At 64.7% G+C, this 52,362-nt stretch carries 65 protein-coding genes, 2 tRNA genes and 7 pseudogenes; 40 read left to right on the plus strand and 34 right to left on the minus strand.

Features of this window, described 5'->3' with window-relative positions; all coding sequences use genetic code 11:
* Positions 1-190: 190 nt before the first annotated feature.
* The 3 genes from qatC (at position 191) to LRS04_RS25915 (ending at position 2,709) form a co-directional block, all read left to right on the plus strand.
* Positions 191-1,015, plus strand: coding sequence for a Qat anti-phage system QueC-like protein QatC (qatC, locus tag LRS04_RS25905; protein ID WP_257819326.1), 825 nt, complete (start codon positions 191-193; stop codon positions 1,013-1,015).
* Positions 1,016-1,115: 100 nt separating this feature from the next.
* Positions 1,116-1,937, plus strand: a complete 822-nt coding sequence (gene qatD, locus LRS04_RS25910; RefSeq protein WP_257819327.1) for a Qat anti-phage system TatD family nuclease QatD — start codon at positions 1,116-1,118, stop codon at positions 1,935-1,937.
* Positions 1,938-2,016: 79 nt separating this feature from the next.
* Positions 2,017-2,709 (plus strand): TIGR02391 family protein, encoded by a 693-nt coding sequence (locus LRS04_RS25915; protein WP_257819328.1) that lies wholly within the window; start codon positions 2,017-2,019, stop codon positions 2,707-2,709.
* A 165-nt stretch (positions 2,710-2,874) separates the two neighbouring features.
* On the opposite strand, the gene LRS04_RS25920 is transcribed toward LRS04_RS25915, so the two are convergent.
* The 7 genes and pseudogenes from LRS04_RS25920 to LRS04_RS25950 form a co-directional block, all read right to left on the minus strand.
* A tRNA-OTHER gene (locus LRS04_RS25920) sits at positions 2,875-2,982 on the minus strand.
* A gap of 51 nt (positions 2,983-3,033) precedes the next feature.
* Positions 3,034-3,139, minus strand: a tRNA-OTHER gene (locus LRS04_RS25925).
* Positions 3,140-3,147: 8 nt separating this feature from the next.
* On the minus strand, positions 3,148-3,639 hold the full coding sequence (locus LRS04_RS25930) for a helix-turn-helix domain-containing protein (RefSeq protein ID WP_257819329.1): 492 nt from the start codon (positions 3,637-3,639) through the stop codon (positions 3,148-3,150).
* 225 nt (positions 3,640-3,864) lie between these two features.
* A complete protein-coding gene (locus LRS04_RS25935; protein WP_257819330.1) occupies positions 3,865-5,226 on the minus strand; it encodes a hypothetical protein in 1,362 nt (453 codons plus the stop codon).
* A gap of 187 nt (positions 5,227-5,413) precedes the next feature.
* Positions 5,414-6,004 carry a GIY-YIG nuclease family protein gene (locus LRS04_RS25940; RefSeq protein ID WP_257819331.1) on the minus strand — a complete coding sequence of 197 codons (591 nt, stop codon included), beginning with the start codon at positions 6,002-6,004 and terminating at the stop codon, positions 5,414-5,416.
* Positions 6,001-7,184, minus strand: a pseudogene (locus LRS04_RS25945) (DNA cytosine methyltransferase). Before LRS04_RS25945 ends, LRS04_RS25940 begins: the two are co-directional and overlap by 4 nt.
* Positions 7,135-7,350 (minus strand): hypothetical protein, encoded by a 216-nt coding sequence (locus LRS04_RS25950; RefSeq protein WP_257819332.1) that lies wholly within the window; start codon positions 7,348-7,350, stop codon positions 7,135-7,137. The pseudogene LRS04_RS25945 and the gene LRS04_RS25950 overlap by 50 nt, the downstream one beginning before the upstream one ends.
* 200 nt (positions 7,351-7,550) lie before the next feature.
* On the opposite strand from LRS04_RS25950, the gene LRS04_RS25955 reads away from it, so the two are divergent.
* The 5 genes from LRS04_RS25955 (at position 7,551) to LRS04_RS25975 (ending at position 11,711) form a co-directional block, all read left to right on the plus strand.
* Positions 7,551-8,711 carry a Shedu immune nuclease family protein gene (locus LRS04_RS25955; protein WP_257819333.1) on the plus strand — a complete coding sequence of 387 codons (1,161 nt, stop codon included), beginning with the start codon at positions 7,551-7,553 and terminating at the stop codon, positions 8,709-8,711.
* A gap of 98 nt (positions 8,712-8,809) precedes the next feature.
* Entirely contained in the window at positions 8,810-9,283 is a 474-nt protein-coding gene (locus LRS04_RS25960; RefSeq protein WP_257819334.1) for a hypothetical protein, read from the plus strand.
* Between the two features lie 332 nt (positions 9,284-9,615).
* On the plus strand, positions 9,616-9,897 hold the full coding sequence (locus LRS04_RS25965; protein ID WP_374577663.1) for a zf-TFIIB domain-containing protein: 282 nt from the start codon (positions 9,616-9,618) through the stop codon (positions 9,895-9,897).
* Positions 9,898-10,018: 121 nt separating this feature from the next.
* Positions 10,019-10,678 carry a Fe2+-dependent dioxygenase gene (locus LRS04_RS25970; RefSeq protein ID WP_257819336.1) on the plus strand — a complete coding sequence of 220 codons (660 nt, stop codon included), beginning with the start codon at positions 10,019-10,021 and terminating at the stop codon, positions 10,676-10,678.
* A gap of 271 nt (positions 10,679-10,949) precedes the next feature.
* The gene (locus LRS04_RS25975; protein ID WP_257819337.1) at positions 10,950-11,711 is read left to right on the plus strand and encodes a hypothetical protein; all 762 of its coding nucleotides are present in this window, start codon (positions 10,950-10,952) and stop codon (positions 11,709-11,711) included.
* 108 nt (positions 11,712-11,819) lie between these two features.
* Here LRS04_RS25975 and LRS04_RS25980 read toward each other — a convergent pair whose 3' ends face one another.
* Positions 11,820-12,470, minus strand: coding sequence for a phospholipase D-like domain-containing protein (locus LRS04_RS25980; RefSeq protein ID WP_257819338.1), 651 nt, complete (start codon positions 12,468-12,470; stop codon positions 11,820-11,822).
* A 130-nt stretch (positions 12,471-12,600) separates the two neighbouring features.
* Here LRS04_RS25980 and LRS04_RS25985 point away from each other — a divergent pair, with 130 nt between their 5' ends.
* The 3 genes from LRS04_RS25985 to LRS04_RS25995 all read left to right on the plus strand — a co-directional run bounded on the left by LRS04_RS25985 (position 12,601) and on the right by LRS04_RS25995 (position 14,095).
* Positions 12,601-12,945 carry a hypothetical protein gene (locus LRS04_RS25985; protein WP_257819339.1) on the plus strand — a complete coding sequence of 115 codons (345 nt, stop codon included), beginning with the start codon at positions 12,601-12,603 and terminating at the stop codon, positions 12,943-12,945.
* 421 nt (positions 12,946-13,366) lie between these two features.
* Positions 13,367-13,612 carry a hypothetical protein gene (locus LRS04_RS25990; protein WP_257819340.1) on the plus strand — a complete coding sequence of 82 codons (246 nt, stop codon included), beginning with the start codon at positions 13,367-13,369 and terminating at the stop codon, positions 13,610-13,612.
* Between the two features lie 288 nt (positions 13,613-13,900).
* A complete protein-coding gene (locus LRS04_RS25995) occupies positions 13,901-14,095 on the plus strand; it encodes a GMC family oxidoreductase (RefSeq protein ID WP_257819422.1) in 195 nt (64 codons plus the stop codon).
* A 51-nt stretch (positions 14,096-14,146) separates the two neighbouring features.
* Here LRS04_RS25995 and LRS04_RS26000 read toward each other — a convergent pair whose 3' ends face one another.
* A complete protein-coding gene (locus tag LRS04_RS26000; RefSeq protein ID WP_257819341.1) occupies positions 14,147-14,326 on the minus strand; it encodes a hypothetical protein in 180 nt (59 codons plus the stop codon).
* Between the two features lie 252 nt (positions 14,327-14,578).
* Positions 14,579-15,028 carry a universal stress protein gene (locus LRS04_RS26005; protein WP_257819342.1) on the minus strand — a complete coding sequence of 150 codons (450 nt, stop codon included), beginning with the start codon at positions 15,026-15,028 and terminating at the stop codon, positions 14,579-14,581.
* A 430-nt stretch (positions 15,029-15,458) separates the two neighbouring features.
* Between LRS04_RS26005 and LRS04_RS26010 the strand changes: the two genes are divergently transcribed.
* Positions 15,459-15,680 carry a hypothetical protein gene (locus LRS04_RS26010; protein ID WP_257819343.1) on the plus strand — a complete coding sequence of 74 codons (222 nt, stop codon included), beginning with the start codon at positions 15,459-15,461 and terminating at the stop codon, positions 15,678-15,680.
* Between the two features lie 87 nt (positions 15,681-15,767).
* Here LRS04_RS26010 and LRS04_RS26015 read toward each other — a convergent pair whose 3' ends face one another.
* The 3 genes from LRS04_RS26015 to LRS04_RS26025 form a co-directional block, all read right to left on the minus strand.
* Entirely contained in the window at positions 15,768-17,033 is a 1,266-nt protein-coding gene (locus tag LRS04_RS26015) for a mechanosensitive ion channel (protein WP_257819344.1), read from the minus strand.
* A gap of 299 nt (positions 17,034-17,332) precedes the next feature.
* Complete coding sequence (locus tag LRS04_RS26020) at positions 17,333-17,842, minus strand: sensor histidine kinase (RefSeq protein ID WP_257819345.1); 510 nt, start codon at positions 17,840-17,842, stop codon at positions 17,333-17,335.
* Between the two features lie 5 nt (positions 17,843-17,847).
* Positions 17,848-18,015, minus strand: a complete 168-nt coding sequence (locus LRS04_RS26025; RefSeq protein WP_257819346.1) for a hypothetical protein — start codon at positions 18,013-18,015, stop codon at positions 17,848-17,850.
* A gap of 482 nt (positions 18,016-18,497) precedes the next feature.
* Between LRS04_RS26025 and LRS04_RS26030 the strand changes: the two genes are divergently transcribed.
* Positions 18,498-18,926, plus strand: coding sequence for a tellurite resistance TerB family protein (locus LRS04_RS26030; RefSeq protein WP_257819347.1), 429 nt, complete (start codon positions 18,498-18,500; stop codon positions 18,924-18,926).
* A 251-nt stretch (positions 18,927-19,177) separates the two neighbouring features.
* On the opposite strand, the gene LRS04_RS26035 is transcribed toward LRS04_RS26030, so the two are convergent.
* Together LRS04_RS26035 and LRS04_RS26040 are read right to left on the minus strand one after the other, a co-directional pair.
* Complete coding sequence (locus LRS04_RS26035) at positions 19,178-19,486, minus strand: LysR substrate-binding domain-containing protein (protein ID WP_257819348.1); 309 nt, start codon at positions 19,484-19,486, stop codon at positions 19,178-19,180.
* 127 nt (positions 19,487-19,613) lie between these two features.
* The gene (locus tag LRS04_RS26040; protein WP_257819349.1) at positions 19,614-20,075 is read right to left on the minus strand and encodes a LysR family transcriptional regulator; all 462 of its coding nucleotides are present in this window, start codon (positions 20,073-20,075) and stop codon (positions 19,614-19,616) included.
* Positions 20,076-20,158: 83 nt separating this feature from the next.
* Here LRS04_RS26040 and LRS04_RS26045 point away from each other — a divergent pair, with 83 nt between their 5' ends.
* The 3 genes from LRS04_RS26045 to LRS04_RS26055 all read left to right on the plus strand — a co-directional run bounded on the left by LRS04_RS26045 (position 20,159) and on the right by LRS04_RS26055 (position 22,422).
* A complete protein-coding gene (locus tag LRS04_RS26045) occupies positions 20,159-21,136 on the plus strand; it encodes a sodium-dependent bicarbonate transport family permease (protein WP_257819350.1) in 978 nt (325 codons plus the stop codon).
* A gap of 499 nt (positions 21,137-21,635) precedes the next feature.
* Positions 21,636-22,082 carry a TerB family tellurite resistance protein gene (locus tag LRS04_RS26050; RefSeq protein WP_257819351.1) on the plus strand — a complete coding sequence of 149 codons (447 nt, stop codon included), beginning with the start codon at positions 21,636-21,638 and terminating at the stop codon, positions 22,080-22,082.
* 76 nt (positions 22,083-22,158) lie between these two features.
* A complete protein-coding gene (locus LRS04_RS26055) occupies positions 22,159-22,422 on the plus strand; it encodes a universal stress protein (protein ID WP_257819352.1) in 264 nt (87 codons plus the stop codon).
* A gap of 25 nt (positions 22,423-22,447) precedes the next feature.
* Here LRS04_RS26055 and LRS04_RS26060 read toward each other — a convergent pair.
* From LRS04_RS26060 to LRS04_RS27395, 5 genes and pseudogenes are all read right to left on the minus strand, one after another.
* Positions 22,448-23,618 (minus strand): annotated as a pseudogene (locus tag LRS04_RS26060) (IS3 family transposase).
* 498 nt (positions 23,619-24,116) lie between these two features.
* On the minus strand, positions 24,117-24,581 hold the full coding sequence (locus LRS04_RS26065) for a universal stress protein (protein WP_257819353.1): 465 nt from the start codon (positions 24,579-24,581) through the stop codon (positions 24,117-24,119).
* A gap of 240 nt (positions 24,582-24,821) precedes the next feature.
* Positions 24,822-25,334 carry a sensor histidine kinase gene (locus tag LRS04_RS26070; protein ID WP_257819354.1) on the minus strand — a complete coding sequence of 171 codons (513 nt, stop codon included), beginning with the start codon at positions 25,332-25,334 and terminating at the stop codon, positions 24,822-24,824.
* Positions 25,335-25,736: 402 nt separating this feature from the next.
* Positions 25,737-26,093, minus strand: coding sequence for a hypothetical protein (locus LRS04_RS27390; RefSeq protein WP_308238522.1), 357 nt, complete (start codon positions 26,091-26,093; stop codon positions 25,737-25,739).
* A gap of 10 nt (positions 26,094-26,103) precedes the next feature.
* Complete coding sequence (locus LRS04_RS27395) at positions 26,104-27,063, minus strand: AMP-binding protein (RefSeq protein WP_308238524.1); 960 nt, start codon at positions 27,061-27,063, stop codon at positions 26,104-26,106.
* On the opposite strand from LRS04_RS27395, the gene LRS04_RS27400 reads away from it, so the two are divergent.
* Entirely contained in the window at positions 27,050-27,523 is a 474-nt protein-coding gene (locus LRS04_RS27400; protein ID WP_308238526.1) for a hypothetical protein, read from the plus strand. The two genes, LRS04_RS27395 and LRS04_RS27400, sit on opposite strands and share 14 nt — an antisense overlap.
* Positions 27,524-27,803: 280 nt before the next feature.
* Positions 27,804-28,274, plus strand: a complete 471-nt coding sequence (locus tag LRS04_RS26080; RefSeq protein WP_257819355.1) for a tellurite resistance TerB family protein — start codon at positions 27,804-27,806, stop codon at positions 28,272-28,274.
* Positions 28,275-28,539: 265 nt separating this feature from the next.
* Here the strand turns inward: LRS04_RS26080 and LRS04_RS26085 are convergent, their stop codons facing one another.
* The 4 genes and pseudogenes from LRS04_RS26085 to LRS04_RS26100 form a co-directional block, all read right to left on the minus strand.
* Positions 28,540-28,830, minus strand: coding sequence for a hypothetical protein (locus LRS04_RS26085; protein ID WP_308238546.1), 291 nt, complete (start codon positions 28,828-28,830; stop codon positions 28,540-28,542).
* Positions 28,831-28,951: 121 nt separating this feature from the next.
* Positions 28,952-29,101, minus strand: a pseudogene (locus LRS04_RS26090) (LysR substrate-binding domain-containing protein); the annotation flags it as partial.
* Positions 29,050-29,277 (minus strand): hypothetical protein, encoded by a 228-nt coding sequence (locus LRS04_RS26095; protein ID WP_257819430.1) that lies wholly within the window; start codon positions 29,275-29,277, stop codon positions 29,050-29,052. The pseudogene LRS04_RS26090 and the gene LRS04_RS26095, both read right to left, overlap by 52 nt.
* Positions 29,278-29,338: 61 nt before the next feature.
* Positions 29,339-29,440 (minus strand): annotated as a pseudogene (locus LRS04_RS26100) (hypothetical protein); the annotation flags it as partial.
* A gap of 93 nt (positions 29,441-29,533) precedes the next feature.
* Here LRS04_RS26100 and LRS04_RS26105 point away from each other — a divergent pair.
* The 20 genes and pseudogenes from LRS04_RS26105 to LRS04_RS26190 all read left to right on the plus strand — a co-directional run.
* A pseudogene (locus tag LRS04_RS26105) lies at positions 29,534-29,650 on the plus strand (hypothetical protein); the annotation flags it as partial.
* A gap of 58 nt (positions 29,651-29,708) precedes the next feature.
* Positions 29,709-30,503: a sodium-dependent bicarbonate transport family permease gene (locus tag LRS04_RS26110; protein ID WP_257819356.1), complete on the plus strand. Its 795-nt coding sequence runs from the start codon at positions 29,709-29,711 to the stop codon at positions 30,501-30,503.
* A 192-nt stretch (positions 30,504-30,695) separates the two neighbouring features.
* The gene (locus tag LRS04_RS26115) at positions 30,696-30,995 is read left to right on the plus strand and encodes a hypothetical protein (protein ID WP_257819357.1); all 300 of its coding nucleotides are present in this window, start codon (positions 30,696-30,698) and stop codon (positions 30,993-30,995) included.
* A gap of 8 nt (positions 30,996-31,003) precedes the next feature.
* Entirely contained in the window at positions 31,004-31,450 is a 447-nt protein-coding gene (locus tag LRS04_RS26120; protein ID WP_257819358.1) for a TerB family tellurite resistance protein, read from the plus strand.
* Positions 31,451-31,510: 60 nt separating this feature from the next.
* Positions 31,511-31,816 (plus strand): universal stress protein, encoded by a 306-nt coding sequence (locus tag LRS04_RS28620; protein ID WP_374577666.1) that lies wholly within the window; start codon positions 31,511-31,513, stop codon positions 31,814-31,816.
* Positions 31,728-31,928: pseudogene (locus LRS04_RS28625) on the plus strand (universal stress protein); the annotation flags it as partial. The gene LRS04_RS28620 and the pseudogene LRS04_RS28625, both read left to right, overlap by 89 nt.
* A 73-nt stretch (positions 31,929-32,001) precedes the next feature.
* Positions 32,002-32,388, plus strand: a complete 387-nt coding sequence (locus tag LRS04_RS26125; protein ID WP_257819359.1) for a universal stress protein — start codon at positions 32,002-32,004, stop codon at positions 32,386-32,388.
* Positions 32,389-32,870: 482 nt separating this feature from the next.
* Positions 32,871-33,044, plus strand: a complete 174-nt coding sequence (locus tag LRS04_RS26130) for a hypothetical protein (protein WP_257819360.1) — start codon at positions 32,871-32,873, stop codon at positions 33,042-33,044.
* Between the two features lie 67 nt (positions 33,045-33,111).
* Positions 33,112-34,095 (plus strand): TerC family protein, encoded by a 984-nt coding sequence (locus tag LRS04_RS26135; RefSeq protein WP_257819361.1) that lies wholly within the window; start codon positions 33,112-33,114, stop codon positions 34,093-34,095.
* Positions 34,096-34,211: 116 nt separating this feature from the next.
* Complete coding sequence (locus LRS04_RS26140; RefSeq protein ID WP_257819362.1) at positions 34,212-35,153, plus strand: calcium/sodium antiporter; 942 nt, start codon at positions 34,212-34,214, stop codon at positions 35,151-35,153.
* A 139-nt stretch (positions 35,154-35,292) separates the two neighbouring features.
* Positions 35,293-35,721 carry a Na+/H+ antiporter subunit E gene (locus tag LRS04_RS26145; RefSeq protein ID WP_257819424.1) on the plus strand — a complete coding sequence of 143 codons (429 nt, stop codon included), beginning with the start codon at positions 35,293-35,295 and terminating at the stop codon, positions 35,719-35,721.
* A gap of 94 nt (positions 35,722-35,815) precedes the next feature.
* Entirely contained in the window at positions 35,816-36,001 is a 186-nt protein-coding gene (locus tag LRS04_RS26150) for a monovalent cation/H+ antiporter complex subunit F (RefSeq protein ID WP_257819363.1), read from the plus strand.
* Positions 35,998-36,294, plus strand: a complete 297-nt coding sequence (gene mnhG, locus LRS04_RS26155; protein ID WP_257819364.1) for a monovalent cation/H(+) antiporter subunit G — start codon at positions 35,998-36,000, stop codon at positions 36,292-36,294. Before LRS04_RS26150 ends, mnhG begins: the two co-directional genes overlap by 4 nt.
* Positions 36,295-36,302: 8 nt before the next feature.
* Positions 36,303-37,223: a hydrogen gas-evolving membrane-bound hydrogenase subunit E gene (gene mbhE, locus LRS04_RS26160; protein ID WP_257819365.1), complete on the plus strand. Its 921-nt coding sequence runs from the start codon at positions 36,303-36,305 to the stop codon at positions 37,221-37,223.
* On the plus strand, positions 37,220-37,504 hold the full coding sequence (locus LRS04_RS26165; RefSeq protein WP_257819366.1) for a hypothetical protein: 285 nt from the start codon (positions 37,220-37,222) through the stop codon (positions 37,502-37,504). The genes mbhE and LRS04_RS26165 overlap by 4 nt, the downstream gene beginning before the upstream one ends.
* 2 nt (positions 37,505-37,506) lie before the next feature.
* Positions 37,507-39,003, plus strand: a complete 1,497-nt coding sequence (locus tag LRS04_RS26170) for a complex I subunit 5 family protein (protein ID WP_257819367.1) — start codon at positions 37,507-37,509, stop codon at positions 39,001-39,003.
* Positions 39,000-40,511: a complex I subunit 5 family protein gene (locus LRS04_RS26175; RefSeq protein WP_257819368.1), complete on the plus strand. Its 1,512-nt coding sequence runs from the start codon at positions 39,000-39,002 to the stop codon at positions 40,509-40,511. The genes LRS04_RS26170 and LRS04_RS26175 overlap by 4 nt, the downstream gene beginning before the upstream one ends.
* A complete protein-coding gene (locus tag LRS04_RS26180) occupies positions 40,508-41,188 on the plus strand; it encodes a hypothetical protein (protein ID WP_257819369.1) in 681 nt (226 codons plus the stop codon). Before LRS04_RS26175 ends, LRS04_RS26180 begins: the two co-directional genes overlap by 4 nt.
* A complete protein-coding gene (locus tag LRS04_RS26185) occupies positions 41,089-42,159 on the plus strand; it encodes a proton-conducting transporter membrane subunit (protein WP_257819370.1) in 1,071 nt (356 codons plus the stop codon). Before LRS04_RS26180 ends, LRS04_RS26185 begins: the two co-directional genes overlap by 100 nt.
* A 171-nt stretch (positions 42,160-42,330) precedes the next feature.
* Entirely contained in the window at positions 42,331-43,008 is a 678-nt protein-coding gene (locus LRS04_RS26190) for a sulfite exporter TauE/SafE family protein (RefSeq protein ID WP_257819425.1), read from the plus strand.
* A gap of 116 nt (positions 43,009-43,124) precedes the next feature.
* On the opposite strand, the gene LRS04_RS26195 is transcribed toward LRS04_RS26190, so the two are convergent.
* The 4 genes from LRS04_RS26195 to LRS04_RS26210 form a co-directional block, all read right to left on the minus strand.
* Complete coding sequence (locus LRS04_RS26195) at positions 43,125-43,355, minus strand: hypothetical protein (protein ID WP_257819371.1); 231 nt, start codon at positions 43,353-43,355, stop codon at positions 43,125-43,127.
* Between the two features lie 323 nt (positions 43,356-43,678).
* The gene (locus LRS04_RS26200; RefSeq protein WP_257819372.1) at positions 43,679-44,683 is read right to left on the minus strand and encodes a lipid kinase; all 1,005 of its coding nucleotides are present in this window, start codon (positions 44,681-44,683) and stop codon (positions 43,679-43,681) included.
* Complete coding sequence (locus LRS04_RS26205) at positions 44,683-45,432, minus strand: Bax inhibitor-1/YccA family protein (RefSeq protein ID WP_257819373.1); 750 nt, start codon at positions 45,430-45,432, stop codon at positions 44,683-44,685. Before LRS04_RS26205 ends, LRS04_RS26200 begins: the two co-directional genes overlap by 1 nt.
* A 59-nt stretch (positions 45,433-45,491) precedes the next feature.
* Entirely contained in the window at positions 45,492-45,674 is a 183-nt protein-coding gene (locus LRS04_RS26210; protein ID WP_257819374.1) for a hypothetical protein, read from the minus strand.
* A gap of 380 nt (positions 45,675-46,054) precedes the next feature.
* Here LRS04_RS26210 and LRS04_RS26215 point away from each other — a divergent pair, with 380 nt between their 5' ends.
* A complete protein-coding gene (locus tag LRS04_RS26215) occupies positions 46,055-46,903 on the plus strand; it encodes a universal stress protein (protein WP_257819375.1) in 849 nt (282 codons plus the stop codon).
* 25 nt (positions 46,904-46,928) lie between these two features.
* On the opposite strand, the gene LRS04_RS26220 is transcribed toward LRS04_RS26215, so the two are convergent.
* Complete coding sequence (locus LRS04_RS26220) at positions 46,929-47,441, minus strand: transglycosylase SLT domain-containing protein (RefSeq protein WP_257819376.1); 513 nt, start codon at positions 47,439-47,441, stop codon at positions 46,929-46,931.
* A 624-nt stretch (positions 47,442-48,065) separates the two neighbouring features.
* Here LRS04_RS26220 and LRS04_RS26225 point away from each other — a divergent pair.
* A pseudogene (locus LRS04_RS26225) lies at positions 48,066-48,255 on the plus strand (replication initiator protein A); the annotation flags it as partial.
* A 530-nt stretch (positions 48,256-48,785) separates the two neighbouring features.
* Here the strand turns inward: LRS04_RS26225 and LRS04_RS26230 are convergent.
* From LRS04_RS26230 to LRS04_RS28630, 5 genes are all read right to left on the minus strand, one after another.
* Positions 48,786-49,037: a carbonic anhydrase gene (locus tag LRS04_RS26230; RefSeq protein ID WP_257819377.1), complete on the minus strand. Its 252-nt coding sequence runs from the start codon at positions 49,035-49,037 to the stop codon at positions 48,786-48,788.
* 10 nt (positions 49,038-49,047) lie between these two features.
* The gene (locus LRS04_RS26235) at positions 49,048-49,461 is read right to left on the minus strand and encodes a carbonic anhydrase (RefSeq protein WP_257819378.1); all 414 of its coding nucleotides are present in this window, start codon (positions 49,459-49,461) and stop codon (positions 49,048-49,050) included.
* 133 nt (positions 49,462-49,594) lie between these two features.
* Positions 49,595-50,374: a SulP family inorganic anion transporter gene (locus LRS04_RS26240; RefSeq protein WP_257819379.1), complete on the minus strand. Its 780-nt coding sequence runs from the start codon at positions 50,372-50,374 to the stop codon at positions 49,595-49,597.
* Positions 50,375-50,379: 5 nt separating this feature from the next.
* Positions 50,380-51,174 carry a SulP family inorganic anion transporter gene (locus LRS04_RS26245; RefSeq protein ID WP_257819380.1) on the minus strand — a complete coding sequence of 265 codons (795 nt, stop codon included), beginning with the start codon at positions 51,172-51,174 and terminating at the stop codon, positions 50,380-50,382.
* A 169-nt stretch (positions 51,175-51,343) separates the two neighbouring features.
* Entirely contained in the window at positions 51,344-51,505 is a 162-nt protein-coding gene (locus tag LRS04_RS28630) for a YdcH family protein (protein ID WP_374577645.1), read from the minus strand.
* Positions 51,506-52,362 lie beyond the last annotated feature (857 nt).

A 52,362-nucleotide genomic window follows, 5' to 3' on the forward strand; every position in this document is an offset into this window, starting at 1 on the left:
GAATCGCAGGATGGCTGGACGCGTGAGATCACCCTCGAAGTCCCTGTCTCCGACCCGGCGCTGTGGACATCGGTAGAAGACTTGGTGGTCCGCATGCTCAATTTCCTCACCGGCGACCGGTGGGGATTGCGTTTCCGCGCGCGGCCGGCGGGGCTGAAACGCCTCGCGCCGGCGCCGACCTCGGCTTGCGATGTATCGCCCGCCGGACGTCTGCCTGTTTTCGGGCGGCCTCGACAGTTTCATCGGCGCCATCGACCTGCTGGCCGGCGGCCGTGCGCCCCTGTTCGTCAGCCACTACTGGGATGGGGTAACGAGCGCCCATCAAACCTATTGCGGCAACCGGCTGGAGAAACATTACCCCAAGGCGGGATTCATGCACCTTCGGGCGCGCGTCGGCTTCCCAACCGACGCCGTCGCCGGTTCGGGCGTCGAGAACTCGCTTCGCGGCCGCTCCTTCCTATTCTTCGCCCTCGCGGCCCTAGCCGCGGACGCGATCAAGGATGATGTGACGATCCACGTGCCCGAGAACGGGCTCATCTCCCTGAACGTACCACTCGACCCCCTGCGGCTTGGATCCCTCAGCACCCGCACGACGCATCCCTTTTACATGGCGCGATGGAATGAGCTCCTCCGCCGGTTGGGCATCAAGGCAAACCTCAACAACCGCTACCGCCACCAGACCAAGGGCGAGATGGTCGCCGGTTGCGCCGATCGCGCCTTCCTCGAACGCACCGCGAAGGGGACGATGTCCTGCAGCTCGCCGGCCAAGGCGCGCTGGTCCGGCGCCCCGCCGCAGCACTGTGGCCATTGCGTTCCCTGCCTGATCCGTCGCGCTGCCCTGGTCGCCGGACTGGGCACGGATAACACCACCTATACCCTGCAAGATCTGCGCGCCGCCCGCTCGACGCGGCGAAGGCGGAAGGCGAGCACGTCCGGTCGTTCCAGCTGGCGATCGCCCGGCATAGGGCGCGGCCCGGGTCCGCGCGGTTTCGTATCCATCAGCCCGGCCCGCTGAACGACGCGCCGGCTGAGCTTGGCGCCTATGAACAGGTCTATGTGAACGGCCTGAACGAAGTGGGGGCACTGCTGGCCGGGGTTGTGGCAAGGCCCCTCTGATGACGATCGCGACGCCGAAGCTGATCGACCTGCATTGCCACCTCGACCTCTACCCTGATCATGAGGCCCTGATCGCCGAGTGCGACCGGGACCAGGTGGCGACCCTGGCGGTGACGACTACGCCCAAGGCGTGGCGGCGGAACGTGGAGCTCGCTAGCCGGTCCACCCACGTGCGGGTGGCCTTGGGCCTCCATCCGCAGGTGGTGGCTGAGCGCAAGTCGGAGATCGCGCTTTGGGAGCAGCTCCTGCCCGAAGCCACTTATGTCGGGGAGGTCGGCCTCGACGCCGGCCCGCGGTTCTATCGATCCTTCGACGACCAGAAGGCGGTCTTCGAGCGTGTCCTTCGCGCCAGCGCGGAAGCCGGCGGGAAGATCCTCACCGTCCACAGCGTCCGGGCGGTTGGCCAGGTGCTCGATCACCTTGAGCGGCACCTGCCGCCGGACCGGGGCAGGGTGGTCCTGCACTGGTTCACCGGCTCGAAGTCCGAAGCCCGGCGCGCGGCCGCTTTCGGTTACTACTTCTCGATCAACGCCCAGATGCTGATCCAACCGCGTCACCGCGAGATCGTGGCGGGCCTGCCGCTGGACCGCTTGCTCACGGAGACCGATGGCCCGTTCACCCAGGCCGACGGTCGGCCCTCGCGCCCGTCCGATGTCGCCCTGATGCTGCCTGATCTCGCGCGGCTGCGCGGCGTCACGACGGAGACCCTGCATCGCACGCTCGTGGAGAACCTGCGGGGCCTTGTGACCCCGACGATCGCAGACGTTCGGCCATCGACGGGAAGGGGAGGGGATGGCCGTATTTTCACAGATCGAGGTTGAAGGGATCGCGGCCGCAATGGGGGACACGGCCATCGGCCTCAGCGGCAGCGAGATCGGTCACATCCTCAGCACCCTGAAGATGGCCGATCCCGACCCGACTGCCACGAAGCGACATCGCCTCCTTGCGGCTTTCGCGGCGGATCAGAATCGCCGCCAGAAGCGCACCGGCATCCTGGAATTCATCCGGCGCGCCATGGCGCCTGCCCGTTGGCTCGGCAAACGCGACGGCTACGAGCCCCTTCGTCTGCGACTGAACGAGGCGCTCGCGTTCATGGGCTTGGAGGTGGACGCCGCCGGAACGCTATCCACGGCCAAGGTTGCGGCGACCATATCCGAGGCGGAGAAGCGGGCGCGGGATCTCAGAGCTGATCTCCTTCGGCGAAACATCCATCCAGACGTCCTGGCCTTCTGCCGCCCGGAGTGGCTGGCCGAGAACTACTTCCACGCCGTCTTGGAGGCGGTGAAGAGCGTCGGCGACAAGCTGCGCACCCGGACGGGGTTGACGGACGATGGCGCCACCCTGGTCAATCGCGCCCTCGGCGGCGACGCGCCGATGCTGGCCATCAACGCTCGCCGCACCAAGAGCGAGCAGGACGAGCAGCGCGGCTTCGCCAATCTCGTGATCGGGACGTTCGGCATGTTCCGCAATCCGACCGCCCACGAGGCGAGGATCCGTTGGGACATGAGTCTCGAGGATGCTGAGGACCTGCTCTCGCTGGTGTCGCTGATCCATCGCCGGCTGGACGCGGCGGTAATGCCCCCGCGCCCCTGAAGCCGAGGAGGGACCGCGAGTCCAAGCAAGGGCCGAGCGTTTGGGAAGCGTTTGTCTTCAACCTCGCAAAGACTGGCAGGGGCCGGCGAGATCCCTACGCCGCCCCATCGGATCTTCATTTTTGGGTGCCGCCGGCCGGCCGTTCGACGGGTTGGCAGCGTTGGCGCGCGACGGCGGGACTTGAACCCGCGACCTTCCTGCCCATACATCTGGCGTGCGACCGACCAAGTGCATGTCGAAAACAGGAGCTCTATCCGGCTGAGCTACGTCGCGATCTCTTGGAGGGGAGGGTGTCCGGCCCTCCCCATCGACTGTGAATTTGGCTCGCGGCGGCGGGACTCGAACCCGCGACCTCCCTGCCCATGACCTGGCGTGCGACCGACCAGTGCATGTCGAAAACAGGGGCTCTATCCAACTGAGCTACGCCGCGATGGGGGGTTACTCCGACTTGACCAGCTTGAGCTTGGGCTTCGGCGCGCCCTTGCGGGTGGCCTTGATCCTGGCGATCTCCACCTTCTCGGCGATCTCGGCGATCTTCTCTTCGGCGAACGGCCGAGCCGCCTCGATCAGACCCTCCAGGTGGTAGATGTTGGTCTTGCTGCCGGTGCTGGTTTCGCGCCGCTCTTCACGGCGGATGTAGCCAGCCCCTTCCATCTTGGCGATCCGCCGTTGGATGGTGCGGGGGTCGACGTCCATCGCCAGGGCGATCGTGCCCTTCGAGGGGTGCGGCTTGCCTTCCGCCTTCCACCACTTCGACGCAAGGTGAAGGATGATGTTCACATCGATGGCGTCGAGGCCGAGCTGCTTCTGGTTCTCGATGATGACGCTGGGGAAGACGGTCCAACCGGCGTCCATCAGCGGCTTCGACCATTTCTTCTCGTTCGTGCGCAACTCCGCCTCGGCGGACTTGCCTTCTTCTTTTGCGCTCATGGCGGCGGCTCCGATCTGTTGAAACCGATATGAGGCGCCGACGGCCCCGCCGCAACTTTGAGGGGGGAGGCACGTGGGTCACCCCCCACCATGGGTCTATGAATGGTACGCGGGGAATGCGGGATGCCGGAATACAGTTTGGCCGGACGTCCTGATTCTGTAGGGTGCCCGGGTCCACCCACTGGGAGACACTAAGGTCGCCGCCTGGGAGACACACCTGCCCCCCTAGGGAGGCCCGTGTGTCCGGCGGAGGGGCCAAGAAAAATGACCGACACCCGGTTTTACTCCGCTCAGGGCGGCAATCCTAGCCCAACTCTTCGGCCTGGCCCCAGACATCTCTCTGGAACTTGTCGCCAACGGCGAGACTAGCCATCCAGGGGCGGCCCATTCCAGACCGACCTGGGGAATTGACCGCGTTCCAGCGCCATATCGAAAAGGTCGTGCAGGGCGTTCAGAAATCTCGCCGGCGTCCGCAGGTTCTGCGACACCACATGCAGACCGGGGTAGTCGATCAGCATGATCGGCAGCTGCAGTTCGTCGACCATGGCGAGAACCGGTTCGCTGTTGGCGACCTGGTCGTGGTCGAACATCTCGCGGACCACGATCAGCCCGAGCAGCTGGCGTCCGGCTAACGGAACGCCGATCGGCTCTGGTCGGCCGGCGATGACGACGCCGTCGGTCTCCCTGGGCATAGACCAAGGCCCGCTTCAGCTGCTTGGTCGCCTTTTTGATCTGGTTTTGGATCGTCAACCGCTTGCGATCCATCGTTCGGCCGAGCGACACGGCGGTGTTGGGGCTGTCTTTTGCCTCGATGAACAGCATCACCTTGTTGGTGGCGACCATCACATCACTGAGTTCCTTGCCGGTGTCAGCTCTGAAGGGGTTGAGGTAGATGCTCTCGGCCGGGAAAACTCGACCGAGCATCATGGCGATATCCCGCTCCTGGGGCGGACCAGGATCCTCCCGGACGAGCTCTGAGATCGCAGGGTGTTGGTGTGCATCCCGGAAGGCGTAGGCCTCTGGCCTGGTGTCATAGAGCACCAGGTCATCGGGATAGAGCCGCTCGCCGAGCGTCAGCGTGAAGGCCGCCTGGTCGTCAGCGTCGTCCCGAATGGCGAACCGCTGGGCCAGCCTTTCCGCCAGGGCGCCATAGGTCTCCAGGTCGAACGGCCCGAACGCTGCGGCGGCGACCTCGCGTTGAAACCGACCGGCCGCCGTGTTGCAGACCCGCACACCCATCAGCTCTCGGTCGTGTTCGTCGAAGAAGTAGACGTCGAATTCGGCTTGGCCCAGCGCAGCCGTGACGTCCGCCAACAGCTCGTCGCCATCGAAGAGGGCGGTGACCACGGTGAGAGGCTCGTCATGGTCGTCGAAAGACGCGGTCACGATCCCCAGATGGCGGTCCGTCTGATCCGGATCGCTGAACAGATAGACTTTCAGTTCGCCGCGGAGTCGCGCGGCCAGGATCGCTTCCTTGGTCACCTTGAGGACCAAAGCGACGGAGCCGTCCGGCCACTTCACCGGCATCACGCCGTACCGAAGCTGGCGCAGGTCGGGCAGAAGATTAGGGTGGTCGGTCGATAACATGTTTCCACCCCCGGCGCAGACGGCCGCCAGGGCGGCGAGACCCGACGTGCCTTAGACCTCTTCGCCTTCGGCTTCCTCAGCCACCGACGCAGCTCCGCCCAGGGCCTCGTAGCGCCTGGCGGAAAGCCATTGCAGGCGTTTGGCCTGTGTCAGCAGAACCCGCCGCAAACCGCCCTGGACCTTTCGTTCAGAAATCACCTGGGCAAGTCGAGAAATGATCAGCGCGCGTCGGGCGATGCGAAAATCGGGATGAGAGCGAAGCTCGAAGACGCGCTCGGAGACGATGCGGCCTCGAAACGAAGGCGGCGCCTGGACCGCGAGGGGCGCCAGGCGGCGGGTCCTTCTCGTTGAGGATAGCCTTGAACTGTGATCCCTCGACCGCGCGTTCGGTGATCAGCCGCTCCAGCGCGTCTAGGTGCTGGCGGGCGGCCTGGTCGGCGCGGTTCGAGTCCTGGAACTGGGGGAGGGGCCAAACTTCGATCTCGAACACCTCGAAGGGGTCGAGCACCGACATGGCTACGGCGTCGGTCCGTTGGTTGGTCAGATGGCGGCGGATGCGAGTCCGCAGCCGTTCGTTGGTTTGGCCGACGTAGATCGGCTCGCCGTCATAGTCGAAGAAGGCGTAGACGCCCCAACGGTAGTTGCCGACGAATGGCTGAGCGCCGGACGGATCGTCGAACGGCGTATCGAGGAATGTCGTCAGGTTCGTCCGCAGATCCTCGGTCTCGAACGGCGGAAAGTTGACCGCATCGGGGTCGCGTTGGGACAAGTCGGTCACGCGACCTCGCGTGCCTCGCGCGCCTCGGCCAGCAGCGGTTCGAACACATGCTTCGCCAGGTGGCGCACGACGTCGACGACGACGCCGTCGCCGGTCAGGTGGTAGGCCTCGTTGTAGTTCTTGGGCAGCTTGTAGTCGTCGGGCAGGCCCATCAGCCGGGCCGTCTCGCGCGTTGAGATCAGGCGCGAGCGGATCTTCTTGCCGTCGATGACCAGAATGACCTGCCGGCTGGACCCGCCGGCCGGAGTCCGCAGGCAGCCGGACACATCGTCGAACCTTACCTCGGCCCGCTGCACCTTCGCGCCACGCTCATCAAGGCGGGTTCGGTTGTAGACGCCGCCGACCATGCGGCGGCCCGCGCGCACGGCGGCGGCGACCTTGGCTCGGTTCACCGGAGACATCTTTGCCAACAGGCGGTCGGTCTCGGCTGGCGTGTGCCAAGCGACGCTCGTCGGATTTTCCTCGATCTCGTCGGCGAAGGTCCGAACCCGGTGAACCGGCGTCGGAACGTTCCACCAGAGCATTCCGCCTCGTAGCGCCGTCGGAAGCGCTTCGACGGCGCTGCGCAGGCCACGGGTATGGAAGGGGTCCAGCGGCTCGGGCGACAACAGCGCCGGGTCGATCGGCACATCGGCGCGCACGCCGATGACAAACAACCGCGGCCGCGACTGAGGAACGAACAGGTCCGCGTTGATCACCAGGGCGCCGCAGCGGTAGCCCGCCTGGGCGAACGTCCGGCAGATCGCCTCGAAATCCTTGCCGCCGTGTGAGGTCAGCGTCCCGCACACATTCTCCAGGGCGATCAGCTTCGGCGCCCGGCCTTCGGCCTTGAGCGCCCGGACCACGTCCCAGAAGGGGTAGAAGGTGCCTGACCGCTCCCCTTCAGCCCGGCGCCGATACCGGCAAGCGACAGGTCTTGGCACGGGAACGAGCCCCACATCAGGTCGGCGACGCCGGGCAGATCGGCGGGGGTGACCTCGCGGATGTCAGCTACCTTCAGCTCGTCCGAGCCGAAATTGGCCTGGTAGGTGAGGCCCTTCTTGAAGTCGAAGTCGTTGGCGAAAAGGCAGGTCCACTCGGGGCCCAGGCCCTTTCGCGCCATGCCGCCGCCAGCGAAAAATTCATAGAACTCAGACATGGGCGCGGCGCTCAACGTCTTGGAGTAGGGCGCCCTTGCCATCGCGGGCCAGTTTTTCCTCGATCGCTTCAGCGATCCAGGTGTTGCGGGAGATGTTGCCTGGCCGGCCCGCGCAGGCCGCGTCAATCGCGGTGAACGTCTCGCCGGCCAGGCGCAGATTGATGCGGTCCAGACTGCGGACCGTCGCGGTTTTCGAATCGGAATTCATGGAGCCAGGGTGGCGCCTGCGTGGCGCCACGTCGAGCAATGTTTCTCGTTTTGTTCGCGGCGCGTGATATGCTCTATCGCGATGGCCGGAGAGCTGACTCGCCAGTCGCAAGTTCTTGAACGAGACGCGCGTCAGACAATAAATGAAGGCCGAGGAATACCTGCTGAGGAGCCAGGATGGGCCAACGGGGAGGCTGCCAAATGGTGCAGGACGTTGACGAGCGTGACATCCACTACGGCCGGAAGGAAGGTTGGTCCTATCCGAGCAGAGCCTTTGGTCTGCCCGAACAGCGGATGCGGATCGTCACTCAAGCTATCGACACCGACAGGGGCCTTCGGTCAGCCAAAATAAAAGACGAGGTTGTCCTCCGCGTTACCCCAGGCGAACGCTACGAAATCAAAGCAACCTTGGTCGAGACGGATCGATCGGTCCAGGTTCTCACTATTCAGAAGTATAACGCGCGCAGCGGTCCATCCGACAAATTCCACTTCAGCTTCTTGCCGCATGAAGTCGAACGGCTGGTCGAATTTCTTATCGGCCTTCAATCGATCAATTTGGAGTCACCTGAGAAGGCGCGCATATCCCCGGAAACCCTGCGCCGTTTGATATCCGATCGCGCAGATGCGCTCCGTGTTTACGAGGCCAACCCGGACGTGTTGTCGGAAATCGTCCAGAACAAATTCACGAAGCACGATCTCGTCGCTGTCGGTTATCGACGCGAGCAGTTGAACCGCTTCAAGCGGCTTCTGGAGGACGCGAGCTTCTTTGCGGCGGAGCAGCAGCGGCTAAGCCTAAATCCCGAGGCCCTGTGGCAGCAGTTCTTCACCGGCAACAGTTGGATCTTCGGTTACGGCCTTTGCTACCAATTCCTGACGCCGCTATCCGACCGCGACCCGGAGCAGGTGGTCCTCGGCGCCAGTATTGCGGAACGCGGCAAGCGCGCAGACGCGCTCCTCAAAACCCGCGGGCAGATCAGCTCACTGTGCTACGTCGAGATCAAGCGGCATGACGAGCCGCTGCTAGGCCGGGAATATCGCCCAGGCGCATGGCAGCCTTCGAGCGAAATCAGCGGAGGCGTCGCCCAGGCCCAAGCGACGGTCATGGCCGCGGCCCAAGCGTTTCGGCAAAAATTCGAGCCCAAGGACGCCGAAGGAAATCCGACAGGGGAGGTGCTGTTCAACGTCGAGCCGAAGTCGTTCCTCGTCGTCGGCACGCTCCAGCAATTCCGGACGCCTGCCGGGGTAAATGAGTCGAAGCTTCGGTCCTTCGAGACATTTCGCCGAAACACTCGCCACCCGGAAATCATCACCTTTGACGAGCTGTACGAGCGCGCCCGTTTCATAGTCGGTGACGACGAATAGGGATGCTGCGTCCTGCAGGCCATGGGCTGCGTCCGGATTTGACGTCGGCTTCCGGTGACATGGCCGAATCGAGCTAACCTGTCCCGCGAGACCGTGGAATGAATGGCGACGCCAAATCCAAACTAGCTGAAGTGCTCGAACGCCGAGCGCGGGACAAAGCCGCTGCGGCGGTCGAGCAACTGGCCCGCGTGGCTGCGGAGTCCCAGAAAGAAGCTCATCGCGAGGCTATTCGCCGGCGGTGGACTCTCGCCAAGGAAGAGATCGGTGCGGCCGTCGATGCCGTGAACGCCGAGATTGCGGCCACAGGCATGTCGTTGTCTTGGTCGGAAAAGCCTCGAGGCGACGACCACGCTGGGCTGGCGCAGCTTTTCATCACTCTCGAAGAAGAGGGCTACACCAAGGAGCGGCAGGTTGTTTTTAACGTGTCGGCACTTGGTCTGGTCCAGCCCGTTACCCTCATTCCTCACACCGGCCGGAAGATCCCCGACTTCAAGATCGATGAGGTCGCTCCGGATCACTACGAGGGAGTGATCGTCGATTTCATCGACCAGTGTGTTTCGAAAAAGCCGTAGACCTACGGGCTGTCGCGCGACTGGGCGGCGGGCAGTCTGTCCACACCGGTGACATTACTAAATGGCGGCTACATACATTTTGCGCCTAATATATCTTATCAGAAATAACCGATATATTTCAATGGCTTACCCAACGCCTGGAATAAGCATTATCGGAAATCCACGGCGTCGGCATCGACATGCGGTCGGTTGCGGGTATTCATGATACACGTCCGTGATCAGCGTCATGTCCGCTTCTCATGCGACTTAGCTGGTGAACTTCGCTCTTATGCGAATGACTTCACCGGAGGAACCCCATGCCGCTTCTTCTCTGTCCTAATGACAACGGCTCTATGACGACCGTTGAACGCGGCGGCGTACAGTTTGATATGTGCCCAACGTGCCGAGGGGTTTGGCTCGATCGCGGGGAGCTGGAGAAGCTCATGGCCGTAGCGACCGAGGAAGGCGCGTCCAGATCCACTCACCGTCCAGCCCCGCCCTCGCCGCCCACGCCAACGGCGCGGCCTTGGCCGTCCGGTCCTGGCGAATTCGGGGAGCGCGGCGAATTCGGAGAACGGGGAGAGTTCGGCCACGGGCGCGCGAGGAAGCGCTCGATATTCGATATTTTTGACTGAATGCGATCGCGGACGAGAGGAGAGTCGCCTACGGGCGGTTCAAGATTTCCCCTTCGAGCAATCGAACCGCCGAAAGCCCCGACCACATGGCGGAGCGTTTTCGATCCCGAGCAGGTGCGGCATGATTTTCGAAGGCGTGCTGACGCCAGATGAACTGGCTCATATCTCAGCCAGTTTAGCCCGTGTGTCCTTCCGCGACGGCCGGGCGACGGCGGGCTCCAGCGCGCGGAAGGTGAAGTTGAACGAACAGGCGCGAGGAGACGATCCGCTTGTGTTGGAGTTGGCGCGCGGCATCAGAGGAGCGCTGGAAGGTCGATCGGAATTCCAGACCGCGGTAAGGCCCGTTCGCTGGTCCGGTCTCATCTTCTCCCGATATTCGGAGGGACACCGATATGGCCTGCATACAGACGACGCCGCCGCCTACGATGAGCACGGTTTTCCGCTTCGAACTGATGTGAGTTTCACCGTCTTCCTCTCCGATCCATCGACCTACGAAGGTGGTGAGCTCCGGATCATGGGTCCACTTGGCGACAGCAGCTTCAAGCCGCCCGCCGGTGCGGCGGTTATCTATCCGACTGGGTTCCTACATGAGGTAACGGCCATAACTCGGGGGACTAGATCGGCGTGTGTGGGGTGGGCCCAAAGTGCCATTCGCAGTGCCGACCAGCGCGAGCTCCTCTTCGATCTGGCGTGCGCGCGTCGTGAAACACCTGACGGGCACGGACGCCTGCTTCTCGACAAGGGGATCAGCAATCTCATCCGGATGTGGGCGGAACCTTAGCGCCTGGTCGCCGTACCGGGACGTCTCCACCAGCGATCGAGCTTCTCCAAGATGATGCGTTAAATCGCGTCGACCTACCCTGATATCTGAGGTCTAAGCCACTTGCTGTTCGATTGCGATCCAGTGCATTTCAAGAACTCATCTGGGGGCTCACTACAACGCATCCCTCACGGCCTTGCCTTCGCTCCTTGCGCGCTCACCTGAAGGCGATGGCCCCGGCATCACGGCGGGGCGAACAGCGGGCTCGAAGCCCCGCAAGAGGAGCAGTTTCATGGCCGGCAGCTTTCACCTCCATCTATCGACCCTTTCCCCTTCTGAACCAGACGCCGTCATCCAGCGCGCGGTTGACCTAGCCCACCGGCTAAAGGCGGAGCTCGAGGTGACGGTCTCGGTGATCGACGTGGTCCCGATGGCCTATGCGGTGCCGCCGCATTTCGCGGCATCGATGGTGGCCCTCAAATCCGACAGCCGGGCGCGGGGTGAAGAGCTGGTGGCCATGGTGCGCGAGGTTTGCACGCGGCTCGGCGTGCGCCACACCGTATCGAGCTACATAGCCAGTCAGCGCTCCAATCCACGCCTCGCGGTGATCGCCCGTACCCACGACCTCAGCGTCGCCGGCCTCGACGACGGCGACGGCGATGGACGTAGGGCGGTGGAAAACCTGGCGTTCGGCAGCGGACGTCCGGTGCTTGTTCTCCCCTGGCGTCAGGAGAAGCCTGTTTCGCTGGGCAAGGTCTTCGTGGCCTGGGACCACAGCGAGGCGGCGGCCCGGACCATGGCGTTCGCCCTGCCCCTGCTCAAACTGGCGCAGTCGGTGGACGTGGTCAGCATCGACGCTGGCAAGGCCGCCAGCGTGCCCGAAGGCGTCGGGTTGGCCGCAGACTATCTCAAGCGCCACGGCGTGGCCGCCACGCCGAGGACGCTCTGGGCGGACGGACGCAAACTCGGCATCCAGCTCATGGAAACGGCGGTCGCCGACAAGGCGGGTCTCCTGGTGATGGGGCCTACGGCACGCCAAAGGCCCAGGAGCTGATCTTCGGCGGCGTCACCCGCACGGCGCTCGAGCAGCCGCTACTGCCCCTGCTCATCGCCAACTGATGACGGGCCGCGGCCGCTGGCGGTAGCCGAGCAGCCGCGGCTTTCATCTACCCAAGGTCCGACGGCCGAGCAGACGCCAGTTTTCCTCGACATTTCGCGGATCTCCGAGACGGAGCGAGGCGATAACCCTCTCGAGCGGCGTGGGGGAGGCGCGCAAGGGTGTAAGCCGCGCGTTTGGGCTGAGGTCCAGAGCCGCTGTCAGGCTGCCAGTCTCGGTCTCCAGCGCGGCGAGGCGCGCGGACGGCATCTCCAGGAAGTGGCTGATCAGTTCGTTCCGCAGCTCCCGAACGCCCTGTCGCCCTGAAATATCGGTGGCCGTCACCGCGACCTCGAGCTCGCTGTCGAACGCCTCGGCGCGGTTGTTCAAGTTGGCGGAGCCAACACACACCACCTCATCGTCGAAGATCGCCACTTTCGAATGAACAAGGATAGGCGCGCGCCCCGTGGTCCGGGGTCCAAGGGCGCGGAAGCGGCGGTTGCGGTCAGCACGCTGGAGGCGTTCGAGGAGAGGTGCTCGCGCTGTGTCCATTGTCATACGATCGAACCAGCTTGGCGACTGGAGGGTGCTGATCAACACGATCTCTGGCCCATTTGGCTCTTGCAGGCGCTTGGCGAGAGCTTCGCAGAGCTCGTGAGAGGTGAAGTACTGGTTCTCGAGGAAGATGAGACGGCTCGCCTGCGCGATGCACTCCAATCGCAGCGCGTGGATCTCCCGCCACGGCTTGGCGGGTCTTCGTGCGCGGGTATGTGCGGGCGATCCGAACCTGTGAGTTCACAAGCGCGGGCGGTCGCGGTGACGGCCAGGGCGGCTTGGGCGCCGGCGGATGGACCGGCAGCGCTTCGCCACAGGCGGCCTTCCATCGCTCTCGGAAGACGTCACCGAGCGCAGCCGCCGCTGCGCCATCCACAAGCGCCATCACCTCGTGGCGCGGCAGATGATGCACGAAGTGCGGCAGCAGGCGCCGGGGCTCCTTATGCAGGTGGTGGTGCGTGTCCCATCGTCCAGGCACGATGTCGCCCCCGCCGCAGAAGGCGAGGGCGTCGTCGATGACCGCCAGCTTTTGATGGTGGCACGCGCCGAGCGGAATAGAGCCGTCCAGCTCAAAGCGGATCCGGGTTCCAGCGAACCAGCGCCTTGCCCTCTGCGGGTAGCCGCTATGGGCTGCTGAAATCATGAAGGTCGTGTCCCAGACCAGGATCCGGATATCCAGATCGGGCTTGGCGTTCGCGAGACGGATTAGGACGTGCCCGATTTCGTCGGGATCATCCGGTCCTTCGTTACCATCGGGCGCAAGGCGCGTCCGGGGATCGAAGCTCCATCCCAGAACATAGACCGACTTCTGCGCGACCTCGATCGCGTTCGCTAGCGCTTGGTAGTAGGCTTCGGTGTCGATCAGGAGCCCGACGCGAGGGGGTTGTGGCTTCATTCTGCGCACACTCGTCGCGGCGAGGGACGAAGCTCATCTCGGGCAGAACTTCGCGGGCTCACTGCCGTCAGCGCGCCCGCCAAACCATACGGACGCGGAGTGCCAAGCCATGCGCCGACTGCCAGTAATGTTGTCTAACTCCGTAAACGCCAGATCCCAGCGCATGACCCTGACCGATCGACAATCGGGTGCGCGGGAGGGCGCGATCTACGATGCTGCCATGAAGTTTATGCGTAGAGATAGAACCACGCTTAAGCTCGGCCGCCAATCCTTCAAGGGGCGAGCTTACACAGGAGACCTGGGTTCATTTGCGGCGCCGGGACGGGTGGAGGCGGATGTCTGCGTCGTCGAGGCGGGCGCACCGGATAGGCCGTCGCGCGAGCATTATCCGATCGTGGCCGTCACGTGATCCTGCTCGAAAGCGGCGGGTTCGACTTCAATGCGGCGGTTCAGGAGCCCTGCCGCGGAGAGCCGGATGGAAGTCCCCCTTGCTCGGCGGGGCCAATTGAACATGCCCGTCGTGCGATAGGACTGCCGGTTGAACGATCTCGACAAGCGCGCCGTGAAGGTTGCGATGCTCGTGCTCAATAGGAGCTCAGCCGGCTAGACCTTGGCAGTGCGGCGCTGGCTTCATGGCTGGAGGACGCCACGAGAAGTTGGAATTTGACCCGCTGATTTCGAAGAATCCCATCGCGGGCTGCCCCCATATGGGGCCACTCGCATGTCCGAAACACCGGAGACCGGGATGATCGACCCTAACGGCAGGGTGCACGGGATCTCCAATCTTTATGTCGCCGGCAGTTCGGTGTTCCCTACAGCAGGTTGGGCGAACCCCACGCTGACCATCATGGCTCTGAGCCTACCTCTTGCGCACCATCTCGCACGGTCATGACGCCAGCGATCATAACGCCGCGCCCGCGGCCGGAGCCTTGCGTTGGCGCCTTCAGCGTTGAACGGTCTGGGACAACCGCCGGAGATGTTCAAGGCGCGCGGCGATGAGGCGCTCCCGGTCAGTCAGCGCACAGACCCTGACGGGTGACGGCTGGGGCAGGATCAGTTCTGCTGCGACAGCCGCCTTGATGCGCCCAATGACGCCTTTGAGGCGATGCAGTTCCACACTCATCGGCAGTACTCCCTGCTGCGTCTCATCTGCTTAACGCTTTCACCCCACTTACCTGCATTGAGTTCGGCCGATAGTTCTGATGAGTTCGGCACATTATGCACTGTCGGACTCTCGATTGGGCCCTCCATGTACCCGTCGAGGCCAATAGGCTGCAGCCATTCGCTGTCGAATGCCGGCCGGAGGCCGGGGACGGCGGAAGAACTCGCGCCGACCCTGCGAGCCTCGATGTGGTCGGCCATGAGCAATCGTGCATCAGCCTTGGGAAGGGTCCGGCGGCACCACCAGAACAGGCGCGGAGCTGCGTGCCACGACCTCGGCTGTTTGGCTGCCCAGGATGAGGCGGCGGAAACCACGCCGCCCATGCGAGGCCATCACGATCAGATCGCAGCCACGGCTCTTAGCGGTTTCGACGATTGCGTCGGCCGGCTGCGCTTTCGGGACATGCAGCGTCTCGACGTTCAAGGCGGCAGCCTCGGCTTGCTTGCGCAGCGCGAGCAGCAGAGCAGCGGCCGTCTTCGCCTGGTACTCGTCGTAGTCCGCCATGGCGGAAGCTGCGTTCCAGCCCCCTTCAGCGCCGACGTAGAGGATCAGCGGCTCTGAAACCGTGATGATCGTGATCTTGGCGCCAAGCCGTGTGGCAAGATCGATCCCCTTTTCGACCCCCTTTGCAGCGATCTCGGACCCGTCGGTCGGCAGCAGCATATGAGTAAACACGGTGTGTCCTCGTTCATGAGCTCCACATTCGGGGAAGAGGCTGCTCAGTCTGCCCCGCCCCCGCGTTTGCTCGCCAGTGTACGCCTCGACCAGCAGCCGGCATTACGCACGCCGCACGACTACGTGCATTGAAGCTCTACAACAACGATCCGAACAAACATGACTGTCAAGGTGGCGGCCCTCCGGTTGCTTGCTGACGGCCCTTGTGGAAATGTCGGCGGCGGCGGCGGCCCTCACCGGCCCCGCCTGCGGTCGAACACGACGCCTGGCGTCCGGTGACGGCTTGCGCTCGGCCCCGCGGCAGGCAACTCTGGCGGAGCGACGAGCGCAGCCGCGATGAGCCATGATGAGGACCACCCGTTCTGCCGAAACAGACGCCGCAGATCTCCCGCCTGAGCCGCCCGAGGTGGAGGTCGCCTTGAAGGCGGTAGCGCAAGATCTGACGCGGGATTTCGGCGACACCGGCGAGAACCTCCGGGACGCCATGGACCTGGCGCCGATCGCCGTGGTGAAGGCCGCCTCCGCCTTGGCTCAGGCGGCGACCCGTCCGCGCGTGCTCGCCTTCGGCCTGGCGGTGATCGTGGCTGGGGCGGTGATCCTGACTCTACGGCTGCAAAGGCCGCCTAAGCCGTCGCCGTAGTCCGTCTGGGAGCAGAAGATGTCCAAGACGTTGTGGAGGGAGCGCCGCTTCCTCCACAACTGCTTCCGGGAGCGCCTCGCGGGGGCCTCAAGCCGGCCCGGTCTCCGACGTCTTGTCCACCGCCGCCTTCGTGGTCCACCGCTCGGCAAGCCGGCCGGCGGCCTCACGCCCGCCAAGCCCGAAAGCCAGGGCGGCGGCGACCGCTGCAGACCCGAGGATGAGGCCGAACGCGAGGATTACGATTTCGTCAGCGATACCCATGAACTGAAGGCCCATCGCCGTGGCCAGAGCGATGGTGGACCAGCGCACGAGCGTCGAAGCGAAGCCGTGTTTGCTCCCCATCGATCGAGCGATGAAGGTGGCCAGGAAATGGGCGATCAGTACGCCCGCCGTGATGATTACGGCGCCAAACACCACCTGCCCGCCGAGCTCCAGCATTTGGCGCAGCAGGTCAGCCACGACGCTGAAGTTGAGCAGCCGAGCCGCTTCGACGGCCGAGAAGAGCATCACCGCGTAGAGGGCGATCTGGGCCACCACTTTGGAAGGCGCGATGCTGACGGTCGCAGGATCGCTGGCGACGGCCGGATCGGACGAGGTCTCCGCTCCCGCGCTGTAGAGACCAGCGACCGCTTTGTCGAAGCCGAGCGAGGGCAGGATCTGCTCGATCAGGGTCGCGACCCAGCGGGCGATGACGAAGGCGATCGCCAGCACCATGGCCGCTGCAAGCAGGCGCGGGAGCGCGTCAAGTACGGTGGTCAGGACAGCAACGGCGGGGTCGGAGATAGCCGCGATTCCAAGTTGCTGGAGCGCCGCGATGGCGGCTGGAATCAGGATGAGCACGAATACGACGATCCCGGCGGTGGGCGCTAGGCCCGTGGCTCCCGTGAGACGGCCGAACCCGGCCCGATCGAGTGTCCTGTCCACGGCAGCCGCGCTCATCGCCGCTTCCACCACTCGGCGCGCGAGGGTCGCGACGATGTAGCCGATGAAGAAAATCAGCGCCGCCCCCACAAGATTGGGGATGAAATGCGCTACGTCGGTGACAAGCACGTTCAGGGGTCCGACAGCTTCCGTCAGGCCGCGCACGCCGAGGATGCTGACTGCGGCGACCACGCCGATCAGGAGCACGAGCCAGTAGCCGAGGGACCCGAGCTGATGGCCCAAGGATTCCTTCGCCGGCTTGCCGGTGTTGTGGGCCGCCGCACCCGGCACCCGGTCGATAATGCGCGCCAGGGACCATCGCGCACCCTTAGCCAGAAACCAGGCTAGAAGGAGGACGATCACGGCGCTGAGGAGGCGCGGAGCCCAGACGGCGAACGCGCTAGTCCAATGAGGGTCGAACTCGAAAGGCATGTCTCGTTCCTTGTTTTGATGTTGGGTACGCTGAAGGCGCAGGGATTACGGCGCGCCGCTTTGCGCGCGAGGGCCGCCGCTGTGTCCTCGCGCTGTACCCGCCAGCGGAGCTAGCGCTTGAGGCGGATGCGGCGGAACCAGTTGGGCGCAACCTTTCACGGCATCGCCTCGGCTCGCCCCAGGCGTGGGCGAGGAGGAAGCCGGCTACCAGGAAACAGGCGCCCAGGGCTTGAGCTATCTGCCAGCTAAGACCGATCCGCATGGTGGTGCTCCTGTTGTTGCGTCGGGGGCTTTGGCGCTCAGCTCCAGGCGCCGGAAGGGGGGTGCCGCGGGATCCGAACGAGCACCCGCAGACCTGTCTTCGTGGAGACAAACTCAGCGGCGCCGCCAGCCTTGCGCGCCAGTTGACGGATCAGCCGAAGCCCCAAGCTGTTGGAAGAGGCCGCATCAGGGGCCAGCCCAGGGCCATTGTCCGCCACCTCGACGCAGACCCTGTTGAGGTCGTCGCGCCAGCACCGCACGGCGATCTGCACCATGGCGCTGCGCGGCTTCGCATGCTTCAGGGCGTTGGTCATCGCTTCGGACACAATCTGCCCAAGAGGCAGCACGGCCTCAGGCCGGACAGCGCAGTCGTCAGCCAACTCTTGGTGGAGCAAGACGCGCCCAGGAGACGTCAGGGCGGCGCTCCCGGCGACGCGGCGCAGATGGTCCGAGAGGGGAATGTCCTGGCCGGGGTGGAGGGCCAAGGCGCGGTGCAGTTCCGCCATTGCGAGCACCTGGGCCCGCAAACGCTCTAGGATCTGCGCCACGTCGTCTATTGAGTAAGCTTCCGCCCCTGGCGCAACTTGGTCGTTTCGAGCTGTGCCAGGCCCGCGAGCATCGCAAGGTGATTGGCGATCCGGTGGTCGGCTTCCTGAGCCGGCGTCGTCAGGAGTTCGGCGTTGGCAAAGCCCAGGTTCCGCACCTGCTGATGAAAACCCATGTCCAGCTCCTTTGCTTGTGGCGCGCCTCGCCTGAGGGCGACGCAACAGCGCCGCTAGCCTGATCTTGGTAGCCGCTGCAGAATATCAAGTAGAATTCAAAGGCCAGATCTAGATGATTTGAAGAACTGATCTTAGTCACGCGGCCATTCAAGGACGTCGTTTGCCTAGCTCCGCGCCTGGGAGATGAGTTTTCCTTTCACTCAGGCGGGTGACGAGGGAGTTTTGGAGGGATGAGCCAAGGCAATGACCTTCATTGTCATTTCTCATTCGCAGTCGGGCGCAGCAGTCATCATCTCTAGCTGGCGGGCCGGGCCCCTCTGACGATCATCCTGGTCGTGATGTCGGACCGCATCGGGTGCCTCGAAGCTGGGTCCGGTGTCGTTGCCTGTGCGCGCACACCATCTGGCGTCGGCGCCCCCCTTTGAAGAGGGAACTAGCCATGAACCATGTTGTCCGTCGTCGCCGGTCTCCGCCTGAAATCATGGCCAGCGATATCTGGACCCCCGGTGATGAGATCCAGTTGAACGCGCTGATTGCGGCCTGCGCCCTCGTGGCCCAAGCCGATGGCTGCGTACGACCCGAGGAACGCCACCGCATGATCGCCCGGATGCGGAGCACTTCGGCGGCCGCGGTCTTCGGCATGCAGGAGGTGTTGCAGGGCTTCGAAACCCTCAGCGATCATCTCGCCCGCGATCGGCAGGACGGGGCGGCTGTGGCCGAAGCGGCGGTCCGCCGGCTGGCCGGACAGGCAGGTGTCTCGCGACGCCTGATCGACACCGCGGCTGCGATCGCTCAGGCGGACGGCGATTACGATGCCGAAGAACACTCTGTTGTGCTGCAGCTGTGCGAGCTTCTCGGCCTTCCAGTTGCCGCCTGTGCTGCGCGAGTCGATTTGGACGCGCCCACGTGAGGATCGGCCCATCCACCCTGCCGCTTTGGAGCGCAGCCTGGTCAGCTCAGCTGGCGCAGACGGTCGTGCTGGCCGCAAGTCACCGCAGCAGCGCGACGGATCGTCCGGTGGAGGCCATCGCGCCTGTGCAAGAGCCCGCAGCCACGCCGCGGCCCGGTCCTCGCATCGTCGACATCCGGGTGTGAACCTGCACCACCTCGCTCTAGCGCCCCGCGCCGCCACACCCTCCTCAGGGCGTGAGGCCTGCACGCCTAAGCAGCGGCGTGCAGGGCGTGGCGGCGATCGAGCGCGCTGAGCACAAACTCTGCGAGCCGGGCCGCCGCCATGGGGACAGCGGTCCGGGCGCGCAGCAGCGCGATCTCCGCATCGGGCAGAATGGGCAAGCCGTCGCTTTCTCCCAACACGACCAGATCCGCCGGCGCCATATCTCGCGGCAACACCGTAACGCCCAGCCCCGCCCGCAAAGCGGCATGCTGGCCGGCGAGCGAGGGACTCGTATAGGCGCAGCGCCAGGGCCGGCCGGAGGCTTCGAGCGCGGCAATGGCGCGCTTGCGGTACACGCAGGGCGATGGAGCGAGGATCAGGGAGCGACCGATGCCCCCTCTAGGACGCTCTTGTCCGCCGCGACCCACACGAGATGCTCGCGCCACACGCGCACGCCCTGGTCAGGTCCTAAAGGTTCTCGCTTCACAAGCGCGACATCAAGCTGCCCCTCGCGAAGCTTTCGAGAAGGTGAAGGGTGAGGTCGCAGGTGACGGTGAGCGCGACCTTCGGATGGAGCCGTGCGAATTGCCCGAGGATGTCGGGCAGATGGACCGTCGCGAAATCCTCCGGCGCTCCGAGTCGGACCTCGCCTTCGATGTCGTCGCCTCTCACCTCCGCGAGTATTTCGTCGTTCACGCGCAGAAGCCGGCGCGCCTGCGGAAGGAAGATTTCGCCTTCTTCGGTGAGCACGACATGACGTGGATCTCGCGATAGCAGGGTGACACCCACCTGATCTTCGAGCCGGCGCATCTGCAGGCTGACGGCGGACTGGCTGCGGCCCAAGCGCTGCCCTGCCCGTGTGAAGTTTTGCGCCTCCACCACGGTGACGAAGGTCCGGATCAGGTCCAGATCAAGATTGACGTTTCTTTGGGTGCGGTGAGGCATAATTAGCGCAGCATATCGGTTCGATGCCAAATATCAAGGTTACGCCTTTGCAGCTGCCAGGGTAAGGCCGCCGCCTGCATCCTGTGAGCACCCGATGGACCTCAGCACACCCAGGCCCTGGCCGCGCCCGGCACTCTGTTCTTCATCTTGGGCGGGTCGCAGGCTTCGCCCGTTCCGATCTCAGCGTTCCAGAGCAGGTCTCGCGCGGTCTGGCGCTCTACCTGATGCTATGCATTGGGTTCAAAGGGGGCGTGGAGGCTCGTGTTCATGGCGCGGACGCCGCGATGATCAGCGCGGGTATCGCCGGCCTGCTGCTGAGCTTTGTCACCCCCTTCGTCGTCTTCGGGCTCCTCCAACGCCTGGGCCGCATCGATCGGTCAACCAGCGCCGCAACCGGCGCGGCCTACGGTTCGGTTTCGGTGGTAACCTTTGCGGCCGCGAGCGAGTTTCTCAGAAGCATCGGCTTGGCGCCGGCGGGTTATATGGCCGCGGTTCTCGCCGTCATGGAGACGCCGGCGATCCTCGCTGGCTTGCTGTTGGCGCGTCGCGCGCCGGCCTCCGCCCGTTCGGCGACCGCCGCTCGCGCGCTGCATGAGGTGTTCTTCAACGGCGCTCTGATGCTGCTCGTAGGAAGCTTCGTCGTCGGCTTGGCGACGGGCGAATCCGGGATGAGCAAGCTGGAACCTTTCGTGAACGCAATTTTCCAAGGCGCGCTCTGCTTCTTCCTTCTCGATATGGGGCTGACAGCAGCAAGGAGCCTGCAGGCTCGGCGGCCGCTACATCCAAGCCTCATTGGACTCGGCATCGCCATTCCTCTGGCGTGCGCGGCCGTGGCGCTCGCGGCGGCGGCGATCCTGAGCCTGCCAGTTCCGGAAGCCGCCATGCTCATGGTGCTGGCCGGCTCGGCGTCCTACATCGCTGTTCCCGCGGCGATGCGCCTTGCGCTGCCGGAAGCGAATGCCGGCGTCTATGTCACGCTTCCGCTTGCGGTGACCTTCCCTTTCAATCTGCTCGTGGGCATTCCGCTCTATGCCTGGATCGCTTCTGCGTTGCTTGGTTAGGATGAGCGGCGCTTGTCATCCACATCGCCTTTACTCATCGGCCGCGGCCTTGCGTCCGATAGCAGCGCCGCTGACATCTACAGCGGACCGGGCCCCTCTGGTGCAGCCTGCGGCGTGCAGCGCGACACGATGTCGGTCCACACAGAAGGCCGCCCGCCTTGGGGGCGCGGCCGCAGCGACCGGAGGGTTTGATGTTCTTGACGATGATGAGGAGCTGTCAGCAGGAAGTTCGCGCCGCTCGCGCAGCGCTCAGCGATGAGCGGTGCAAGGCGCAGCCGGATCCGACGCGCATCGCCGCGCTGGAAGCTTGTGAGCGTCGCGCGCTGGCGACAGCGATCCTGGGGCAGATCTGGTGGGGTCCGTACTGGGCCGTCGCTGACCTCTGGTGGGGACGCGGAGCCGATGCCGATACGGGTTCAGCCTCGGATGGCCCGGGCGAACATCCGAGACCCCGGACGCAGCCCACGCCCATGTTGATGGCAGCGGAGTAGTCAAGCAAATGCCCGGAAACCGCCGAGACTACGAGGCTGTCCGAACCGAACTCCCGCAGCCGAGCCATCCGGTGTTCGGGCCCGCGCTCGCGGCCGCATGCGCAATGGTTGCAAGCGCTGACGGCTGGCCGTCGGATGAGGAGCGCACTCAGCTTCTCCAGCGAATGCGCCTTCTGGCCGCCGGCGGGACCCTGGACCTGAACGGGCTTGTCGAGACCTTCGACGGCTTGCTCGAGGCCCTGCTCTCAGACCCCGGGAAAGCGGAGGCGAGGTGTCTGGCGCTCATTGAGCCCCTCAGTGAAGAACCCGACCTAAGGCTCGCCCTCGCCCACGCCTGCAACGCCGTAGCGATGGCTGACGGCGGCTACGACGAGGCAGAGCGCAATGTCGCCCTCCGCATCTGCCGAGCCATCAAGGTCGCACCGGAGGAGATCGGCATTGAAAGTGCGCGGTAGACCTGACCGTTCCGCCGGCGTGAGCGATCGGACCGATACGCGGCGCCAGACGCTCGGCTGCTCGCCACCGAAGACCATGCTGCTTGCGACGGACCTGAGCAGCCGCTGTGATCGCGCGCTGGACCGATCGCTGCAGCTAGCTCGGCGCTGGAACGCGCGACTTGTCGTGCTGACGGTCGTCGAACCTGAGCCGCCCAGGCGCGAGCCCGTGTTCGAGCTGCCGAGCTGGCGCCGCCCGCCTGACCGACCGAGCGCTGTCGAGGCTCGCCTGCGCCGAGATCTGCACGAGCACGGGACGGTCGTCGACGTGAAGGTAGTCGAAGGAGATCCAGCGGCCTGATCTTCCCCCGAAAAAGTGGACGGGGTTAGGCCGCTCGGCGCTTGGCGTCGGCTGGGCTGACGTAGCCCAGGGCTGAGTGCAGGCGGCGGGGATTGTAGAAGCCCTCGATGTACTGGAACAGATCGCGCCGGGCCTGGTCGCGGGTGGCGTAGACCCGGTGGTGGACGCGCTCGGTCTTGAGGGTGTGGAAGAAGCTCTCCATCGGGGCGTTGTCCCAGCAGTCGCCCTTGCGGCTCATGGAGGGCGTAATCCCTGAGCCGGCAAGGGCCTGGCGGTAGGCCTCGGCGGCGTACTGGATGCCGCGGTCGGAGTGATGGATCAGCCCAGGCGCCGGTCGCTGGCGCTGGACGGCCATGGTGAGCGCGTCGAGCGCGATCTCAGTGTGCAGGGTCTGGCGCATCGACCAACCGACGATCTTGCGGGTGTGCATGTCGAGTATCGCGGCGAGGTAGAGCCACCCCTCGCCGGTGGGGATGTAGGTGAGGTCGGCGAGCCAGATCTGGTTGGGAGCGGCGGCCTGGAAGTTGCGGGCGAGCCGGTTGGGGGCGATCGGATAGCCATGACGGCTGTCCGTGGTCCGGGCCCGGCGAGGCAGCGCCGCCAGCCCGCGGATGCCGGCGCGGCGCATCAGGCGCTCGATACGTGAGCGGCCGACCCGACGTCCGTGGCCGCGCAGGATGGCGTGGACCCGGGGCGAGCCGTAGGTCCCGCTGCTCTCGGCGTGGATCAGGCGGATGTCGTCGAGCAGAGCCCGGTTGGCCGCAGCGCGCCGGCTCTCGGGCCGGGCGCGCCAGGCGTAGTAGCCGCTGGCCGACAGCCCCAGGACCGCGCACATCACCCGAACCGGCCAGACCGCTCGATGCTCATCGACGAACCCGAACTTCATCGGGAGGCCGCTCCGAAGATGAGCGCGGCTTTTTTTAGGATGTCGCGCTCCATCCGCAGCCGCTCGTTCTCGCGACGCAACCGGGCGACCTCCGCGGCCAGATCAGACGGCGACGGGGCCGGCGCCTGCGTGGTGGGCGCCACGCCGCCCCCGTCGCCTGCGCCCCGAACCGCATCATCCATCGTCGCAGCACCGTCTCGTGCAGTCCCAACTCGCGAGCCACGGCGCCGGCCGATAGCCCGCTGCTCCTCACACGATCCACCGCCTCCCGCTTGAAGGCCTCCGGAAACACCCGGCGCGTACCGCTCATCTGACACTCCTCTCCAGCTCCTCAGAGCTAGCATGGGTGTCCACTGAAACGAGGGAGGATCAGGGTAGCCGCCGTGGGCGGCCGAGATGGCGAAGGTCGCGTCCCACACCAGAATGCGGATGTCCAGCTTGGGTTTGGCGTGCGCAAGCCCCATTAGGACGCGGCCGATTTCGTCGGGATCATCCGGCCCTTCATGGCCATCAGGGGCGAGCCGCGTGCGGGGATCGAAGCTCCAACCGAGGATATGGATCGACCTTTCGGCGGCTTCAAAGGCTGCGGCGAGAGCGTGATAGTAGGCCTCAGTATCGATGAGGAGCCCGACCCGAGTGGCTTTATTGACCTCACTGCCGTGGTGGGCGCTTTCGCCATCTGACCGCGTTATCGTAACACACCCTCCCCTTGCGGTCGCTTAGTCTGGCCTTCGCCCGGCTATCTTGCGAACTCCTGAGGTGCTTAGCCAGCAAGACACGTCGCAAACGCTCAAACAAGTAATAGTGGTCAGGAAGGCGTAGGCGTTGTTGCGACGACAAGGACTGGCACGGACGTTCTCGCCAACACCTCTGCGGTTTGGCTTCCAAGGATTAGGCGTCTGAAGCCCCGGCGACCATGCGATGCCATGACGATCAAATCGCAATCTTGATCGCGAGCCGCATCAACGATTGAGCTAGCGGGCTGGGCTCGAGGCACGTGCAGCGTTTCCGCATCCAGTCCCGCGGCCTCAGCTTGCTGCTGTATCGTCGCAAGAAGCGACTTCGCTGAGCTTGTTTGATGCTCGTCATAGTCAGCCAGCGCCGATGCAGCGCTCCAGCCTGCACTCTCTGCCCCCACATAGAGTGTGAGAGGCTCTGTCACGGTGATGATGGTGACCTTCGCGCCCAAACGTGAAGCCAGATCGATACCGTGCTGGATGCCCGTCGCGGCGACCTCAGATCCATCGGTCGGCAGCAGAATGTGACTGTACATTTGAAATCTCCTTTGATGGGTGAGAGCGAGGCTACCGTCCGCCGAAGCGGCTATGGTTTCAGCCAAGACCGACGTGGCGATTGTCGCGCCAACGCCCGCCGGGGTCGCAGCGGCCCACCCCATGCGTGAGCGAGCAGGAAACCAAGCGCTATAAGCGTCGCGCACAAGGCTTCTGCGAAATGCCAACTAGGACCGATTTTCATGGAGGCTCTCTGGTTCTAAGGTTTTGGCGGTGCGCGATCAAATGACGTAGCAGGTAGAAAGATTCCGATCCGGGAGGCGAACCAGGACACGCAGACCGTCATCTCCAGAGTGGAATTCTGCCGCCCCGCCAGCTTTCCGCGCGAGTTGTCGGATCAGGCGGAGCCCGAGACCCCCTGAGTTCGCCGGATCGGGCGCCAGCCCGCAACCATTGTCGGCCACCTCGACACAGATGGTGTCGAGGTCATCGCGCCAGCAGCGCACCACCAGCCGCACCAGGTCGCCGTCAGGCCTCGCGTGTTTGACGGCGTTAGTCATCGCCTCGGAGACGATCTGCCCGAGAGGCAGGACAGCTTCTGGCGAAACCGCGCAGTCGTCTGCGAGCTCCTGGTGGAGAAGAATCCGCCCGGCGCAGGCCAGGGCGATGATTCCAGTCACCCGACGAAGATGCTCGGAGAGATGGATGTTCTGGCCGGGGCGGAGGGCCAAGGCGCGATGCAGATCGGCCGTCGCCAGCACTTGAGCCCTCAACCTTTCGAGAATCTGCGCCACCTCTCCGCGAGAGTAGGCTTCAGGACCTTGCCGCAGCTTGGCGGCCTCGGAGCTGCGCAAGCCCGGCTAACATCGACAGATGGTTGGCGATGCGATGATCGGCTTCTTGATCCAACATCGCCAGCGGCGCCGCGTCGGCGAGGGCTATACTCTGCAGGCGTTGGTGAAGGCCCATGTCCAACCTCGCTTGTGGCTTGCCCCCCTCAGGGGCCGACGCAACAGCGCCGCTTTCCTGATCTTGGTATCCGATCCAAATCCTCATGTAGAATTCGAAAGCGCCATTCAGATGATATGCAGAACATATCTTGGGCTAGGCGGGCACTGGACGCTCAAATGCGCCAGAGCTCTAGATGCGGGTGCGTATACGCCATCGCGAGGCCGGCGCGAGCACCGCTCTCCCGCTCAGACCACAACCCGTTCCTGTTCGGCCAAGCGCTGAAGAGCACCGTAGTCAGTCTTGCCGCTGGCCAGGAGCGGAATTTCCGTGGCGCCGACAATACGTGTCGGGATCCACAAGCGAGCCGAACCGGCGCGCTTCATTCCCTCTTGCAGCTCCGTTTCATTGGGGCTGGGGTGATCTGTGATCAGTATGAGCCGCTCTCCACGCTGCTCGTCTGGAACGGCGACGACCGCATGCCGATTTTTCGCCCATACCGTTGAGACCATCTGCTCAACGCCGGCGAGCGACACCATTTCTCCGCCGATTTTCGCGAAACGCTTGAGACGTCCAAGCACGACCAGCGCGCCGTCATCGGTCACATCGCAGACATCACCTGTATCGTACCACCCGTCCGGGGGGACTGGAGAGCCCCTCCGGCGTCAAGTAGCCTGCCATGACGTTGGGGCCGCGCACGCGTAGGCGGCCGCCACGAGCAATCCCTCCAACGGGCTCGATATAAGCCTCGATGCCCGGGAGCAGCGGCCCAACAGTTCCTGGACGGTTGCGATCTGGCTGGTTCACCGCCACCACAGGAGAGCATTCTGTCGCGCCGTACCCCTCCAGCACGGGTGACGCGAACAACTTGTGAGTCTCCTCCCGCACGCGCTCCGCGCCGCAGACGACGAACCGCAAGCTATCCAGATCCCCGGGCGCAGCGACGCGTGCGTATTGGCTCACGAAACTGTCCACGCCGAGCAGGATGTCTGCTTTGGTCTCGCGAATGAGCTTCACGATGGGCTCAGCCTGTACAGGTGAGGGGTAGAGCACGGCCTTCATGCCTCGAAGCAGGGGAAGAAGCAGGCCAACGAGGCCGAAAGCGTGGAACAGCGGCAGCGGGTTGAAGATGATCCAGTCGCGGTCGGGCGCGATATGCTGAGCAATCTGCTCAGCGTTGCCGACGATATTGGCGTGGGTGAGCACCACACCCTTAGGGTCTCCGGTCGTTCCCGAGGTAAACAGGATGACAGCCGGGTCGCTAGCGACGCGGCGCAGCCTGAAGATCGTCGGGCAAGCTCCGGCGAAGGCCGCGCGGGCCTTCTCGAATGGTGTGATCGATTGGCGGAGGTCCTCCAGATAGACCAGCTGAAACTCTCGCTCTAGCGCCACCATAAGCGGTTGCAGCCGCGCCAGCTCCAGGAAGCGCCTGGAGGTGTAGATGCGGCGGACGCCGGCAAGGTGGGCGGCTCGCGTGACGTTACGTGACCCGGCGCTGAAATTGAGCATCACGGGGACGCGGCCGACGGCCTGCACGGCGAAGAAGGCGATCGCGCCGCCGATGCTGGACGGCAACAATAGTCCGACTCGTCTCGTCAGCCGTGGTCTGACGCGCGATGCGATGGCCGACGGCAAAGCAAGCGCGTATCAGATCATCATAGGTCAGGACGCGGCGCTCGTGGTCCTCCAACACCGCGCGATCACCGCCCGATTGCCGACGCGCCTCGAGCAGAGCGTCGAACACGGAACAACCAGCGTTCCTTCCGTCAAATGGAGCACCAAAGAGGTGCAGCGGGGCCTTCAAGTTCGACATAGGATGCTCCTGGAACGGCGTACTAGGCGCTTGCAGCAGACGACGCGCTTCCTGCGGTTGGCCGGGTTGCCTGCCAGGAGGAGGTCGGACCCATCATTTGGTTGGCCCCTCGAAGACGGACAACCGCGCCGTTTTTCTGATCTTGGTAGCCGACCCAAATCTTCAAGGAGAATTCGAAAACGCCATGTGGATGATATGCAGAACAAATCTCAGCAGAGGTGAGAAGGTTAGATATGCCGAAGTAGAGATGCGCCGACGCGATGACTCTCCTCCCTAGTGCGAACATCTCCCGAGAAATGAGCGCTGGAAATGGCCGGCATTAGCATTTCTCGTTCGCTTTTGCTGCAGCCGTGAGCATCTTCTATCGGCGGGCCGGGCCCCTCTGACGATCATGGTGATCGTGATGTCGGACCGCATCGGGTGTGCTCGATGAAGGGTCCGGAAGTCCGCTGTCGTGGACGCCAGCCGTAACCAGGCACACCCTCGCAAGAGGGATAATACTATGCACCATGACACCCGCCGCCATCGATCTCCTCCCGAGATCCTGGCCAGCGACATCTGGACCCCCGGTGACGAGATTCAGATGGACGCGTTGATCGCGGCCTGCACGCTGGTAGCGCACGCCGACGGGCGCGTCAGGCCTGAAGAACACCAGCGCATGATCGAGCGGATGCAGCGGACCCCCGCAGTCGCGGTCTTCGGTGTGCAGGAGGTGTTGCTGGGGTTCGAGACGCTGAGCGAGCGTCTCTCTCGCGATCCCGAGGATGGCGCGACCGTGGCGGAGGCAGCGGTTCGCCGGCTCGCCGGCCAGGCAGGCGTCTCTCGACTCCTGATCGAGACAGCATCGGCCGTCGCCCATGCGGACGGGGACTTTGCTCCCGAAGAGCGCACGGTTGTGCTTCGGCTTTGTGAACTGCTGGGCATTCCGCCGTCCGCGTGCGCGGCGCAGAACCCCGAAGGGGCGATGTCATGAGGATCGGACCGTCAGCCCTGCCCCTGTGGAGTGTGGCCTGGTCGGCTCAACTTGCGCAAACTGTCGCCTTGGCCGCCAGTCAGCGCAGTAGCGCGACGGATCGACCGGTAGAGCCGATCGCCCCCCATGAATGAGTCTCCACAAATGCCACGACCAAGCGCCCACCTGGTCGACATCCGCGTATGAGCCCCGGCACAGCGCCTGGCCGAGCCAAGAAGGGTCTCTCCTCGCAGCTCGCCCAGGCGCCTACGCGGATCTTACCGCTCTAGGCGGCGGCGTGGAGCGCGTGGCGACGGTCCAGCGCGCTCAGCACGAACTCTGCGAGCCGCGCCGCCGCTATCGGCACCGCGGTGCGAGCCCGCAGAAGAGCGATCTCCGCGTCGGGCAGGTTTGGAAGCCCCTCAGATTCTCCAAGCACAACCAGATCAGCTGGCGCCATATCCCGGGGCAGCACCGTAATGCCGAGCCCGGCCCGCAAGGCCGCGTGCTGGCCAGCCAGCGACGGGCTCGTATAGGCGCAGCGCCACGGGCGGCCGGCGGCTTCCAGCGCGGCGATGGCCCGCTTTCGATAGACGCAAGGCGAAGGCGCCCAGGATCAAAGGCGCGATCGACGTTGTTTCGAGCACGCTCTTGTCCGAGGCCACCCACACCAGGTGCTCGCGCCAGACACGCACGCCCTGGTCCGGGCCCAGGGGCTCTCGCTTCACCAGGGCGACGTCCAATTGACCCTCGCGAAGCTTCTCGATCAGGTGAAGGGTCAAGTCGCAGGTGACGGTCAGCGCCACCTTCGGATGAAGCCTCGCGAATTGCCCGAGGATGTCGGGCAGGTGAACCGTCGCAAAATCCTCGGGGCGCCGAGGCGGACCTCGCCCTCGATGTCATCGCCTCGCACCTCCGCCAGGATTTCGTCGTTGACGCGCAGAAGCCGCCGCGCCTGCGGGAGGAACATCTCGCCTTCTTCGGTCAGCACCACATGCCGTGGATCGCGCGACAGCAGGGTCACCCCCTACCTGATCCTCGAGCCGGCGCATTTGGAGGCTGACGGCCGACTGGCTCCGCCCCAGCCGCTGACCCGCCCGCGTGAAATTCTGCGCCTCCACGACAGTGACAAACGTCCGGATCAGATCCAGATCAAGATTTACGTTCCGGTGAGTGCGATGGGGCATGATTGAATAAGCATATCGGTTCCATGTCGAATATCAAGGCTACGCTTCAGCGCAGCCGGGGTAAGGCCGCCGCTCGCATCCTGTGAGCACCCGATGGACTTCAGCACCCTTCAAGCCCTGGCTGCGCCGGGGACATTGTTCTTCATCCTCGGCGCGATAGCGGGCTTCGCCCGTTCCGATCTGAGCGTTCCGGAACAGGTTTCACGCGGACTGGCGCTCTACCTGATGCTCTGCATCGGGTTCAAAGGCGGCGTGGAGGCTCGGCTCCATGGCGCGGACCCCCGTGATGCTGAGCGCCGGCGTCGCCGGGCTCCTTCTGAGCTTTGTCACACCCTTCCTGGTCTTTGGTCTGCTCGAGCGCCTCGGCCGCATCGATCGCGCCACCAGTGCTGCGACCGCGGCGGCCTACGGTTCGGTCTCTGTCGTCACCTTCGCGGCGGCGAGCGAGTTCCTCAAGAGCGTTGGTTTGGCGCCCGCTGGCTACATGGCTGCGGTTCTCGCGGTGATGGAAACGCCGGCGATCCTCGCGGGCCTGCTGCTGGCCCGGCGCGCGCCGGCGTCGGCGAGGTCGGCCACAGCTGGGCGCACAGTGCATGAAGTCCTCTTCAACGGCGCCCTTCTGCTGCTCGTCGGCAGCTTTCTCGTGGGCTTAGCCACGGGCGGGTCGGGAATGGCCAAGCTCGATCCCTTCGTGAATGGGATTTTTCAGGGCGCGCTGTGTTTCTTCCTGCTCGACATGGGGCTCACGGCCGCGAGGAGCCTCCGGGGCCGCAGGCCTTTGCATCCCAACCTGGTGGCGCTCGGCATCGCCATCCCCCTAGCGGGCGCAGGGGTGGCCCTTTTGGCGGCGCATGTCCTGAGCTTGCCTGTACCCGAAGCGGCGATGCTCATGGTCCTGGCGGGTTCGGCGTCCTACATCGCAGTCCCGGCGGCCATGCGGCTGGCGCTGCCCGAGGCGAATGCTGGGGTCTATGTGACCCTCCCGCTTGCCGTAACATTTCCATTCAACCTCCTCGTCGGCATCCCGCTCTATGCCTGGCTTGCGTCTGCGTTGCTGGGCTAGGATGAGCGAGACTTGTCACCCGGATCGGCTTTACTCATCACCTCCCCCATTGCGCTGCCGCCGTCGACCGACGACATCTACAGCAGACCGGGCCCCTCTGGCGCCGCCCTGCGCATGCAGCCGCGACGCGATGTCGGTCAGACGAGAAGCCGCGCCCCAACGGGCGCGGCCCTACAGCGACCGGAGGGTTCAATGTTCTTGACGATGATGAGCGGCTGCCAGCAGGAGGTCCGCGCTGCGCGGGCCGCGCTGATCGACGAGCGCTGCAAGGCGCAGCCGGACCCGCAGCGCATAAGGGAGCTCGAGGCGTGTGAACGCCGGGCCATGGAGGCGATCATCGCCGCGCAGATCGTGTGGGGTCCATATTGGGCCTTAGCCAATATCTGGTTCGGGAGCGGTTCAAACTCCCAAGGGCCTGCGCCGAAACCTAGCGATGATGAGCGCCCAAGTTTCAGAGCGCCGTCTGCGCCGATGCTGATGGCCGCAGAATGACCCCAACCATGACGCAGAGACACCGAAACTACGACAGGGTTCGCGCCGAGGTCCCTCAACCTGTCCACCATGCGTTCGGGCCAGCCCTCGCCGCGGCCTGCGCCATGGTCGCTAGCGCTGATGGCTGGCCGTCGGACGAGGAGCGCGCTCAGTTGCTGCAGCGGATTCACCGCCTCGCCGGGGCCGGGCTCCTGGATTGTGACAGCCTCACGAGAACGTTCGATCAGCTGCTAGAGGCCTGGGTGTCCGATCCCCCTAGGGCCGAGGCGGCCTGTTTGGTTCTGATCGAACCCGTGAAAGATGTTCCGGATCTAGCGGTCGCGCTTGCCCACGCTTGCAACGCGGTGGCGATGGCCGACGGAGGTTATGACCAGGTCGAGCGCGAGGTGGCGCTGCGCATCTGCCGCGCCATCGGGGTGCCCCCAGCGGAGATCGGCATCGATGACGCGCGGTGACCGGCGTGCTCGGCCACCGCGGTCGGTGGCGCGGGCTCATCGCCATTGTTCGAGCGGCTCATGACGAGCGAATGTCCGAAAACAGTGCTGCTCGCGACGGACCTGAGCAGTCGCTGCGATCGCGCGCAGGACCGATCCCTGCAATTGGCTCGGCGATGGAACGCGCGGCTGGTCTTGGTGACCGTGGTCGAGCCAGAGACGCCCGCGCGCGACTCCGTTTTTGAGGACGCCGAGCTGGCGCCGCCCGGCTGGGCGCACGAATGCCGTCGAAGCCCAATTGCGGCGAGACCTGCAAGGGTGCGGACATCCAATCGAAGTGAGGGTGGTCGACGGGGAGCCTGTGGCCGCTATCCTCGATGTGGCTAAGTACGAGAAGGCCGATCTCATTGTAACCGGGATCGCACGCGATGAAACGTTCGGCCGCTACCTCGTCGGAACCACGGTCGATCGACTTGCGCCGCAGGCTGAAGTCCCAATTCTGATCGCCAAGACCCGGCCGCGCATCTACGAGGAGGTGCTGGTCGGGACTGATTTCTCCGCCTATTCGGCCAATGCGCTTTCGACGGCGGCCAGTTACTTCCCCCTTTGCGCGCCTCACGCTGCTGCATGGCTGGCAGGTGCCGTTCGCAGGCTTTCTGGACAAGGGAGAGTTCCGCGAGGACTGGCGCGCGGAGACGCTCAGGGCGAGCGAAGTGTTCGTCGGCCAGGCCGCCTTAAGCGATGAGCAGCGCGGTCGCATCAAGACGTTGGTCGAGCACGGGCCGCCTGAGATGCTTGTTCACGCCTATATGCGGGACCACGGTGTCGATCTCGTGGTCGTCGCCGCCCATAGCGGAAAAGGGGTCTTGGACCGACGGCTTGGTGGCACGGCCAAACGCATCCTTGAGACCGCGCCCGGCGATGTCCTGCTCGTCCCTCAGCGCGCGGTCAGGATCTGAACTCGCGGCCAGGCGTCAGAGCCGACCGAGGCCGACGAGGGCGAAGTCGCATTCGGCCGTGCCGGCCACGCGAGCCAAGCCCTCTTGAGCGAGACGGGGTCTATAGAAGGCTCCTTTGAGGCGAGGCTCCCAAATGCGTTCAGGCCGCGGCGGTCTTCCAGGCCAGGTCAAATCTGCGGGCACAACTGTAAATGTAGAGATTGCAAAGGTTAGTTGTCGCAACCGGCAGCCTCAGATAGCCCCGACACTCGCCACGCCTTTCAATTTCACTGCCAGCATATGATCACCTCAGTATATCGCGACGATGAGCGGATCTGATCAACAAACCAGTGGCGCAATCATTACGCCGCACCATCTTTGAAAGGTGGCCCGGGCCCCTCTGACGACCGACGGCGGTCGTGATGTCGGACCGCCAAAGGCGCGTCCGGCCAGCTCCCCCAACGCCCCGCCGGCCGGGCGCGCCTCCAGCGAAGGAGGAGCCCATGGAGGTCCAAAAACTGAGCCGCCTGCAAAGCGAGCACCGCCATCTGGAGGCGCGCCTGAGCGCTGAGCTTAGCCGCCCCTGCCCGAATGATTTTCTCGTGCGGGACCTAAACCAGCGTAAGGTACAGGTGGGACACCAAATCTTCGAAGTCGAGTACGGTCGTATCCGCTGATTGACCGTGCCGAGACACCTTAACAAGGGGCGCGAAAGCGCCCCTCCGCTTATCTTGGAACGGGTTGATGCTTGAGTTGATGACTGAGCCCTGGCTGGGAAAGCCGATCTGGATGTGGGCGTCCTTCGCCGGCATCGTCGTCGTGCTGCTCGCGCTCGACCTCGGCGTTCTCCATCGGAAACACAAGGAAATCGGCGTGCGCGAAAGCCTCGCGCTTTCAGCGGGCTACATCACCTTGGGTCTGGGCTTTGGCGCATGGGTTTGGTTCGAACTCGGCCGCCAGGCGGGGGTCGAATACCTGACGGGCTTCCTCGTGGAGAAGAGCTTGGCGCTCGACAACGTCTTCGTCATCGCCACTATTTTCGCGGCCTTCGCCATCCCTGCCGCGTACCAGCATCGCGTTCTGTTCTGGGGTGTGTTGGGCGTCATCGTTCTGCGCGGGATCATGATTGGCGCCGGGGCTGCGCTCGTTTCCCAATTCGAATGGCTCCTGCTGGTCTTCGCGGGCTTCCTCATCCTGATGGGAATCAAGATGTTCGGAGCTTCGACCGCGCCTAAGAATCCCCTCGACTCAAAGATGTACCGGTGGGTCGCGAGCCGGATGCGCTTGACCGACGGACTTCGCGAGCACCGGTTTTTTGTGCGCGAGCCTGGCCCCGGCGGAAAGACTGTGCTGTGGGCGACACCGCTATTCATGGCGCTGGTCATGGTTGAACTGGCGGACGTCATCTTTGCCGTGGACTCGGTGCCGGCCATCTTCGCCATCACCACAGATCCCTACCTCGTCTACACCTCCAACATCTTCGCCATCCTAGGTTTGCGCGCGCTGTACTTCGCCCTGGCCGCGGTCGTCGCGCGGTTTGCTTACCTGAAGAAGGCGTTGGCCTTGCTGCTGGTCTTCATCGGCGCCAAGGTGTTCGTGGCGGAGGCCATGGGGTGGGAGAAATTCCCCGCCATTGTCTCTCTTACGGTGACCGCCGCGTTGCTAGCTGGCGGCGTTGTGTACTCCCTGATCAAGACCAAAGCGGCCGCGCCTGCTGTGGCCCCGTAAGGATGCTGGCGGGACCGGCGGTATCTGAGCACTAACGCGACCACACCGGAGCGAGGATATGGAAATTTGGATCCCGCTGATTGGCGGTCTCGCATTGCTGATCGCGGGGGGCCGAATTGCTGGTCCGCGGCGCTGTCCGTCTTGCGGAAGGGATGGGCGTGTCTTCGCTGCTCATCGGGCTGACGATCGTGGGGTTCGGCACGTCCACCCCCGAACTCGTCACCAGCGTTGAGGCCGCTCTGCTGAACTCTCCGGGTATCGCCGTAGGCAATATCGTCGGCTCCAACATATTCAATGTCCTCATCATACTGGGCGCGTCGGCTCTGATCTGCCCCATAGCGGTGTCATCGACGGCTCTGCGCCGGGATGGCTCGTGGGTGATCGGCACAGCATTGCTGTTGGCGCTCGTAGGTGTGATCTGGACTTTAGATCGCTTTGTGGCGGCCGGCCTGCTCGTGCTGTTGACCGTTTATCTGGTCCGCGCGTGGCGACAGGAGCGTCGCGTCGCTCCTGGTGGAAGCGAGCACACGGCGATCTTTGAGAAGGCCGAGGCGCTTGAACAACTTGATCCTGGCTTGCGGCCAGCGGCGACAGCCAAGCCCAAGGCATTGGGCTGGGTGTTGCCGTTGGGCCTGTGCCTCGGCGGATTAGCCCTGCTTGTGTTCGGCGCAAGCAATTTCGTGACAGCGTCTGTCGAACTGGCCCGTCTGCTCGGGGTGAGCGAGACAGTAATAGGGCTGACCATCGTGGCGGCCGGCACCTCGATGCCCGAACTCGCCACATCGACGATCGCGGCCCTGCGTAAGCAGGCGGATGTCGCAATCGGCAACGTGCTCGGCTCGAACATTTACAACGTCCTGGGCATTGGCGGGGTCACGGCCCTCATCGCGCCGACCGCCGTCCCGGCGCAGATCGCCGGTTTCGATAGCTGGGTGATGGTCGGCGTCTCCATCCTCCTCCTCCTGCTGCTTTGGACCGGACGGCGGCTCAGCCGTCTCGAAGGCGCGTGCCTAATCGCCGGCTACGTGGTCTATGTGTGGTGGATCTGGCCAAAATGATCCACCGCGACCATGGGCGCCCCCACCCAATGACTGAGGGGGTCGTGACGCGTACCCTCACATCAAGGGAACAGGCCCGACGGCTCCTCGCGTTCTTGAGTACGCAACTGTTCTCGGTAGCGGTTTAGCGCTCTTTCTGCTGCTCAACGAGGGCGACCTTTCTAGTCTCGTCGTCGGTGTGCCGGCCGCGCTGACTGGGTTAGCCCTGTCTCGCCGCCTTCCCGCGGCGGCGAGAAGCCACGTGTCCCCCCGGGGACTCCTCGAGTTCATCGTCTATTTCCTGTGGCAGGCGGCCGTCGGGGGGTGGGACGTGGCGCGGCGCGCCTTGGGACCGCGCAGTCTGGTCCAACCCGGCTTCGTGCCTTATTGTATGAGCCTGCCGGAGGGTCTTCCGCGGGCGGTCTTCCTCGACACCTTGACGCTCTTGCCCGGAACCCTCAGCGCCGATGTTAAGGGTGCAGAGATGCGCATGCACGTCATCGACGTCGATGCCCATTCCCATGAGCAGATCAAGGAACTGGAGGATCGGGTCGCGCGACTGTTCGGCGTCAAGGGTGATCACCCATGATGGCGACGGTGGCGACGGTCTTCGCGGCCCTCCTGATACTCGTCACCGCCGTCGCGTTGGTTCGCGTCGCCCGCGGGCCCGCGACAGCGATCGGATGCTGGGGCTGCAGCTGTTGGGAACGAGCCTCACAGCGCTTGCCCTCCTGCTTGGCGTCGCGCTTGATCGGCCGCGTCTGTGGGACATCGCGTTGGTTTTCGCGGTGCTCGCCTCGCCCACCGCAGCCGTCTTTATCGCAAGCATGCGCCAGCGGACGAGAGACGCCGAAAGTGATCGCGCATGAACTGGACCGAAATCCTGGCGACTGCGCTGTTCGCCGCGGGGTGCTTCTTCTTCGTGGGCGGGGCTGCGGGGCTGCTGCGCTTCCCGGATGTGTACACGCGGCTTCACGCCTTCACCAAGGCCGACAACCTCGGCCTGGGTCTAATCGCGCTGGGAGCCGCCACCCTCGCCGACAATGCGTGGGTCGGGCTCAAGGTTCTATTGATTTGGTTGGTCGTGATGCTCACGAGCGCGACCTGCGGCTACCTCCTCGCAGACCAGGCGCACACCTCCGACCTGGAAAAGCCGAAGTGACGCCCCTTGTGCTCCTCGACCTCGTTCTCGGCGCTGTTGTTCTGGGATTGGTGGCCGCCATGCTGTGGAGCGGCAGCCGTGCGCGAATGACCATGCTTTTCATCGGCTTCGGTGGCGTGGTGGCCTTGGTCTGGATGCGATTGGGAGCGCCTGACGTGGCGCTGGCGGAAGCCGCGGTCGGTGCTGCGCTCACCGGAGCCTTGATCCTGCGGGCCCAGGGGAGCGTGCCGTCGCCTCTGCCTGAACGAAGCCTACCCTGGATCATTCGGGGCCTGGTGGCGGGGCTTTCAGTCGCGGTCTTCAGCGCGCTCGCCTGGGCGCTGATCTCGCTGGACTGGCAGGTACGGCCTGGGCTGGAGGGCGCCGTCGAGGCTCGCCTGCCTGAAAGCGGCGTCACCAACCCGGTGACCGCCGTGCTGCTGAACTTCCGAGGCTACGACACCTTGCTGGAGGTGGCTGTTCTCCTGATCGCGACAGCGGCGGTGTGGTGCCTGGGCCGCAGCCCCGAAACACCCCGGCTTCCGCCTGGGGACCCGTTGTATCTGGCGCTGCTGCGCCCGCTTATTCCCCTGCTCTGCATCGTGGCGGGCTATCTCCTGTGGCTGGGGGCCTTTGCACCCGGCGGCGCCTTCCAGGCGGGCGCGGTCCTGTCGGGCGCGCTCCTGCTGTTGCTCGTCGCCGGTCTGCCGCGGGCGCCCGGCCAGATGGACACGCTCCGTCTGCGCGTCACGATCGCAGCAGGGCTGCTGGTTTTCGTGGTCGTGGCCGCCGCGACTGCAATGTCTCAGTCCACGCTGCTGCAGTACCCGCCTGGCTTAGCTAAACACCTGATCCTGGTGATCGAAGCGGCGCTCACCTTATCCGTGGCGTTCACCTTCCTGGTTCTGTTCCAGGGCGGCCGGCCCGCACCTCCGGACGGGCGCGCATGACGGTCTCGTTGGGGTATGCCCTCCTCGGCGCAGCCGTCCTGGCGCTGTCGATCTATCCGCTTGTCTTGGCGCGCGATCTCCTCCGGCGCATCGTCGCGGCAAATGCGTTCGGCACGGGAATCTTCGTGATCCTGGTCGCGCTCGGCTATCGCGGCGAAGGCGCTCCGCCCGATCCCACCCCCTCACGGCTTGGTGCTGACCGGCATCGTCGTCGCGGTGAGCGCCACCGGGCTTGCATTGGCCCTGGCGGCACGGATGCATGCCGCCGGTGCAAGGCCTGAGGATGTCTGACGCCGCCGGCGCTCTGCTCGCTGGCGTGGACTGGGCCGCCGTCGCCATCCTGACGCCGCTTGTCGGCGGGGCCGCGGCGTTTGTCTTGCCGAACCGCGCCCGAGCCATTGGGGTGGCGGCGAGCGGCGCAACGGCGGCGGCCGCGGTCGCGCTGGTCTGGCTCATCGCGACAGGCGGGCCTTACGATCTCGCCGTCGGTGGGTGGAGCGCGCCACTCGGGATACGGCTTGCCGCCGATGGCTTGTCCGCCGCCTTGCTCGGCATGACGAACCTAGTCGGCGCGAGCGTCGCCGTCCACGTGGCCTTGACCGGCAGAGCGACAAAGAACGACCCCGAGGCAGGGGTCGCGGCTTGGGGCTTCTGGCCCCTTTGGCTGCTGCTGCTGGCGGGCTTGAACGCGCTCTACCTCTCGGCGGACATCTTCAACCTCTATGTGACCCTGGAAATGGTCGGCCTCTCGGCGGTTGGCCTGGCGGCGCTCTCGGGGAAGGCTGACGCCTTCAAGGCCGCGATGCGGTACCTGCTCGTGGGGATCATTGCTTCGCTTGTCTACCTTCTGGGCGTCACACTGCTGTACGCTCAGTATGGCGTCCTCGACCTCGCAACCTTGCGTCAGGTTATGATTCCGGCGCCGGCCACCCAGCTCGCCATGGTCGCCATGCTCGCGGCGCTGGCGATGAAGTCGGCGCTCTTTCCGCTTCACGGCTGGCTGCCACCGGCCCACGGCAACGCCACCGCGCCGGTCAGCGCCTTGCTGTCGGCGCTTGTTGTTAAGGCGAGCCTTTATATTGCTGTGCGGCTTTGGCTCGACCTCTTCGAGCCGACTGGGGTCGGCGCCGGAGCCGTCGCCACGGTTCTTGGAATCCTTGGCGCCTGCGCTGTCCTTTGGGGCGGATTGCAAGCCCTCATCGCCAAGCGACTCAAACTGGTGGTCGCGTACTCCACAGTGGCGCAGGTCGGCTACCTGTTCATGTGCTTTCCCTTGTGGGCGGGTGGCCGAGAGGCGCTTACAGCCTTCGTCTATCTGGCGGTGGCTCACGCGTTCGCGAAATCGGCGCTCTTCCTGGCTTGTGAGCAAGTCCAGCGCGCGCTCGGCGACGACCAGATGTCCAGCCTCTCCAGGCCCGAGCTGCCGGGCGCCGTGAAGATCACCTTCGCGCTCGCAGCGGTCAGTCTGGTCGGCCTGCCGCCGAGCGGGGGCTTCATCGGCAAATGGCTGTTGCTGGACTCCACCCTCTTGCACGGTCCTACCGTGTGGACCGTCGCCGTGCTCTGCGGAACTCTTCTCTCCGCTGCGGCCATGGCCCGTGTCCTGGCTCGTTTCTTCGCGCCCGAGGAGCAAGCTGTCGCCCAGGACTTGGTGGTGGGCGACGCAGCCTCATGGCGATTCAGCCTGACGCCGCTCCTGCTTGCCGCGGCGGCCGTCGGCATCGGGCTGCTGGGCGCCTGGCCTGCGGAACTGGTCAATGTCGGGGAGACCGTGCAGTGAGCGGCGCCTGGCTGCCAATTGTCGTGCTCAGCATCTCGCTGATCGCAGCGCCGCTGATCTTCGCGACCGCCGAGCGGCGCGTCGCGCTTAGGACGACGATCAATCTCTGCGCGGCTGTGCTGAAGCTGGGGCTCGTCGCCTATCTGACTTGGCAGGTCGCCTTCGAGGGCGCCCGTTACGCGTGGCGCTGGCCGATGGCGGCCGGATCTGACCTCGTCCTCCAGGTCGATCCCCTGGCCTTGCTCTTCCTGTCGCTCTCCGCTGGCCTTTGGCTGCTCACGACCATCTACGCCATCGGCTACCTTGAGGATGCCCCGCATCGCAGCCGGTTCTTCGGGTTCTTCAGCCTCTGCGTGGCGGCGACGACGGGTATCGCCCTTGCCGGCAATCTGTACACCTTCCTGATCTTCTACGAATTGCTGACGCTGGCGACCTACCCCCTCGTCGTCCATCGCCAGACGCCCGAGGCGTTGCGTGGCGGGCGAATCTATCTCGCCTACACTTTAACGGGGGGCATGCTGCTGCTTGTCGGGACAGTGTGGTTAGGATCGGCCGCAGGCTCTCTCGACTTCGTCACCGCTGGAAACCCAGCGCTGGCCTCGGTCGATCCCATCACGCTCACCGCCATCTTCGCGCTGCTGCTGGCGGGCTTGGGCGTCAAGGCGGCGCTCTTTCCCGCGCACGGGTGGCTGCCTCAGGCGATGGTGGCGCCGGCCCCGGTTAGCGCGCTCTTGCACGCCGTCGCCGTGGTCAAGGCTGGAGCCTTCGGCATTATCCGCGTCGTCGAGGAGGTGTTCGGCATCGCCCTCACGGTCAAGCTCGGACTGGCCCTGCCGCTGGCCGGGCTCGCGGCCTTCACCATCATCTACGGCTCACTACAGGCCCTTCGCCAAGACGATCTGAAACGTCGGCTGGCCTATTCGACCGTGAGCCAGGTGTCCTACATCGTGCTGGGGGCCGCGCTCTTCAGCCCCTTGGCCCTGATCGGCGCACTGATGCATCTCGTCCATCAAGGCCTGATGAAGATCACGCTCTTCATGTGCGCGGGCAACATCGCTGAGGCGGTCCACCTGTATAAGGTCAGCGATCTCGACGGGATCGGTCGCCGCCTCCCCTGGACGATGACCGCGTTCACGGTCGCGGCGCTGGGGATGATCGGGGTGCCGCCGCTCGCCGGCTTTGTCAGCAAGTGGTACCTGGCGGCCGGCGGGATCGACGACCAGAACGCCTGGGTGGTGCTCGTCCTGCTCGCCAGCAGCGGCCTCAACGCGCTCTATCTCCTGCCGATCCTTCACCGCGCATGGTTCAAGGCTCCGACCGCGGCGACGGCGGGAGCGGCGAGCGGACGCCTCGAGATCAAGTGGACCCTGCTGGCGCCGCCTTTGGTGACCGCCGCACTAGTCATCGGTGTAGGACTGTTCGCCAATGCGCCGTTCAGTCCGCTGAGCTGGGCGCGCCTGATCGCCACCGGTGAGATCCCGCGGCTTCCGGAAGGATTGATCCGGTGACGCCCGAAGCTTGGCTTATCCTGGCGACGATACTGGCGCCGCTCGCGATGGCGGCCCTTGGCCTAGTCCAAGCGTTCAGGCGATGGCTGCCAATTCTTTGCCTCGTTGCGCCGGCGCCCGCTCTGGCGGTCGCCCTGACAAGTCCCGAGGTCACCTTACACCTGCCTTGGATCATGCTTGACGCGCGTCTGACGCTCGACGCCGTGGGCCGCACGTTCCTGACGCTTTTCGCGGTTCTGTACGCGATCTCGGCATGGCACAGCTTCTTCTACCTGCGGCGAAAAGAGCGGCGCGATAGCTACGCAGCCGTTTTCCTGCTCGCCATGGCCGGGAATTTCGGCGTGGCTCTGGCCGGCGACGTGGTGACCTTCTACGCCTTCTTCGCGCTGATGAGCTTTTCCGCCTACGGGCTGGTGGCGCACGACCGGGAGCCCGCCTCAATGAGAGCGGCAGGGGTCTACATAGCCCTTGTCGTGTTCGGTGAGCTGGCGCTGTTCGGCGGCGCGGTGCTCTCGGCGGCTAAGACGGGCGTGGTTTTCGGTACGGGTTTCCAGCCGCCCCCCTGGGTCTCGCCCTCGTGGGCCTGGCCTTTGCGATCAAAGCCGGGCTGGTTCCGACGCACTTCTGGCTGCCGCTCGCCCATCCGGCCGCGCCTGCGCCGGCCAGCGCGGTCTTGAGCGGAGCCATGATCAAGGTCGGGCTGCTCGGCGCGCTGCGGTTCATGCCGCCGGAGGGGCTCGGCGCCGCCAGTGACCTCCTTGTGCTGCTTGGATGTGCAACGGCCATCTACGGTGTGGCAGTCGGGGTCCTGCAGACCAATCCAAAGACGGTGCTGGCCTACTCCAGCATCAGCCAGATGGGATTGATCGCCGTCGGTGTCGCTCTGGCCACCGACGCCAGCGCATCGGACGCGGCGGTGGCCGCGACGCTTGTCTTCGCTCTACACCACGGGTTCGCCAAGGCGGCGCTCTTTCTTGGCGCTGCAGGACGACCTAGAGCCTTCACGGGCTGGCGCCGAAAGCTCCGCATCGTGGCGCTGATACTCCCGGCGATCGCCCTTGCCGGCGCGCCGCTGACCAGCGGAGCGATAGCGAAAGGAGCCCTGAAAGCGCTCGACGTCGGACCGGGGTGGATCGACCTCTTCCTCTCCCTGAGCAGCTTAGGCACGACGCTGTTGATGGTCAGGTTCGTCTCATTGATGCTGAGGCAGGACGGCGCGGAGCCGTCTGGCACCCAGCTGCCGTGGGCGACTGCGGTCGCTGCATCTGCCAGTTTTGTCTGGCTTTGGCCGCCTGCCGCTGCTTGGCTGGGTCACAGCATCGGCGGCAAAGCCATGCTCGCAAGCCTCTGGCCGGTACTGATTGGGGCTGCCGTCGCACTTGTGATCGGGCGGCTGCTTCATCCGCGCGGCAAGCCTTGGATCCCGCCGGGTGACGTGCTGGTGCTCCTGGAACGGTTGAAGCCCTCGTGGGCGGGTCCCGCAACGCGACGGGCATCGCCCACCGCGGTTTGGACGCGCCGGAGCGAACAGAGCGTCGAAATCGCCGATCGCGTCGAACGCGCCACTCAGACCTGGAGCTTCGGCGCTCTTCTGCTCGCGCTCCTGGGCGCCACGCTATTCGGAGCGGCTGTCGTCGCCCAATGGTGACCCCTCGACACATCGCATCGGCGCCGGTCGGCTTTCGACCGTCCCTCGCCAAAGGCTCGTCATAGGAATGCTGGCCGACATCCTGACCTCACAAACTTTCTGGATTTTCTGCGGGGTCGGCTTCTTCGCCCAATTGATTGATGGCGCCTTGGGGATGGCCTACGGTGTGGTCTGCATCGCGGTCCTGTCGGCGCTGGGTGTTCCCCCGCCGCGGCCTCGGCTGTCGTCCACGCCGCGGAGGTTTTCACGACGGCGACCGCTGCGACTAGCCACGCGGCGCACAAGAACATCGACCGTCGTCTGTTCCTTCGCCTCGCGCCGGCGGGAGTCGCCGGAGGCGTGCTCGGGGCCTACGTGCTGACGGCGGCGCCCAAGCATCTAATCGGCCCCCTCCTGGCAGCCTACCTTACAGTCATTGGCGTATACCTTCTGGTCCGCGCCTTCCGGAAAATTCAGCTGCACAATCCTAACGCCAAGTGGGCCATTCCGCTCGGCGCGGCCGGTGGGTTTCTGGATTCATGGGGCGGCGGCTGGGGGCCCATCGTGGCGTCAACGCTCATGAGCGGAGGTCACGCGCCGCGCCGCGTCGTCGGAACGGTGAGCGCCGCGGAGTTCTTCCTAGCCAGCGCGATTTCAGCGACGTTCCTGGTGGCGCTGCTGCGGGGTGTCCTGCCGCTCGACCTCAAGACCTATCTTGTGGAGGTGGCCGGCCTTGTTGTCGGGGGGATCGCCGCCGCGCCTTTGGCCGGATTGGTGGCGCGGGTGGCGCCGCCGCGCCACATGACCATCGCAGTCGGGCTGCTCGTCCTGTGCCTCGCAGCGTGGCAAGTCTACCGCGTATTCGCCTAGCGGCGCGGTTTGTCTTGGGGCGTCAGCACCCGAACGGCACGTCGCGCTGAACACGTTAAGTGCCTGGTGTTCGGGTTGTTCCCAGCGCCTTGCAAACAGCTTCGACTGCGCTGTGATCAGGGCGCGTCATCTGAAGCGACGATACCGCCCTCGCCTTCAAGGCGGACGATCTGCCGGACATCCTGGCGCGTGAACTTTAGCCTGACCCCGGCACCCAGGCCATCCCGCTCGTCGATCAGCAAAACGCCGTAGTAGTCGAGGCCACGCAGGAGGGCCGCCACGTCCTGCTCGGACTGGACACAGGCGCTGCCAGCCTCTTCGATCTCATCGAGGGTCTTAGAGAGCAAGCCTGCGGCTCCAGCGAAATCAGCCCGACTGACGCCAGCGAGGGCTCGTGCGGCAGCGACAAGGCGCCCGGGGATCCGTGTCGTGTTGCTCATGCGAAACGCTCCAGCTGATAACGAGCCCCTAGCCGGCGATCGTTCGAAGGTTGTGCCGGGACACCGTCTTGCCCGGGCGCGCGAAGGTCAAGTGTGAAAGGCCTCGCCCTACTCGCCAGCCGCTGGCCGGTGCTGATTGGGCCGCGGTCGCGCTCGTGATCGGGTGCCTGCTTCATCCGGGCAGCAAGCGCTTCTTTTCTTGGGGTGGGCGACGTGCTCCTGGTCTTCGCCTAGGGGCGCGGTGTGTCTTGGGGCGTCAACACCCGGACGGCGCGGGGGCGGATCGTGAAGATCACCGGCGTCTGAGTCACGATCTCCCCGTCCAGACTTACGGGATGGACGCGCCGGGTGTGTACTTCGAACCGGGTGCAGGCGCCCACGCGCACCTGCGCGGCGAGCCCCTGCCGGCCGTGGCGGATCTTCGGCGCTATCAACAGGAGGCGAAGGAGGTCCGAGGCTTCCAGGCTGTAGAGATCGAGCTGCCCGTCGTCGATCTGCGCCCTCGCCTCCACAGGCGTCCCGCCGCCATAGTAACGCCCGTTGCCAACGGAAATCTGAAATGTCTTCACTTCGACGTTCCACCCGGCGCCGCGAATGCGCGCTGTGAAGGGCCGAACCTTCGTGAGGGCTTGCAGCGCGGCTAGGCCGTACGCCGCAGGCCCCAGCAACTTCTTCACCTTCGGGTGGACCAACTGCGTCACCAGCGCCGCCAAGCCGATACTGGCGACGTTGAAGAAGGCGTGGCCGTTGGCGATCCCGACATCGATCTCCCTGATCTGACCGGATTTCAGCAGATCAACTGCGCGGGCCAGATCTGTGGGTATTCCGAGGGTGCGGGCCAGGTCATTCGCCGACCCGGTCGGCAAGATGAGAAGCGGCAGACCCGTGTCGATCAGCGGCTGAGCGACCGCGTTCAGCGTGCCGTCGCCGCCCGCCACCGCGACAGCGTCCACGAGATGCCGGCGTGTGTGAATGCGCTGACCGAGCGTCCAGTCACGATCCAGGGGCACGGTTTCGAACGAGTAGCCGCCCTCTTTCAGGGCGGCCTTCGCCGCCCCCAGGCCCTCGCGCCCGCGCCTCGACTGCTGGTTGGCGATCAGGAGCACGTGGCGCCTCGGCCGTCGCGTGGTGACACCGCCTAAAGCGCAATCCTCCACGGCGGCGGTTAAGCGCCCGGGAAACCGATCCCGGGGCGGCGCCTGACGGCAGGCCCACTGGCGGGAGAACGGCGACATCAGCGCCGCTGCCCAAAGAGCGCCAGGAGAAACTGGAACATGTTGATGAAGTTCAGATACAGGCTGAGCGCGCCGTAATTGGTCGTCACCGAGCGGGCGGCCTCGTCGCCGCCGAGTTCGTAGTACGCGAGCTTGAGGCGCTGTGTGTCGTAAGCGGTGAGGCCGGCAAAGATCAGAACCCCCAGCGCACTGACGGCGAAACCGACCGCCGACGACTGCAGGAATAGATTGACCAAGCTGGCGATGATCAAGCCGATCACGCCCATGATCAGGAAGCTCCCGAAACCAGTCAGGTCCTTTTTGGTGGTGTAGCCGACGAGGCTCAGGCCCCCGAAAGCGGCGGCGGTGACGAGGAAGGTCGTGACGAGACTCTGACCTGTGTAGGTGAGTGCGAGGACGCCCAACGAAAGGCCGACAAGCGTGACGATCGTCCAATACAGCGCGCCGGCTCCCTTGGCGGCGGCCTTGCGCATGAAGAACGCCGCTCCCAGAAGGATGACGAGCGGCGCGAAGGCCACGATCATCCCAAGCGGGGTGTAGCCGCGCACCGCGCCAGCCTCCATGACGAACAGCGCGTCACGCAGCGGCGGCCAGCTGCTGGCGGCCCAGGCGGCTGCGGCCGAGGCGAGCAAGCCAAGGCCGAGCTTGTTGTAGACCCCCAGCATGTAGCTGCGCAGGCCCGCGTCCACGGAAGCGTCGAGCGCCAGGGTCTTCGTCCTCGCCTGGCGGTCGGAAGGAAAGGTTTGCATGATCTATGTCTCGATTGGCGTTGAGTTGTTGAGGGTTGGCCCCGGCGCAGCGCCGGGGCCTATCGCCACTTGGCGGCATAGGCTTCGATTTCGAGCGCCACGAGCTTATCGGTAAGCTGCGATTTGCGTTCCTGAAGCCGTTGCAGCCTCTCGGTGCGACCCCTGCGGCGTTCCTCCGCGATCGCGCCTCGCAGCTTGTTGATCTCGGCCCTCACACGGTTGGCGAGGTTCAGATGTCTCAAGGCAGTCCTCCTCATGAAGAGGCTATCGCCCCGTGGCGCCAGCACTCCCGATGGGGACCGACATCACGATCGACCATCGATCGTCAGAGGGGCCCGGTCCCGCTCTCTTGATATCGGCGCGCCGAAGCTCCGGGCAAGACACCGCAAGATGAAATCTGCTGAGAAGGCTGATTGCTTTCGCAAATGACAAAGCGATTTCAGAATTTGCCTTCGCTTGGGCGAAACAAACTTGTCGATGAGCATTCCAAATCTTGCACATGCGCACTTCTGAGCGGCGACGGTGAGAGCTCTCCCCATATCAGGTGAAGCTTGCCGCGGCCCGGGAACGACGGGCGCGCCTGTGGAGACAGGCGACTGCGGCCCACACCAAGGAGGACGCGATGCCGTTCAAGGACATCTTACTCTACATCGACAGCTATCCAGAGCCTGTCACGCCGGAAGCGATTGATCAGGCCGTGCGTTTCGCCGGGGCGGTGGGCGGCGACCTGAGTGCGTTGGCCGTTCAGGTCGATCTTCGGGCCCCCAGCAGCTGGCTCGCCGATCACATGATTGGGCTCAGCGGGATGTGCGCCGAGCAGGAGAAGAAGAGCCTGGGCTATTGCGAAGACCGTGTGAGGCACTTCTCGGAAGCGCTGGCGAAGCAGAAGCGCAAAGGACAGGCTCAGATCATCAAGGCCGACATGTATCGTGTCGGCGAACATCTCGCCTATCACGCCCGCACCCGGGATCTGTGCCTGGTGCCGATCATGGAGCGGCTCGGAGACGAACGCTCTGTGGCCGAGTCCGTGATCTTCGGCTCTGGCCGTCCTGTGGTGGTTTACCGGCCAGGCGCGGCGAACCTCATGGGCCGGGGACTGAGCACCATCGTCATCGCCTGGGATGGCAGCCGCGCCGCCGCGCGCGCCATGGCGGACGCCCTGCCGCTCCTACCCAAGGCCCGTGTGGTGCGCCTGGTGACCATCCTCAACGACAAGCCGGACGCCCGCGTCGGCATGAACGAGGACGCCCTGCGACACCTGAAGGCCCATGGCGTCGAGGCGCTCGCGGACGAAATCCCGAGCGATGGCCGCAAAGCCGGCGAAGCGATCGCCGAGTACGCGATCCGTCACAAGTCCGACCTGCTCGTCATGGGGGCTTATGGTCGATCGAGACTTCGGGAGTTCGTCTTGGGCGGAGCAACCGAGTACATGTTGAGCGATCTCAGGGTCCCGCTCTTCCTGTCTCGTTAATCCAAGGGCCTGGCCTGCTGGCATCTCAGGACGGGGGGGACCTGCACGGCGGGCGCTTGAGCGCTGAGTCCGGTTCAACTGAACAAGACATGGCGGAATGGATGCGGGCGTACTCCTTGTGGCAACCCAAGGAAGCCGCGAGCATACCTTGCACACCGTAGCGATCGTGCATCTCCCGAAGGTAGGCCGTGCCCGCGAGCACGTTGTCCCGCACGTCAAACGGGTCGGCTCCAAGCCCGTAGCGCGCGCGCAGCTCGGCGTAGGTGCCGGGCATCACCTGCATCAGGCCGATCGTGTCGGCACGAGATACGGTCGCGCCTGAAAGCGCCTCCACGCGCTTCAGGAGCGGGACACCACGCGGCAGGTAGCCACCATCGCCGAGGAACGCGGCCAGCGGTTCGGGCGGTTCAACCAGCACCGTCACTCCGGGCCGAACGCGATCATCGTCCAGCACGGCGTAGGGCCCGATCGACATGCTCGCCGAGGCGTTCCAGGCGAGCCGCGTGGGCAGCTCGATGGCGGTCGTGAGGGCGAGCAAGCCGCATGCGGCGGCGCCTGTTAAGAGCGCCGCCAGGCGAACGGCTTACGGGTCGGAAGGGTCGGGACATGCATCGACACTCCTGCGCAGGAGCCATGTTCCACGACTGAGCCGAGCGATGCGGCGGCTTCGGCGCGGATCATACTTCAACCGCGAGCAGGTTGCGCCTGCTGCCCGGCTCGCGGGAGCACTGACGTGCAAGGCACAGGCCGATCGACCGGTTCCTCGAGGTCTTCACCCGTTACATCGACAGCGGGTTCGGGCTGGTCCAGGGCGAGGTCGCCTGGCTCGCCTCGCCTGGCCGGCGGCGCGGCCGTTGGCGCAGGGCGCGGAGCCGCTTCGATTGCCGGTGGCGCCTCGCGCGCCGGACCCACCGCAGGTGCGGCCGGAACCGGTGGCATGCCTCGCCCTGGAGGCGGATCTCCCGGCGGCTCTCCACCAGTCGGCGGCTCGGCTGTGCCTTCGCCGCTGCGTCAAATCTCCGTCCCGGGAGTCGGCCCCTCATCGCCACTCCGGTCCTCCTCGACTGAAGCGGCCGGGGAGAAAGGTGGAACCCCGGCTCAGGCCAAACGACGCGGCGGCTGCCGGGTCCAGCGACAAGCCTACAGACCAGAGCGCGCCGGGCTGGCCTATCCGTTCTTCTCCCTGGCGAAGTCGAGGCGTCGCGCCGATTGACTTCCACGCCGGCGACGTCGCCATCCGCGTCGAGGCCGTGCCCCAGCACGGCATGGCGACCATCTGGGACGCCGACGTGCTCATCTGGGCGGCCTCGCAGATCGTCGAGGCGCGTGATCGCGGCGCCAAGCCGTGTCGCGGCTTCCAGCGCGCGACGCGAACAAGACGAAAAGTCGGTGTGGCGACGATTAGCGAGCGATAGGGATGTCGCGGCTTGCGTGTCGCGATGAGGACCGCAACGCTTGCTTGCCGGACCAAGTCGACCGTGGTCCCAAGTGTGTAATCTTTCGGACTGTCGAAGCTGGCGATGCCCGTGGCGATCAGGGCGCACCCGCGCTCGGCGGCAACGTTCTATGGTGTCCGGAACCGAACCGCTGACGATCAGAACCTGCGAGAAGCTGCGCCCTGCCTAACGCCCGGTCCGAGCGGGAGGTCAGGTCGGAGGCTGTAGTACCGAGCTCGAGATTGCTCTGTTCTTTCCCATTTATCTGCCGCGGCGGCTCGAAGCGGTGCAGTTGTGTTCCTCAGGATCGCATGGCCGCTTGATCGCCCGCCCGGGCCGTCGAGTTCTTGCGCGGGGTCTATGCTGGTGGCGTGACAGTAACAGGACAGCACTGGACCGGACGACTGGACTGTAGTGCACCACCCGCGCGAACGGCCTGCCACAATTCAGGCAGTCAAGAACTCGACCTCGCCAGTCTCCATCGCGTACATCGCTCCGACGATCTTGATTTCTCCAGCCTGTTCCATCTCGGCCAGGATGACGCTTTCGGCACGCACCCGCTCGACGCCCAGCCTGACGTTCTGCTCGGCGACCCAGCGGACATAGTCGGTGTTTGCGCTGGTTCGGGCGCCTCCGAAGCCATCCGTTCTGAGCGTAGCTGGCCGGATCTTAGCCAGAAGCGCGGTGATGTGGCCCATCTGGACGCCATCAATGGCCCCCCATGACCGCACCGCAAAGCTCGTGACCCATGACGACCACGAGCTTGGCGCCCGCGACCTTGCAGGCGAACTCCATGCTGCCGAGGATGTCGACGTTGACGGTGTTGCCTGCCACTCGCGCCACGAACATGTCGCCTATGCCGCGGTCGAACACATCCTCCACCGGGATCCGCGGATCGAGACAGGACAGCACCACCGCCTTCGGATACTGACCGGCGACTGCGCGGCGGATCTGTTCGTTGTGGTTGCGGAGGGTCATCTCGCCACTCACAAAGCGATGGTTGCCCTCCGTGAGCAGGGCGATCACCCTGTCCGGCGTCAGGTTGGCTTGCTCTTCCTTGGTGAGGACCTCCTCGACAAGGCCCTGCTTTTCCACCTTCGCAATTTCGGATCCGGTCTGCATTGTTTTCTCCCTTGATCAAGTCACCCTGACGGGGGCGATGGTGTTTCCATCCTCGCGAGCCGGCGGCCCGTGGCGTTTCAGCCAGTCGCTTACGGACTCCATGTCGGCGAACAGCATGTCCTCGCTGATCAGGTCAGGGACAATCTTCAGGTCCCGCAGCATGGCGAGGGGCTGTTCCTGAACGCCTGTGAGGGGCCACCTGAGCGCCCTTCTGGCGCAGGTCGAAGGCGACCTGCTCCAGTGCGTAAAGCCCTGATTGGTCGACATAGGGAACCTCTTCCATGCGGATCACCAGCAGCGCGGCGTTCGCGTCGACCGTGCTCGCCATCTCCTGGAACCGCGATGCGGAGCCGAAGAAGAGTGGTCCGTACATGTGCTTGATGTAGATTTGCCCTGCATGGGCGTCGAGTGCCTTCTCTTCGTCGGCCCAAGGCTGATCGGTGAGTTCGCCGACATGGGAGTTCGCCTCGGTCAGGTCGCTCATCTTCTTCATGAACAGAATGCTGGCCAGGACCACGCCGATCGCGACGGCATGGATGAGGTTTCCGAACACGGTCATACCCATGACGATGAGCAGCACGGCGGCGTCGGCACGGGGTATCCGGACGAGATGCCGGAAGCCCTTGTAGTCTATGATGGCGAGGCCAACGGGAATCAGGAGCCCGGAAAGAACGCTTAGGGGTATGTAGCCGACGAACCGGCCGAGCCCGAGGAGCACGGCCAGCAGGAACAGGCCATGCACAACGCCGGACAGCCGCGTCGTCCCGCCCGCGTTGATGTTGACCACCGTTCCCTTCGTGGCACCGGCGCCTGGGATGCCGCCGAAGATCGCCGCGACGCTGTTCCCGATGCCTTGTCCGATCAGTTCGCGCCGGCTGTCATGCTTGGTCTTGGTGATGTTATCGGCGATCACTGAGGTCAGCAGGGGTCGATTGAACCGAGCAGTGCCAGGGTGACGCCGAACCCGATGATGAGCGGATAGTGCTCAGGCGACACCGAGAACATCTGGTCCAGCTGCAGCCCGGGAACGGCGCTGGGGATTGCACCCACATTGGGCACGTCTAGGTCCGCGAAAACAGCGACCAACGTGCCCACCAGGAGGGCTACGAGCACGTTTGGCACCGCTTTGGTCACACGCGGGAACAGATAGTACACCGCTACGGTGATCGCCCCCAGCATCACCGCGCTCCAGTTCACGGCGGCGATCGGTTCGGCAATGCGCGTGAAGACCTCCAGCGGCGATTTTGGCGACGCGGAGCCAAGGAACGGCCAGATCTGGAGCACGATGATGATCAGCCCGACACCGCTCATGAACCCTGACACGACGGGATAGGGGAAGAACTTGACGTACCTGCCGACGCCAACAAGTCCGAGCAGGATTTGCAGGACGCCGCCGCAAAGGAAAGCGAGCAGAGCGATCCCCAGTCCCGCCTCCACGCTGCCGGTCGTCGCGACAGCCGTCGCCACCACGGAGGCTGAGACGACGGTCATGGGTCCGGTCGGACCCGACGCTTGCGTACGGGTGCCGCCGAGTGCCGCCGCAGGGATTCCGAGCGCGATGGCGCCGTACAAGCCTGCGGCTGCGCCGAGCCCCGATTGCACACCGAATGCCAGCGCGAGCGGCAAAGCGATGACGCCGGCCACTAGCCCGCCGGACAGATCGCCCTTGAAATAGGCAAGCTTATAGCCTCCGGGCAGAGTGCGTCCCGGCATGTTGGGGGGAGGCGATCATAGCTTCCTCGTTGAGCTTGCCGCCCGAAGGTCCGGTGCAGGCCGTCGACCCTGGTTGGTGCGCGATCAGGGTACGGTCACCCTAATTCCTTACGCTCGGGCACACCGCATGCGTATCAGGATGGCCTTGACGAACCGCAGCGTGCTTTCCTTATGCGGGACATGGCGAGCAAAAACAATCCTTGGTCGCCAGTCGCTCCTTCTTGAGCCGAGACAGGCGCGTCTGATCGGGAAGCTTGCGGCTACCCTCTCTGCGGATTTCGCGATTTGATAGGCGGCGAGCAGCGATTAGCCGCTCAAAAAGACTGTTCATAAAGGATCGAAGCTCGCGAGCGCAAGTCGAAAGCGCCGGCGTGCGAGTTCGACGCGGTCCGACACAGAAAGAGCTCTGAAGCTCTAACTAGAGGTGCCCGGTCCGCGGGGATCAATTTGCTGCCGCGGCAGCGTTCGGGCTAATCGAAAGCCTGCCTTTCTTGCGACAGCCACAGCCTATCGAAGAAGTTGTGGTGGATCTGGGCGCAGCCCTCTGGTCAGTCGAGCGGTTTGCCAATGAACGGGCGCGCGCGTAGCTGTTGCCACGGGCGATGCTCCGTTGTGGAAGCGCCGTCGGGCGTGAGTGAGGCGTGGGACCGCATAGCCTGCGTAGGCTGAAAAAGCAGGGATCCGACTCCCATCCAATGCCCACCCGAAGGTTTCTCTGGGTCACACGGCTGATGCCGGTACCGGCGCGGAGCTGTCCTTCGACCCACAGCGCCAGCTCCCCTTTCACCGGCCCCGTCGCGCTTACCGCCGTCCAGAGTTGCACGTCGTCGTTGGCATGCGCGGGGCCGCCAAGAGCGCGACTGAGGCAGAAGTAATAGGCGCCCAGGAGCTGCAGTCAAGACTGCAAAGCGCATGATCTATAAAGCTCATTGTATTTCATTCATCTATCTATCTTGAATCGCATTGCGGATTTCCACTGCCGAGCCACCTTGAAGCAAGGCGAGCCATCCATGGCTCTAGCCTTCATACGGGGCGCTGAGAGGCCCCACATTGGAAGGAGCATTGCACCATGGGCGGCAGCCTTCATCTGCACCTCTCGACCGTTTCCTCCGGCGCGAACACCGCGACGATTACCCGCGCCGTGGAGCTCGCGCAGCGCCTGGGCGCAGAGATCGAAGCGACGATCTC

Origin of the sequence: Phenylobacterium sp. J367 (assembly GCF_024699985.1) — a bacterium.
Lineage (GTDB): Bacteria > Pseudomonadota > Alphaproteobacteria > Caulobacterales > Caulobacteraceae > Phenylobacterium.

Excerpts from the sequence above, each read along its gene's own strand:
- qatC (WP_257819326.1), top strand. The coding sequence starts at position 191 with ATGTATCGCCCGCCGGACGTCTGCCTGTTTTCGGGCGGCCTCGACAGT.
- qatD (WP_257819327.1), top strand. The coding sequence starts at position 1,116 with ATGACGATCGCGACGCCGAAGCTGATCGACCTGCATTGCCACCTCGAC.
- LRS04_RS25915 (WP_257819328.1), top strand. The coding sequence starts at position 2,017 with ATGGCCGATCCCGACCCGACTGCCACGAAGCGACATCGCCTCCTTGCG.
- LRS04_RS25930 (WP_257819329.1), bottom strand. The coding sequence starts at position 3,639 with ATGAGCGCAAAAGAAGAAGGCAAGTCCGCCGAGGCGGAGTTGCGCACG.
- LRS04_RS25935 (WP_257819330.1), bottom strand. The coding sequence starts at position 5,226 with ATGTTATCGACCGACCACCCTAATCTTCTGCCCGACCTGCGCCAGCTT.
- LRS04_RS25950 (WP_257819332.1), bottom strand. The coding sequence starts at position 7,350 with ATGAATTCCGATTCGAAAACCGCGACGGTCCGCAGTCTGGACCGCATC.
- LRS04_RS25955 (WP_257819333.1), top strand. The coding sequence starts at position 7,551 with ATGGTGCAGGACGTTGACGAGCGTGACATCCACTACGGCCGGAAGGAA.
- LRS04_RS25960 (WP_257819334.1), top strand. The coding sequence starts at position 8,810 with ATGAATGGCGACGCCAAATCCAAACTAGCTGAAGTGCTCGAACGCCGA.
- LRS04_RS25965 (WP_374577663.1), top strand. The coding sequence starts at position 9,616 with ATGACGACCGTTGAACGCGGCGGCGTACAGTTTGATATGTGCCCAACG.
- LRS04_RS25970 (WP_257819336.1), top strand. The coding sequence starts at position 10,019 with ATGATTTTCGAAGGCGTGCTGACGCCAGATGAACTGGCTCATATCTCA.
- LRS04_RS25975 (WP_257819337.1), top strand. The coding sequence starts at position 10,950 with ATGGCCGGCAGCTTTCACCTCCATCTATCGACCCTTTCCCCTTCTGAA.
- LRS04_RS25985 (WP_257819339.1), top strand. The coding sequence starts at position 12,601 with ATGGACCGGCAGCGCTTCGCCACAGGCGGCCTTCCATCGCTCTCGGAA.
- LRS04_RS25990 (WP_257819340.1), top strand. The coding sequence starts at position 13,367 with ATGACCCTGACCGATCGACAATCGGGTGCGCGGGAGGGCGCGATCTAC.
- LRS04_RS26000 (WP_257819341.1), bottom strand. The coding sequence starts at position 14,326 with ATGAGTGTGGAACTGCATCGCCTCAAAGGCGTCATTGGGCGCATCAAG.
- LRS04_RS26005 (WP_257819342.1), bottom strand. The coding sequence starts at position 15,028 with ATGCTGCTGCCGACCGACGGGTCCGAGATCGCTGCAAAGGGGGTCGAA.
- LRS04_RS26015 (WP_257819344.1), bottom strand. The coding sequence starts at position 17,033 with ATGCCTTTCGAGTTCGACCCTCATTGGACTAGCGCGTTCGCCGTCTGG.
- LRS04_RS26025 (WP_257819346.1), bottom strand. The coding sequence starts at position 18,015 with ATGGGTTTTCATCAGCAGGTGCGGAACCTGGGCTTTGCCAACGCCGAA.
- LRS04_RS26030 (WP_257819347.1), top strand. The coding sequence starts at position 18,498 with ATGGCCAGCGATATCTGGACCCCCGGTGATGAGATCCAGTTGAACGCG.
- LRS04_RS26040 (WP_257819349.1), bottom strand. The coding sequence starts at position 20,075 with ATGCCTCACCGCACCCAAAGAAACGTCAATCTTGATCTGGACCTGATC.
- LRS04_RS26050 (WP_257819351.1), top strand. The coding sequence starts at position 21,636 with ATGCCCGGAAACCGCCGAGACTACGAGGCTGTCCGAACCGAACTCCCG.
- LRS04_RS26055 (WP_257819352.1), top strand. The coding sequence starts at position 22,159 with ATGCTGCTTGCGACGGACCTGAGCAGCCGCTGTGATCGCGCGCTGGAC.
- LRS04_RS26065 (WP_257819353.1), bottom strand. The coding sequence starts at position 24,581 with ATGTACAGTCACATTCTGCTGCCGACCGATGGATCTGAGGTCGCCGCG.
- LRS04_RS27400 (WP_308238526.1), top strand. The coding sequence starts at position 27,050 with ATGCTGGACGGCAACAATAGTCCGACTCGTCTCGTCAGCCGTGGTCTG.
- LRS04_RS26080 (WP_257819355.1), top strand. The coding sequence starts at position 27,804 with ATGCACCATGACACCCGCCGCCATCGATCTCCTCCCGAGATCCTGGCC.
- LRS04_RS26110 (WP_257819356.1), top strand. The coding sequence starts at position 29,709 with ATGGCGCGGACCCCCGTGATGCTGAGCGCCGGCGTCGCCGGGCTCCTT.
- LRS04_RS26115 (WP_257819357.1), top strand. The coding sequence starts at position 30,696 with ATGTTCTTGACGATGATGAGCGGCTGCCAGCAGGAGGTCCGCGCTGCG.
- LRS04_RS26120 (WP_257819358.1), top strand. The coding sequence starts at position 31,004 with ATGACGCAGAGACACCGAAACTACGACAGGGTTCGCGCCGAGGTCCCT.
- LRS04_RS28620 (WP_374577666.1), top strand. The coding sequence starts at position 31,511 with ATGACGAGCGAATGTCCGAAAACAGTGCTGCTCGCGACGGACCTGAGC.
- LRS04_RS26125 (WP_257819359.1), top strand. The coding sequence starts at position 32,002 with ATGCGCTTTCGACGGCGGCCAGTTACTTCCCCCTTTGCGCGCCTCACG.
- LRS04_RS26130 (WP_257819360.1), top strand. The coding sequence starts at position 32,871 with ATGGAGGTCCAAAAACTGAGCCGCCTGCAAAGCGAGCACCGCCATCTG.
- LRS04_RS26135 (WP_257819361.1), top strand. The coding sequence starts at position 33,112 with ATGCTTGAGTTGATGACTGAGCCCTGGCTGGGAAAGCCGATCTGGATG.
- LRS04_RS26150 (WP_257819363.1), top strand. The coding sequence starts at position 35,816 with ATGCTGGGGCTGCAGCTGTTGGGAACGAGCCTCACAGCGCTTGCCCTC.
- mnhG (WP_257819364.1), top strand. The coding sequence starts at position 35,998 with ATGAACTGGACCGAAATCCTGGCGACTGCGCTGTTCGCCGCGGGGTGC.
- LRS04_RS26165 (WP_257819366.1), top strand. The coding sequence starts at position 37,220 with ATGACGGTCTCGTTGGGGTATGCCCTCCTCGGCGCAGCCGTCCTGGCG.
- LRS04_RS26170 (WP_257819367.1), top strand. The coding sequence starts at position 37,507 with ATGTCTGACGCCGCCGGCGCTCTGCTCGCTGGCGTGGACTGGGCCGCC.
- LRS04_RS26200 (WP_257819372.1), bottom strand. The coding sequence starts at position 44,683 with ATGTCGCCGTTCTCCCGCCAGTGGGCCTGCCGTCAGGCGCCGCCCCGG.
- LRS04_RS26205 (WP_257819373.1), bottom strand. The coding sequence starts at position 45,432 with ATGCAAACCTTTCCTTCCGACCGCCAGGCGAGGACGAAGACCCTGGCG.
- LRS04_RS26215 (WP_257819375.1), top strand. The coding sequence starts at position 46,055 with ATGCCGTTCAAGGACATCTTACTCTACATCGACAGCTATCCAGAGCCT.
- LRS04_RS26230 (WP_257819377.1), bottom strand. The coding sequence starts at position 49,037 with ATGGGCCACATCACCGCGCTTCTGGCTAAGATCCGGCCAGCTACGCTC.
- LRS04_RS26235 (WP_257819378.1), bottom strand. The coding sequence starts at position 49,461 with ATGCAGACCGGATCCGAAATTGCGAAGGTGGAAAAGCAGGGCCTTGTC.
- LRS04_RS26245 (WP_257819380.1), bottom strand. The coding sequence starts at position 51,174 with ATGCCGGGACGCACTCTGCCCGGAGGCTATAAGCTTGCCTATTTCAAG.
- LRS04_RS28630 (WP_374577645.1), bottom strand. The coding sequence starts at position 51,505 with ATGAACAGTCTTTTTGAGCGGCTAATCGCTGCTCGCCGCCTATCAAAT.